57 protein-coding genes and 1 pseudogene (1 of these 58 only partly in view) are annotated in these 56289 nt (G+C 65.4%); 38 read left to right on the top strand and 20 right to left on the bottom strand.

Annotated elements, in window-relative coordinates; all coding sequences use genetic code 11:
- Positions 1–896: the 5' portion of an NUDIX domain-containing protein gene (locus C446_RS13650; RefSeq protein ID WP_006673710.1), read on the bottom strand. Its footprint begins 526 nt before the window's first position; the window shows 896 of its 1422 coding nt (coding positions 1–896); its start codon is at positions 894–896; its stop codon lies beyond the left edge, outside the window.
- On the opposite strand from C446_RS13650, the pseudogene C446_RS20620 reads away from it, so the two are divergent.
- The 6 genes and pseudogenes from C446_RS20620 (at position 895) to C446_RS13620 (ending at position 8018) form a co-directional block, all read left to right on the top strand.
- A pseudogene (locus C446_RS20620) lies at positions 895–1376 on the top strand (metallophosphoesterase family protein). The gene C446_RS13650 and the pseudogene C446_RS20620 sit on opposite strands and share 2 nt — an antisense overlap.
- A gap of 56 nt (positions 1377–1432) precedes the next feature.
- Positions 1433–2014: a ribbon-helix-helix protein, CopG family gene (locus tag C446_RS13640; protein ID WP_006673708.1), complete on the top strand. Its 582-nt coding sequence runs from the start codon at positions 1433–1435 to the stop codon at positions 2012–2014.
- Positions 2015–2271: 257 nt separating this feature from the next.
- Complete coding sequence (locus tag C446_RS13635; protein WP_006673707.1) at positions 2272–4380, top strand: hydantoinase/oxoprolinase family protein; 2109 nt, start codon at positions 2272–2274, stop codon at positions 4378–4380.
- Complete coding sequence (locus tag C446_RS13630; protein WP_006673706.1) at positions 4377–6029, top strand: hydantoinase B/oxoprolinase family protein; 1653 nt, start codon at positions 4377–4379, stop codon at positions 6027–6029. The genes C446_RS13635 and C446_RS13630 overlap by 4 nt, the downstream gene beginning before the upstream one ends.
- Positions 6030–6249: 220 nt before the next feature.
- Entirely contained in the window at positions 6250–7020 is a 771-nt protein-coding gene (locus C446_RS13625; protein WP_006673705.1) for a coenzyme F420-0:L-glutamate ligase, read from the top strand.
- Complete coding sequence (locus tag C446_RS13620) at positions 7017–8018, top strand: 5,10-methylenetetrahydromethanopterin reductase (protein WP_006673704.1); 1002 nt, start codon at positions 7017–7019, stop codon at positions 8016–8018. Before C446_RS13625 ends, C446_RS13620 begins: the two co-directional genes overlap by 4 nt.
- A 40-nt stretch (positions 8019–8058) precedes the next feature.
- On the opposite strand, the gene C446_RS13615 is transcribed toward C446_RS13620, so the two are convergent.
- Entirely contained in the window at positions 8059–8250 is a 192-nt protein-coding gene (locus tag C446_RS13615; RefSeq protein WP_006673703.1) for a hypothetical protein, read from the bottom strand.
- A 193-nt stretch (positions 8251–8443) separates the two neighbouring features.
- On the opposite strand from C446_RS13615, the gene C446_RS20395 reads away from it, so the two are divergent.
- The 7 genes from C446_RS20395 (at position 8444) to yciH (ending at position 16965) form a co-directional block, all read left to right on the top strand.
- Complete coding sequence (locus tag C446_RS20395) at positions 8444–8830, top strand: DUF7573 domain-containing protein (RefSeq protein ID WP_006673702.1); 387 nt, start codon at positions 8444–8446, stop codon at positions 8828–8830.
- Positions 8831–9039: 209 nt separating this feature from the next.
- A complete protein-coding gene (locus C446_RS13605; RefSeq protein ID WP_006673701.1) occupies positions 9040–11427 on the top strand; it encodes a methyl-accepting chemotaxis protein in 2388 nt (795 codons plus the stop codon).
- A gap of 60 nt (positions 11428–11487) precedes the next feature.
- A complete protein-coding gene (locus C446_RS13600; RefSeq protein ID WP_006673700.1) occupies positions 11488–11682 on the top strand; it encodes a cold-shock protein in 195 nt (64 codons plus the stop codon).
- A gap of 343 nt (positions 11683–12025) precedes the next feature.
- Positions 12026–13096 (top strand): AAA family ATPase, encoded by a 1071-nt coding sequence (locus C446_RS13595; protein ID WP_006673698.1) that lies wholly within the window; start codon positions 12026–12028, stop codon positions 13094–13096.
- Positions 13097–13105: 9 nt separating this feature from the next.
- Positions 13106–14269, top strand: a complete 1164-nt coding sequence (locus tag C446_RS13590) for a DUF58 domain-containing protein (protein WP_049920239.1) — start codon at positions 13106–13108, stop codon at positions 14267–14269.
- Positions 14266–16587: a transglutaminase TgpA family protein gene (locus C446_RS13585; protein WP_006673696.1), complete on the top strand. Its 2322-nt coding sequence runs from the start codon at positions 14266–14268 to the stop codon at positions 16585–16587. The genes C446_RS13590 and C446_RS13585 overlap by 4 nt, the downstream gene beginning before the upstream one ends.
- Before the next feature lie 84 nt (positions 16588–16671).
- Positions 16672–16965: a stress response translation initiation inhibitor YciH gene (yciH, locus tag C446_RS13580; protein ID WP_004217450.1), complete on the top strand. Its 294-nt coding sequence runs from the start codon at positions 16672–16674 to the stop codon at positions 16963–16965.
- A gap of 146 nt (positions 16966–17111) precedes the next feature.
- Here the strand turns inward: yciH and C446_RS13575 are convergent, their stop codons facing one another.
- Positions 17112–17516, bottom strand: coding sequence for a rhodanese-like domain-containing protein (locus C446_RS13575; protein ID WP_006673695.1), 405 nt, complete (start codon positions 17514–17516; stop codon positions 17112–17114).
- 296 nt (positions 17517–17812) lie between these two features.
- Between C446_RS13575 and C446_RS13570 the strand changes: the two genes are divergently transcribed.
- Entirely contained in the window at positions 17813–18220 is a 408-nt protein-coding gene (locus C446_RS13570; RefSeq protein ID WP_049920244.1) for a DUF2237 family protein, read from the top strand.
- 38 nt (positions 18221–18258) lie between these two features.
- Here the strand turns inward: C446_RS13570 and C446_RS13565 are convergent, their stop codons facing one another.
- The gene (locus C446_RS13565) at positions 18259–18663 is read right to left on the bottom strand and encodes a hypothetical protein (RefSeq protein ID WP_006673693.1); all 405 of its coding nucleotides are present in this window, start codon (positions 18661–18663) and stop codon (positions 18259–18261) included.
- A gap of 192 nt (positions 18664–18855) precedes the next feature.
- Between C446_RS13565 and C446_RS13560 the strand changes: the two genes are divergently transcribed.
- Positions 18856–19236: a hypothetical protein gene (locus C446_RS13560; RefSeq protein ID WP_006673692.1), complete on the top strand. Its 381-nt coding sequence runs from the start codon at positions 18856–18858 to the stop codon at positions 19234–19236.
- Positions 19237–19245: 9 nt separating this feature from the next.
- Complete coding sequence (locus C446_RS13555; RefSeq protein ID WP_006673691.1) at positions 19246–20070, top strand: MBL fold metallo-hydrolase; 825 nt, start codon at positions 19246–19248, stop codon at positions 20068–20070.
- A 12-nt stretch (positions 20071–20082) separates the two neighbouring features.
- Here C446_RS13555 and C446_RS13550 read toward each other — a convergent pair whose 3' ends face one another.
- On the bottom strand, positions 20083–21084 hold the full coding sequence (locus tag C446_RS13550; protein WP_006673690.1) for a DUF5787 family protein: 1002 nt from the start codon (positions 21082–21084) through the stop codon (positions 20083–20085).
- 673 nt (positions 21085–21757) lie between these two features.
- On the opposite strand from C446_RS13550, the gene C446_RS13545 reads away from it, so the two are divergent.
- The 6 genes from C446_RS13545 (at position 21758) to C446_RS13520 (ending at position 26038) form a co-directional block, all read left to right on the top strand.
- On the top strand, positions 21758–22993 hold the full coding sequence (locus C446_RS13545; RefSeq protein ID WP_006673689.1) for a translation initiation factor IF-2 subunit gamma: 1236 nt from the start codon (positions 21758–21760) through the stop codon (positions 22991–22993).
- A gap of 21 nt (positions 22994–23014) precedes the next feature.
- Positions 23015–23464: a PIN domain-containing protein gene (locus C446_RS13540; protein ID WP_006673688.1), complete on the top strand. Its 450-nt coding sequence runs from the start codon at positions 23015–23017 to the stop codon at positions 23462–23464.
- Between the two features lies 1 nt (position 23465).
- Positions 23466–24041, top strand: coding sequence for a DNA-directed RNA polymerase (locus tag C446_RS13535; RefSeq protein ID WP_006673687.1), 576 nt, complete (start codon positions 23466–23468; stop codon positions 24039–24041).
- A gap of 2 nt (positions 24042–24043) precedes the next feature.
- Positions 24044–24241: a transcription elongation factor subunit Spt4 gene (gene spt4 / locus C446_RS13530; protein WP_006673686.1), complete on the top strand. Its 198-nt coding sequence runs from the start codon at positions 24044–24046 to the stop codon at positions 24239–24241.
- Between the two features lie 6 nt (positions 24242–24247).
- Complete coding sequence (locus tag C446_RS13525; RefSeq protein WP_006673685.1) at positions 24248–24877, top strand: GTP-dependent dephospho-CoA kinase family protein; 630 nt, start codon at positions 24248–24250, stop codon at positions 24875–24877.
- 69 nt (positions 24878–24946) lie between these two features.
- Positions 24947–26038, top strand: coding sequence for a geranylgeranyl reductase family protein (locus C446_RS13520; RefSeq protein ID WP_006673684.1), 1092 nt, complete (start codon positions 24947–24949; stop codon positions 26036–26038).
- Between the two features lie 109 nt (positions 26039–26147).
- On the opposite strand, the gene C446_RS19130 is transcribed toward C446_RS13520, so the two are convergent.
- Positions 26148–26300 (bottom strand): hypothetical protein, encoded by a 153-nt coding sequence (locus C446_RS19130; protein WP_160162977.1) that lies wholly within the window; start codon positions 26298–26300, stop codon positions 26148–26150.
- A 117-nt stretch (positions 26301–26417) separates the two neighbouring features.
- Here C446_RS19130 and C446_RS13515 point away from each other — a divergent pair, with 117 nt between their 5' ends.
- Complete coding sequence (locus C446_RS13515) at positions 26418–27863, top strand: MATE family efflux transporter (RefSeq protein WP_006673683.1); 1446 nt, start codon at positions 26418–26420, stop codon at positions 27861–27863.
- A 117-nt stretch (positions 27864–27980) separates the two neighbouring features.
- Here C446_RS13515 and C446_RS13510 read toward each other — a convergent pair whose 3' ends face one another.
- The 5 genes from C446_RS13510 to C446_RS13490 form a co-directional block, all read right to left on the bottom strand.
- Positions 27981–28208 (bottom strand): hypothetical protein, encoded by a 228-nt coding sequence (locus C446_RS13510; protein ID WP_049920238.1) that lies wholly within the window; start codon positions 28206–28208, stop codon positions 27981–27983.
- 91 nt (positions 28209–28299) lie between these two features.
- A complete protein-coding gene (locus C446_RS13505; RefSeq protein WP_193363536.1) occupies positions 28300–28533 on the bottom strand; it encodes a hypothetical protein in 234 nt (77 codons plus the stop codon).
- A gap of 89 nt (positions 28534–28622) precedes the next feature.
- Positions 28623–29210 carry a hypothetical protein gene (locus C446_RS13500; RefSeq protein ID WP_006673682.1) on the bottom strand — a complete coding sequence of 196 codons (588 nt, stop codon included), beginning with the start codon at positions 29208–29210 and terminating at the stop codon, positions 28623–28625.
- 62 nt (positions 29211–29272) lie between these two features.
- The gene (gene ygfZ, locus C446_RS13495) at positions 29273–30385 is read right to left on the bottom strand and encodes a CAF17-like 4Fe-4S cluster assembly/insertion protein YgfZ (RefSeq protein ID WP_006673681.1); all 1113 of its coding nucleotides are present in this window, start codon (positions 30383–30385) and stop codon (positions 29273–29275) included.
- A gap of 39 nt (positions 30386–30424) precedes the next feature.
- Positions 30425–30721 carry a DUF6432 family protein gene (locus tag C446_RS13490; RefSeq protein ID WP_006673680.1) on the bottom strand — a complete coding sequence of 99 codons (297 nt, stop codon included), beginning with the start codon at positions 30719–30721 and terminating at the stop codon, positions 30425–30427.
- A gap of 230 nt (positions 30722–30951) precedes the next feature.
- On the opposite strand from C446_RS13490, the gene C446_RS13485 reads away from it, so the two are divergent.
- The 3 genes from C446_RS13485 (at position 30952) to C446_RS19370 (ending at position 32991) form a co-directional block, all read left to right on the top strand.
- Positions 30952–31932 carry a DUF7093 family protein gene (locus C446_RS13485; RefSeq protein ID WP_006673679.1) on the top strand — a complete coding sequence of 327 codons (981 nt, stop codon included), beginning with the start codon at positions 30952–30954 and terminating at the stop codon, positions 31930–31932.
- A 288-nt stretch (positions 31933–32220) separates the two neighbouring features.
- Positions 32221–32610, top strand: coding sequence for a DUF5611 family protein (locus C446_RS13480; protein WP_006673678.1), 390 nt, complete (start codon positions 32221–32223; stop codon positions 32608–32610).
- Between the two features lie 207 nt (positions 32611–32817).
- Entirely contained in the window at positions 32818–32991 is a 174-nt protein-coding gene (locus C446_RS19370; protein WP_169331369.1) for a hypothetical protein, read from the top strand.
- 255 nt (positions 32992–33246) lie between these two features.
- Here the strand turns inward: C446_RS19370 and C446_RS19650 are convergent, their stop codons facing one another.
- Together C446_RS19650 and C446_RS13470 are read right to left on the bottom strand one after the other, a co-directional pair.
- Positions 33247–34092, bottom strand: coding sequence for a hypothetical protein (locus tag C446_RS19650; RefSeq protein WP_006673676.1), 846 nt, complete (start codon positions 34090–34092; stop codon positions 33247–33249).
- 968 nt (positions 34093–35060) lie between these two features.
- A complete protein-coding gene (locus C446_RS13470; RefSeq protein WP_006673675.1) occupies positions 35061–36599 on the bottom strand; it encodes a heme-binding protein in 1539 nt (512 codons plus the stop codon).
- 130 nt (positions 36600–36729) lie between these two features.
- On the opposite strand from C446_RS13470, the gene C446_RS13465 reads away from it, so the two are divergent.
- Positions 36730–37251, top strand: a complete 522-nt coding sequence (locus C446_RS13465) for a PadR family transcriptional regulator (RefSeq protein WP_006673674.1) — start codon at positions 36730–36732, stop codon at positions 37249–37251.
- 71 nt (positions 37252–37322) lie between these two features.
- On the opposite strand, the gene C446_RS13460 is transcribed toward C446_RS13465, so the two are convergent.
- The 5 genes from C446_RS13460 to C446_RS13440 form a co-directional block, all read right to left on the bottom strand.
- Positions 37323–38291, bottom strand: coding sequence for a formyltransferase family protein (locus C446_RS13460; protein WP_006673673.1), 969 nt, complete (start codon positions 38289–38291; stop codon positions 37323–37325).
- A 173-nt stretch (positions 38292–38464) separates the two neighbouring features.
- Positions 38465–40309 (bottom strand): site-2 protease family protein, encoded by a 1845-nt coding sequence (locus C446_RS13455; RefSeq protein WP_006673672.1) that lies wholly within the window; start codon positions 40307–40309, stop codon positions 38465–38467.
- Between the two features lie 121 nt (positions 40310–40430).
- Positions 40431–42158 (bottom strand): lysine--tRNA ligase, encoded by a 1728-nt coding sequence (gene lysS / locus C446_RS13450; protein WP_006673671.1) that lies wholly within the window; start codon positions 42156–42158, stop codon positions 40431–40433.
- 2 nt (positions 42159–42160) lie between these two features.
- Positions 42161–42907 carry a UMP kinase gene (gene pyrH, locus C446_RS13445; RefSeq protein WP_006673670.1) on the bottom strand — a complete coding sequence of 249 codons (747 nt, stop codon included), beginning with the start codon at positions 42905–42907 and terminating at the stop codon, positions 42161–42163.
- Positions 42908–43148: 241 nt separating this feature from the next.
- Positions 43149–44213 carry a CapA family protein gene (locus C446_RS13440; RefSeq protein ID WP_049920243.1) on the bottom strand — a complete coding sequence of 355 codons (1065 nt, stop codon included), beginning with the start codon at positions 44211–44213 and terminating at the stop codon, positions 43149–43151.
- Positions 44214–44323: 110 nt separating this feature from the next.
- On the opposite strand from C446_RS13440, the gene C446_RS13435 reads away from it, so the two are divergent.
- The 3 genes from C446_RS13435 (at position 44324) to C446_RS13425 (ending at position 47107) form a co-directional block, all read left to right on the top strand.
- Positions 44324–45190, top strand: a complete 867-nt coding sequence (locus C446_RS13435; RefSeq protein WP_006673668.1) for a molybdopterin synthase — start codon at positions 44324–44326, stop codon at positions 45188–45190.
- A gap of 251 nt (positions 45191–45441) precedes the next feature.
- The gene (locus C446_RS13430; protein ID WP_006673667.1) at positions 45442–45687 is read left to right on the top strand and encodes a DUF7123 family protein; all 246 of its coding nucleotides are present in this window, start codon (positions 45442–45444) and stop codon (positions 45685–45687) included.
- Positions 45688–45925: 238 nt separating this feature from the next.
- Positions 45926–47107, top strand: a complete 1182-nt coding sequence (locus tag C446_RS13425) for a site-2 protease family protein (RefSeq protein ID WP_006673666.1) — start codon at positions 45926–45928, stop codon at positions 47105–47107.
- A 206-nt stretch (positions 47108–47313) separates the two neighbouring features.
- Here C446_RS13425 and thiL read toward each other — a convergent pair whose 3' ends face one another.
- Positions 47314–48240, bottom strand: coding sequence for a thiamine-phosphate kinase (gene thiL, locus C446_RS13420; protein WP_006673665.1), 927 nt, complete (start codon positions 48238–48240; stop codon positions 47314–47316).
- Between the two features lie 168 nt (positions 48241–48408).
- On the opposite strand from thiL, the gene C446_RS13415 reads away from it, so the two are divergent.
- From C446_RS13415 to C446_RS13405, 3 genes are all read left to right on the top strand, one after another.
- The gene (locus tag C446_RS13415; protein WP_006673664.1) at positions 48409–48864 is read left to right on the top strand and encodes a 30S ribosomal protein S19e; all 456 of its coding nucleotides are present in this window, start codon (positions 48409–48411) and stop codon (positions 48862–48864) included.
- A 112-nt stretch (positions 48865–48976) separates the two neighbouring features.
- Entirely contained in the window at positions 48977–49324 is a 348-nt protein-coding gene (locus C446_RS13410) for a DNA-binding protein (protein ID WP_006673663.1), read from the top strand.
- Complete coding sequence (locus C446_RS13405; RefSeq protein WP_006673662.1) at positions 49324–49914, top strand: DUF7411 family protein; 591 nt, start codon at positions 49324–49326, stop codon at positions 49912–49914. The genes C446_RS13410 and C446_RS13405 overlap by 1 nt, the downstream gene beginning before the upstream one ends.
- A 90-nt stretch (positions 49915–50004) precedes the next feature.
- Here C446_RS13405 and C446_RS13400 read toward each other — a convergent pair whose 3' ends face one another.
- Positions 50005–50592 (bottom strand): hypothetical protein, encoded by a 588-nt coding sequence (locus C446_RS13400; RefSeq protein WP_006673661.1) that lies wholly within the window; start codon positions 50590–50592, stop codon positions 50005–50007.
- Positions 50593–50714: 122 nt separating this feature from the next.
- Here C446_RS13400 and C446_RS13395 point away from each other — a divergent pair, with 122 nt between their 5' ends.
- From C446_RS13395 to C446_RS13375, 5 genes are all read left to right on the top strand, one after another.
- Positions 50715–51308, top strand: a complete 594-nt coding sequence (locus tag C446_RS13395; RefSeq protein WP_006673660.1) for a helix-turn-helix transcriptional regulator — start codon at positions 50715–50717, stop codon at positions 51306–51308.
- A gap of 263 nt (positions 51309–51571) precedes the next feature.
- A complete protein-coding gene (locus tag C446_RS13390) occupies positions 51572–52237 on the top strand; it encodes a hypothetical protein (protein WP_049920237.1) in 666 nt (221 codons plus the stop codon).
- Between the two features lie 206 nt (positions 52238–52443).
- Complete coding sequence (hisS, locus tag C446_RS13385) at positions 52444–53742, top strand: histidine--tRNA ligase (RefSeq protein ID WP_006673658.1); 1299 nt, start codon at positions 52444–52446, stop codon at positions 53740–53742.
- 400 nt (positions 53743–54142) lie between these two features.
- On the top strand, positions 54143–54841 hold the full coding sequence (locus C446_RS13380; protein WP_006673657.1) for a helix-turn-helix domain-containing protein: 699 nt from the start codon (positions 54143–54145) through the stop codon (positions 54839–54841).
- Positions 54842–54894: 53 nt separating this feature from the next.
- A partial coding sequence (locus C446_RS13375) for a sulfatase-like hydrolase/transferase (protein WP_006673656.1) occupies positions 54895–56289 on the top strand: 1395 nt, incomplete at its 3' end.

The following is a 56289-nucleotide window of genomic DNA, read 5'->3' as shown; positions in this document are numbered from 1 at the left end:
TCGCCACGGCGCAGCGCCTCCCGGACGGTGCCGGATCGCGAGAGCGTCAACACGGTGCCGTCGATGTGCTCGCCCGCGGTCGCGGCGGCCTCGTCGTCGGCGGCGAGCGCGCGCTCGAGCCCCTCGAGTGTGGCCTCGAGGACTGCCGGTGCACCCCCGCCGGTGTCGGGTTCGGAGTCTGAGCCGGAGTCGGCCGCCGACAGCGTTCGATTCACCCGGTTTCGCAGAACCGCCATCGAGGGACGGGCCTCGAGCAATCGGCGACCGAGTTCCGCCAGCTCGTCGCGTTCGTCCTCGGGATCGGCACCGAACGCGGCGCGTTCGTGGACGAGCAGTCCCGCGCGGTCGCGAAGAACCTCGAGCGCGCGAACGGAGAGCCAGGCCGCACCGTGCTCGTCGTCGGCGGCGATCGAGCGCACCGTCGGCGCGACGCGCTCGTAGGCGGCCCACAGCTTCGGTACCGTCTCGAGGTCGTCGCCGACGTGCTCGAGTGCCGTCGTCGGTGGAACCCAGGCGTACTCGTCGTGTTCCTCGCCGAGTTGGAGTTCGGTTTCGGTCGCCGACTCCGTGTCGCTCCCCTGCTCGTCGTCTCCATCGAGGTCGAACAGGTACGGGTGGACGACCCAGTCCCGGCCTCGCTCGCGGTCGTCGTCGACGAACTCGACCGGACGGCCGGACCGGACGAACGACACGTCGTCGTCCTCGAGGCCGGTTTCCTCGCGGACCTCGACTCGGACCTGTTCGTCGGGATCGCCCTCGGCGAAGCCGGAGACGCCGCCCCACGCGCCCTCGTAGGTTCCGACGGCGTCGCTGCGGCGCAACAGGAGGACCCGTCCCCGGTGGCGGAGAAAGGCGGTGACGACGTGGTCGGCGTCGGTCTCGTCGGGATCGCTCATACCGGCGCAAGGGCGGCGGGGAGGGAATCGCTTTCGGGACTGGATCGCGGACGAACCCCGGCGTGGCGACTGTGCGACCCACGCCGGCGATTTCGACTCGAAACGCGCGTACCACCGGATCGAGGACCTCGCCGACGGCGACCTGACCTGTGCCCGCGGCAACGCAGATTCCGCGACGCTCGAGGCCCGGTGGCGGCAACCCGGGTGATCGAGGTGGTCACCTTCGTCGTCACCCACGGGACGGGGTCGCCCGACGGCTGGCGCGATCGAGTGCTCGAGACGGCGCGCTCGGAGGCCGATACCGGAGTCGATCCGATCGTGGCCGCGGGCCACACCCACGGGCGAGTCGACGAGACGGTCGCCGGTGTTCGGGTGCTCAACCCCGGCAGCGAGACTGGAGCCAGTCCGGCGGAGCGGGCGACGATGTACGTCGCGACGGTCGAGGACGGTGAGTACGAGGTCGTCCTGCTGACGGCGTAGCCCGCCGGTTACGCCGGGTCGTGAACTATACCAGTCTCCCGTCCGTCTCCGAGAGCATGACCCGACGCGTCACGGTGTCGCTCGACGACGACTCCGAAGCGGCCCTCGAGACGTTGCTTGCCGAAACCGGTGAGGGACAGAGCGAGGTCACACGACGCGCGCTGACCTTCTACGCGGCGAACCTCGAGGCCGCAACGGGGAACAGAGACGCGAGCGACTCCGACGAGACCCTCGCGCGCTACTACCGGATGCTCTCCTCCGGCGAGCACGTCCTGCTCGACGTCGACTTCCTGCATGCCTTCCTCGAGCACTGCTACGCCGGTGGCGATCCCGATCCCGAATTCGTCGCGGCGGCCGACCGGGTGGCGGACTACCACGGCCGCGAGTACGCCGACAGGTTCGCGTCGGCCGGCGAGTTGCTCGAGTGGCTCTCCTTCTGTGGGTTCCTCGAGGTCCGCCAGGAGGACGACGGCGGACGCGAGTGCGGCGACGAGCGTGTCTACCACGTGGTCTTTCCTTCGCAAGCGGTTCGCTGGTTTATGACCCGGTTCCTCGAGCGCAGCATCGCCGGGTTGCCGACCGAAATCGACATCGATCGAGGGGTCTCGAAGGCGATCGTCACCGAACGACTCGAGTGAGACCCCCGCGGCTCGAGCGACGACGACTGCATACGACCTCACAACCGTTCATACCGACTGCGGCTACGCACCTGCCCGTTCGGTTCCACTCTTAACAGCCTTTTTGCCGCCGGCGAGAGGGGAATGTCCGTAAATGCGTACTGGACGACGAGATCGACGAGGACTTTCCCCCCGAGCCGGTGGGAACGTGTCTTCCCTGCCGGAGGCGATCAGATTCCCCCACGCGGTAAACGGCGCGGTTTCCTGCTTGAAGAACGATGACTGACTCAAGGACGGGTGAGGCCGAGACCGAGACCGAGTCCGAAACCGAAGCAGCCGACCGAACCCGCGTCGGCGTCGACGTCGGCGGCACCTTCACCGACATCGCACTCTCGGTCGACGACCGACTCGTCACTACGAAAGTCCCGACGACCGACCCACAGCACGTCGGCGTCCTCGAGGGGATCGACAAGGCCTGCCAGCACGCCGGTGTTGTGCCCGCCGAGATCGACGACTTCGCCCACGCGATGACCGTCTCGGTCAACGCCCTGCTCGAGCGTGGCGGCGCGAAGACGGCGCTCGTGACGACCGAAGGGTTCCGGGACGTGCTCGAGATCGGCCGGCAGGACCGGCCGGCGCTGTACGACCTCGAGGCCGAGAAACCCGACCCCCTCGTTCCCCGAGGGCTGCGGTTCGAGATCGACGAGCGAGTGACGCCCGACGGGATCGAACGAGTCGTCGATCCGGACGAGGTCCGCGACCTGGCGGGGACCCTACGCGAGCACGACGTCGAGGCCGTCGCCGTCTGCCTGCTGCACGCCTACGCAGACACAGAGAACGAACGCGTCGTCGCCGAGACGCTACGCGAGGAACTCGCGGTACCGATCTCGGCCTCCCACGAAGTGCTCGCGGAGTTCCGGGAGTTCGAGCGTACGTCGACGACGGCGGTCGATGCCTACGTCCGGCCGGCGATCGACGACTACGTCGGCCGGCTGGTCGACGAAGCCGAGGACGCCGGTATCCCGGCACCGAGCATCATGCAGGCCAACGGCGGCATCGCCGATCCGGAAACCGTCCGCGAACGTGCGGTGACGACGGTGCTGTCGGGCCCCGCAGCGGGCGTCGTCGGTGCGGCCGCGACCGTCGGCGACGACGCCGTCTCCGGACTCGTCACGTTCGACATGGGCGGCACCTCGAGCGACGTGAGTCTCGTCCGCGACGGCCAGGCCGAACGAACCACCGACGCAGAGATCGCCGGCCTGCCGATCCGCACGCCGATGGTCGACGTCAACACCGTCGGCGCTGGCGGGGGGTCGATCGCCTGGGTCGACGCCGGCGGCGCGCTCCGCGTCGGTCCCCGATCCTCGGGTGCCGACCCTGGCCCTGCCTGTTACGGGAAGGGCGGAACGGAGCCGACCGTCACCGACGCGAACGTCGTGCTGGGCTACATCGGCCCAGAAACCGCGCTCGGCGGCGAGATGACGCTGGATGCCGGGGCTGCCCGCCGGGCGCTCGAGGGACTGGCCGACGAGGCTGAGCTGGACAGCCCGCTCGAGGCCGCACGCGGCGTCTACCGCGTCGCGAACGCGACGATGACCCGTACTGTCCGCTCGGTGACCGTCGAACGGGGACACGATCCCCGCGAATTCGCCCTGGTCGCGTTCGGCGGCGCGGGGCCGATGCACGCCGCGGCGCTTGCCGACGCACTCGAGACCGACCGCGTCGTCGTTCCCCGGCCGTCGGGGGTGCTGTCGGCGTTCGGGCTGCTCGCGGCCGACGAGAGCTACGACGCGGTGCGGACGGTCGGTGTCGATCTCGCGGACGCCGATCCGGCGACACTCGAGTCGGTGTACGACGACCTCGTCGCTGCCGTGCTCGGGGACGCTTCCGACCCGGACAGAGCACGAGTCGAACGCGCTGCGGACTGCCGGTACGCGGGCCAGAGCTTCGAACTCACCGTCGGCATCGACGAGGCGTTCGACGCCGAGGCCGTCGCCGAGCGGTTCCACGACGCCCACGAACGGGCCTACGGCTACGCGATGGACGAGGGGATCGAGATCGTCAATCTGCGCGCGACGGCGACGGTTCCCGGTAGGGAACCGACTGTCCGCCACGAAGGCGGTGGTGGCGACGCCGACACCGACGCCGTCGTCGGCACGCGCGAGGCGTACTTCCCCGTCCCCGACGCCGCGAGCGATCCGTGGGAGACGACCGTCTACGATCGCGACCGACTCGAGTCCGGAACGACCGTTTCGGGTCCTGCCATCCTCGAACAGGCCGAGAGTACGACCGTCGTCCCGCCGACGTGGGAGGGTGACGTACTCTCCGACGGCGCGCTCGCGATGACTCGAACGCGAACGGACCACGAGGGGGTGACCGACCGATGAGTGGGACGGAACGTGACGGGACGGACATCGACCCGGTGACTCTCGAGGTCGTCCGGAACCAACTCGAGAGCGTCGCCGAGGAGATGGGACAGACGTTGATCCGTGGGGCGTACTCGCCGAACATCAAGGAACGGCGGGACTGCTCGACGGCACTGTTCGACGCTGACGGACGGATGGTCGCCCAGGCCGAGCACATCCCGGTCCACCTGGGGGCGATGCCGGCGGCCGTCGAGGCCGTGCGCGAACGGGACCCCGAGCCAGGCGACGTGTTCGTGCTCAACGACCCCTTTACCGGCGGGACACACTTGCCCGACGTGACGATGGTGTCGACGCTCGCGCCGAACCGGTCGGCGGCGGACGCGAAAGGGGACGATATCGTCGGCTACGCCGTCTCGCGTGCCCACCACGCCGACGTGGGCGGGATGACTCCCGGAAGCATGCCAGCGGGCGCAGCGGAGATCTACCAGGAGGGGCTTCGGCTCCCTCCGACGCGACTCGTCGAGGGCGGCGAGCCACGCGAGGATGTCCGCTCGCTCGTGCTCGCAAACGTTCGCAACCCACGCGAGCGCCGTGCCGATCTGCGGGCCCAACTCGCCGCGAACGAACGCGCAGCGGAACGACTCGGCGCGCTGTTCGCCGAACACGGTCGCGAGACGGTCCTCGAGGGCTTCGACGCCGTCATCGACTACTCCCGTGAGCGGCTCGTCGACGAGATCGCCGAACTGCCGGACGGCACCTACGAGGCGACCGACCGGCTCGAGGGTGATGGCCTCACGGCCGACGACGTCCGGATCGCAGCGACGGTGACGATCGACGGTGCGGAGATCGCCGTCGACTTTACCGGCACCGACGACCAGCTCGCGGGCAATCTCAACGCCCCGCTTGCGGTCGCCACGAGCGCGGTCTACTTCGTCGTGCGTTGCGTAACCGATCCCGACATTCCGCCGAACCACGGCTGTTACGAGCCGGTCAGCGTCCACGCACCCGAAGGAACGCTGCTCAACCCCGACCCGCCCGCAGCCGTCGTCGGCGGCAACGTCGAGACCAGTCAACGCGTGACCGACGTGGTCTTCACGGCCTTGGCTCAGGCCGCGCCGGATCGCGTGCCTGCGCAGGGCCAGGGGACGATGAACAACCTGACCATCGGCGCGCGGGACGGGTCGTTCACCTACTACGAGACGATCGGCGGCGGGTTCGGCGCACGCCCGGACCGGGACGGCATGGACGGCGTGCAGGTCGGGATGACCAACACGCTGAACACGCCCGTCGAGTCCATCGAGACGGAGTATCCACTGCGGATCGACCGCTACGCCCTGCGACCCGACAGCGGCGGCGAGGGACGGTACCGCGGCGGCCTCGGCCTCGAGCGCACCGTGACTGTCGAGCAAGACGCGACGGTCTCGCTGCTGACCGAGCGTCGCCGCCACGCCCCTGCGGGCGTCGCCGGCGGCGAAGACGGCGCGACCGGCGAGAACCTGCTTGACGGCGAGTCGGTGCCGGCGAAGACGACCGTCGACGTCGAGGCCGGAACGACCGTCACCGTGCGGACGCCCGGTGGCGGCGGCCACGGTGATCCAGAGAAACGGGACGAGGACGCGCTCGAGGCCGATCGACGCGCCGGGAAGATGGCTGACGACGAACAGCAGTAGCCGCGTGCCGACCGTGAGCGTCGTGATCACCCTTTTCGCGGCGAGAGCCACCTACTAACTGCACTTTGGTTGGGGTGGCGGCGACTCGAGTGTTGTACGTGGAACGACAGCCGGCCGCCCGCGCGGTCGTTCACCAGGCCGTGTTCGGCTCTCCTTTTCCAGCGGCGACTCCATTCTCCGGTGACGGTGCGCTTTTGACGCCGCTTCCCCACCCTCCGGTATGGAACTGACGCCAGTGACGGACCTGCCCGAGGTCCGTCCCGGCGACGACCTCGCCGAGTTGATCGCCGATCGGGCCGACGACCTCGAGGGGACCGTCCTCACCGTCGCCAGTACGGTCGTCTCGAAAGCCGAAGGCCGAACCGCCGACCTCGAGGAGTACCCCGTCAGCGCCCGGGCCGAGGAGATCGCCGCTCACATCGAGGACGTTGCGGGCGAGGAGAAAGACCCCCGGTTCGCACAGGCCGTTCTCGAGGAGAGCACGGAACTGCTCGTCGAAGCGCCGTTCCTGCTGACCGAGACGCGATTCGGCCACATCACCGTCAACGCGGGGATCGACCGGTCGAACGTGCCCGAGCACGACCTCCTCTTGCTCCCGAAACGGCCGTCCGAGAGCGCCGAGCGAATTCGCCAGGGACTCGAGGATCGGGGCCACGAGGACGTGAGCGTCATCGTCACCGACACCAGTGGCCGACCGTTCCGGCACGGTCAGCGCGGGGTCGCGCTCGGCTGGGCCGGAATGCCCGCGAGCCGGGACTGGCGGGGCGAACGCGACCGCGACGGGCGCGAACTCGGCGTCACCGTCCAGTCCGTAGTCGACGAACTCGCCGCCGCCGCGAACCTCGTCACCGGCGAGGGGGCCGACGGAAACCCCGCCGTCGTCGTTCGGGACTGGGAGTTCGGCGACCTCGAGGGGAGCGACGAACTGTACCGATCGGTCGAGGACGATCTGGTTCGGCAGGCGCTTCGGGAGTGGAGGTTTGAGCCATGACTGACGCTACAGCACCGACCTGGGGGATCGAACTCACCCCCGAACATCCGCCGGAGCGGATCGCCTCGCTGGCGGGGCTCGCGGAGGACGAGGGGTTCGACGTCGCCTTCACGAGCTGTCACTACTTCAATCGCGATCCGTTCGTCACCCTCTCGCGGATGGCCGAGGCAACCGACGAACTCCGACTCGGACCCGGCGTCGTCAACCCCTACGAGAGCCACCCGGTCACGCTCGCCGGACGGGTCGCGACGATCGACGAGGTCAGCGACGGCCGGGCCGTCTTCGGCGTCGGCGCTGGCGACCGCTCCTCGCTGTCGAACCTCGGCATCGAACGCGAACGGCCGTTGCGGCGCGTCCTCGAGACGTTCGACGTGGCCCGTGACCTCTGGGACGGCGAGACCGTCTCTCACGACGGGACGTTTACGGCGGAAGACGCGTCGCTCAACCTCGAGCCGACCGAGATTCCGATTTACGTCGGCGCGCAGGGTCCGCACATGCTCCGGATGAGCGCGAAACACGCTGACGGCGTGTTGATAAACGCCTCCCATCCGCGGGACCTCGAGTGGTCGGCAGAACAGATCGAACAGGGGCTCGCGGAGCGGCCCGACGACCACGGCGAATTCGAGTCGCTCGCGTTCGCGAGCGTCAGCGTCGCCGCCGAGGCGGACGCCGCCCGCGAGGCCGCCCGCCCGCCCGTCGCCTTCATCGTCGGTGGCGCGGCAGAACCGGTGCTCGAGCGCCACGACATCGATCGCGAAGCGGCGACGGCCGTCAGTGACGCGCTCGAGCGGGGCGACCTTACGGAGGCGTTCGGCCACGTGACTCCCGCGATGATCGACGCGTTCTGTATCGCGGGGACGACCGAGACTCTCGCCGATCGGTTCGAGGCGGCCTTGGAGCACGTCGATGGGATCGTCGTGGGGTCGCCGCTCGGCCCGGACCTCGAGGATGCCGTCGAGCGTGCAAGCGAGGCGCTTGCGCTGGCGACGGACGGCTGATCCGATCAGGTTGGAGCGTTGTCGACACCTCGAGGCCGGCTCAGTCCGAGGAGAAGAGGCTGGCGACCGCACCGAGCGTCAACACGCCGAAGACGCCGAGCGAGGCGACGATCAGCAGGGTACCGACCAGCACGAGCAGCGGTGCGAGCCCTTCGCCGGTGGCGAGTTCGCCGAAGTGCTCGGTCATTTCGACGACGTTGTCAACGATGACGTTCAACGCTGTGGGTTCCATGCGTGGGGGTTGTCAGCGATGGTACTTGGCGGTGCCGGTCCGTCGTCGTCTGGTGGCGACCAACCGGCGGACTCGAGGGGTCTGGCCTTCGTTGTGGGTGCTCTCTCGTTGGTCCGTGGAAGCGGCTGGAACCCGCAGGCGGGTCCGGACCGGAGTCGGAGCCACTAAGCCGGAACCGACCGTAGGCCGACGCGTGACCGACGACGCGACGCTTTCGGATTTTGCCGAAGACGGCGAGAGTGATACTGGAGCCGAGGGTGACTCCGACCCCGACCCCGACCCCGACGCAGACGCAGACGGTGATCGAGGCGTGACCGCTTCCTCGAGTTCTCCCACCGAATCGGGTGGTGAACTGTCGACCGACTCCGATCACGCCCCCGATCCCGAGTCGGAGTCCGAGTCGACGAGCGACTCCGGGGCCGGTTCGGGAACCGATCTCGAGACCGAACCCACGGCCGACCCCGCGCGTTCGACGTACGCGTGGGGCGATTACGACTGTGTGAGCTGTGGCGACGGAAGCGAGCGCGTCTGGCGCGACGGGGAAGGTCGCCTCGTCTGTCCCGACTGCAAGGAGTGGTAGCTGCTGGTCCGTTTCGACTGCCCCGAGTTCCAGTTCTGTTTCCCCTCCCCAAGTGGCCCTTCTGGCCACAAATAATATATCTATGATGTATTATTTCGTAATATATTGTGGCAAAATCGAACCCTTCGCGGTGGGCTTCCGTCCGGCGGCTCGTCCCGTCGGCTGTCAGGCGGCGGTACGCGCTCAAGTTCGGAATCGTATTGTTGCTAATGGGGCTCTCGATCGGTGGCATCGGGATCGCCGCGACAGAGGCGATCACCGGCAGCGTCGCAGACTCGGCTCTCGAGGAACAAGAAGACGCGGCGGTGCGTGAAGCAGTGGCCTTCGACGACTGGAACGAGCGAAACGAGAACTTCGTAATCGCCTCGGCCGGTGCGCCGGTCGTCGAATCTGGTGAGGACGAACTGATCGAGGACTATCTGCAAGACGTCTACTACGATCTGCCGGACGAGCGGATGCACGCACTCTACGTCGACACCGACACCGGGGAGATCCTCGCCGGTGCGGACTCCGACGCCGAGACGCTCGAGGAACTGGAGTTCCCGAATACGGATGCTCTCTCGAGTGATCTCTCCGAACACGAAGTCCAGCGGACGGACCCCTATGCGATGCCGGACGCACTCGGGCTGGCCGTCGAAGAGCATCCGGTCGTCTCCTACTACGTGGGCGTCGGCAGCGAGAGTGAAGGTGAGGAAGGGAGCCGCGCGCTCGTCTACACGTTTGCTCTCTCGGAACGGTTGATCGACTACACCACCGGTGGCGACACCGTCGTCACGATCCTCGACGACGAGGGCAGGATCGTCGCAGATGACCGCCAACTCGGCTACGGTGACTACGAGACAAATACGAGTTTCCTCCGCGTGTACGAGGACACGGACCGGTTTCAGGAACTCGCACGATCCGACGGCCCGGGCGCGATCAGGGTCGATGGTCAGCCGAGTGCGGCGCTGCAGGACCACCCATACGAGTTCGCGCCGGACGGCTACGTCGTCGGCTATCACACTACCGCGGACGACTGGGCCGTGCTCGTCCACACTGGTGAGGCAGACGCCTTCGGGTTCGTCCACACGGTCAACCAGTTTGGCTACTTGCTGACCGTCGTTGGGGTCGCCCTGATCGGCGTCCTCGGCGTCGTTCTGGGACGCAACACCGCAACCTCGATTCGACGGCTCTCCGACCGAGCCGGCGCGATCCGTGATGGTGATTACGATGTCGAACTCGAGACCACCCGGACCGACGAGATCGGTGATCTCTACCGGACAATCGACGACATGCGCGACTCGTTGGTCACACAACTCGAGGAGTCCGAGCGGGCCCGCGAGCAAGCCCAAGCGGCCAAAGAGCAGGCAAACGAGGCTCGCGAGCAAGCCGAGGCGGCGACGGAACGCGCCGAACGTGCCCGTCGCGAGGCCCAAGAGCAGACCGAGCATCTCGAGCTGACGGCCACCGAGTACTGTGAGGTGATGGCGGCCTGTGCCGACGGCGACCTGACTCGCCGGCTCGAGCCCGACACAGAGAGCGAGGCCATGGCCGAGATCGCACGGACGTTCAACGAGACGGTCGCCGACCTCGAGCGAACCGTCGCGACCATCGCAACGTTCGCCGAAGCGGTTGCCGAGACCAGCGACGATGTGCGAGGGGAGTGCGTCGACCTCGAGGCGGCCGGCGACGACGTCGAGGCTTCGGTCCGCGAGATCACGGCGACCGTCCAGCGTCAAAACGATCGTATGGGTTCGATGTCGACCGAGATACAGGACACGTCGGCGACCGTCGAAGAGATCGCTTCGACGGCGAACTCGGTCGCGGAAACCTCTCAACAGGCCGCCGAGCGCGCCGGCGAGGGGATAGATGCAGCCGAGGAGGTCGTCGACGAAATGGCGGCGATCGAAGCGCGGTCGGAGGCCGCCCTTGAGGAAATCCGCCGACTTGAGGAGGCGGTCGACCGGATCGACGAGATCGTCGGAGCGGTGACGGACATCGCCGACCAGACGAGCATTCTCGCGTTGAACGCCTCGATCGAGGCCGCCCACGCGGGCAGTGGAGACGGCGGACCGGCCGGCGACGGGTTCGCGACGGTCGCTGAGGAGGTCAAAGGGCTCGCAGCTGAGACGAAGACTGCCGCAGGCGAAATCGAGGACCTTATCGGGACCGTTCAGGAACGGACCGATGCCACCGCGGCGGAGATGGCTGCGATGCGCGAGCGCGTCGCCGAAGGGACCGAGACTATCGATCGCTCGGTCGCCGCCTTCCGTGAGATCGAATCAGATGTCCGGCGGGCCGACGAAGGCGTTCAGGACATCGACGAGGCGACCGACGCGATTGCCGATTCCGCCGCGGAACTCGTCTCGATGGCCGACGACGTGACCGAACTGAGCGAGACGACCGCGACCGAGGCCGACGAGATTCTCGAACGCGCGACGGCACAGACGGCCGTGATTTCGACCGTCGCCGAGAGTGCGACGGACCTCCACGAGCGAGCGGACCGACTCGAGACGTTGCTCGCGACGTTCGAGACGGCAGCAGACGGGGGCCCTACGGCGGGGAGCAATCACCTCGAGGGTGTCACTGACGAGCCGGTCGACTCGGGGGAGGAGTGACGGCCTGTCGGGAGCAACGCCCGAACATTTATATCCCAGTCGTGGTTTTGTAGAGTTGCAATGGCGCAAGGTACGGTCGCATTCTTCAACGATACTGGCGGCTACGGTTTCATCGAGACTGAGGACGCGGACGAGGACGTTTTCTTCCACATGGAGGACGTTGGCGGTCCCGACCTCGAAGAAGGGCAGGAAGTCGAATTCGAGATCGAGCAGGCCGATAAAGGCCCGCGCGCGACGAATCTCGAACGGCTGTAAGCTGTTCGGTCAGGTGTATCGTTTTCCGATTGCAACCGTTCGCAGCGACTGCTTCGTCCTGCCGTCCCGTAACCGAACCGACCGAGAGAGTAGTCTGTCCGCCGAGAAGCCCGGGAGACGAACGGGCGATCGGTGCCGACTGCCGCGGTGACCCAGTGGGGCCGCTACCGCCGCCGGGAGCCCCGGCGCAACCCGGTAGGGAGCGGCCCGGACGATCGGACAGAGGTAATAAATTCGACACAAAGCATATGCCCCGCTGTCCCTGAGATGTGATAAACACCCATGGAACGTCGCCAGGTCGCTACTCCGTTCGCGTTCAGCACGTCCCGTTGTCACTCGAGCTATGACTGAGAGGCCGAACACGGACACGGACTCCAACTCGGACTCGAATCCAAACTCGAAACCCAACACGGCACCGGAAGAGAACACCACCTCGAGCCCGAGTGCGACCGCCGCCGACCGGCCCGAAACGCTGCCGGTCTCTGCGGTTGCGACGCTCTGTAACGACGTCGTCGACAACGTCTCGCGGGTGATCGTCGGCCACCAGGAGGCGATCGAACACGCCGTCGTGGCGCTGCTGGCTCGGGGACACGTCCTCCTCGAGGACGTGCCCGGCGTCGGCAAGACGATGCTTGCGCGGTCGATCGCGACCTCGGTCGACTGTGACTTCCGTCGAATCCAGTTTACCCCTGATCTCCTGCCGACCGATGTCACCGGGGTCAACGTCTTCAACCAGCAGACTCGCGAGTTCGAGTTCCAGCCCGGCCCAGTCTTTGGCAACGTCGTGCTCGGCGACGAGATCAACCGTGCGCCGCCGAAGACCCAGTCCGCGCTGCTGGAAGCGATGGAGGAAGAACAGGTGACCGTCGACGGCGAGACCCGACCACTGCCGGACCCGTTTACCGTCATCGCAACGCAAAACGCAGTCGAACGCGACCGGACCTACGAACTCCCGTTCGCGGAACTCGACCGTTTTATGAAGAAACTCCGGCTCGGCTACCCCGACCCGGCGGAGGAGGCCGAACTGCTCGGCCGAACCGTCGGTCGTCATCCAATCGAGTCCCTCGAGCCGGTGACCGACCGCGAGGCGCTGGTTCGGGCCCGCGAGACGGTCGCGAACGTCCGGGTCGAGGAGCCGATCAGGGAGTACGCGACGCGTCTGGTCGGTTACACCCGCGAGCACGCCCGTATCGGAGCCAGCCCGCGGGGGACGATATCGCTGTTGCAGGCGGCCCAGGCCCGTGCCGTCCTCGACGACCGGGAGTACGTCGTCCCCGACGACGTTCAGACGGAGGCTCCGACGGTGTTGGGCCACCGGATCGAGACTGCCGACCGCGAGCGCGACCGCGACCGCGACGGCGATGGCGACGCTATCGTCGCCGAGGCGCTCGAGCGGGTTCCGATCGATCCCTGAGAACGGCACATGAGACCCACACGTAGAGGGTGGACGGCGCTTGCGGTGATCGCCTTCTCGGTTGCGATGAGCCTGCGGTACGGGCCGCGGGCCCTGGACGCCGTCGTCACGCCGCTTGCCGTCGTTCTCGTCGCAGCGACAGTCGCGGCGATACGGCTCGATCCGCCAGGGGTACAGCGACAGCCGATCGCGGACGGGCCCGTCGGTGCCAGCCGGACGGTCACGATCGTTCTCGAGTCCGACCGGTCGGTGCCGGTGACGATCCGTGACGCCGCCGGCGACGGCGTCGCGGTCGTCGACGAAGGTGGGTCCGGGACGGGACGCGACGCGTTCTTCACGGAGACGGCCCTCGAGTCCGGCGAGACGAGAGTCGAGTACGAGTTGTCGCTCCTCGAGCGTGGCGTTCACGAGGTCGGTCCGCTCTCTGTCATCGTTCAGGATACGTTCGGCCTCGTCGCGCGCCGGTTCGAGTACGGAGCGGGAGATGGCACGAGGGGCCGCGTGAACGTCTATCCTCGTCCGATCTCGCTGCGGGGCGACGGCGTTCGTGAGTTCCGCGCACTCGTCGAGTCGGCGGGCGGCGCGCCCGGTGTTGCCACCTCCCAGGCGGACCGCGACGAGTTCGATCACCTGCGGGAGTACCGTCGGGGCGACTCGCTGCGGGACGTCCACTGGAAATCGGCCGCCAAGCGTCCAGACGACGAACTCGTCGTCACGGAGTACGCGACGCCGACACACGACGACGCCGTCACCATCGCTGTAGACTTCGAGCACGGTTCCGCCGACGAACTCGCGACGGCCGCCGCCAGCGTGATCGAGTACCTCCTCGAGTCGGAGTTGCGGGTCGGTCTCCAACTCGGTGCTGATTCCGACAGGTGCTACCAGCCCGATGCGGGACGGGAGCACCGCCTGACTCTCCTGCGGTCGCTTTCGGTTCTCGAGGCCGACGATCGATCGCATCGACCGCCGGAGACCGATGCCAACGCCGACGCCGACGTGCTCGTCGTCGCGGACGACGAGGGGACGAGAGTCGTCGTCGACGGTCGAACGATTCCGTTCCAGCGGCTCGTCGATATCGACGACGTGCAACGCTCCACCCTCCGGAGTGCCGGCGGCACGGACACGATCGTCGAGGGGATCCGTTCACGATCCGGATCGGGGGTGGTCGGATGAGTGCCGGTTCACGGTGGCCGACGCTCGGTCGCGGCGACCGCGATCGAACACTCTCGCTCGAGGCTGACGGGACGATCGGTCCCGATGCCTTCCGCGTCCTCGCGCTCGGGTGCGTGTTGCTCCTGACAACTGCGTACGTGAGCGTATTACAAAACGTCACCCAGGTCGTCGGCGGGACCCGGACGCTGCTAGCGCTTGTCGTCGCGACCCTGCTCGCGGCGACGATTCTCGCCCGGCTGATCCGACCGGGAACGGCGCTCGTTCTCACCGCCCTGGTCGCCGTCACGGGGTTCATCTACTACTTCGAGCGAAGCGGCGTCGGCGCGGCGGTCGTCTTCTCGGCTGGGGAATCGATCGTCGCCGACGCCGTGACGCTCGCGACCGGCCTCGAGTTGCTCCGGGTCGTCGAAGCAGGGGTCTGGACGCTCGCGTTCGCACCCGGACCGGTCTTTCTCTCGTGGTATCTCGCCGTTCGGGGTCGGTACGGGTTGAGCGTCGTTCCCGGCGGGTTCGCGTTGCTCTTTCTGGTCTTGACCGGCGATGCTGGCTCCGCCGTGACGTTGCTCGGCGTCCTCGCCGCGCTCGGAGCCGTCGCCTTCGGCGACCTCGAGCGACGAGGCGGCTCGGTCGCGCAGGCCGACGCCATCGCGGTGCTGTTTGCGATCATCGTCGCCCTCTCACTGTCGGTGACGTTCGTTCCTGGAGGCGCAGGGACGGCAAACCCGACGACCGCCGGCGCGAGCGACGGCACGCTCGAGGCGACGATCGACTCGGCCTCCGAGCGGTCGGGGATCGCCGGCGAGGTCGACCTCTCGCCGGAAATTCGGTTCGTCGTCGAGGCCGACGAGGAGGCCTACTGGCGAACCGGGGTCTACGACCGGTACACCGGCGACGAGTGGGTCCGGACCGGCCAGTCCCAACCGTACGCGGAGCGTGCCCTCGAGAAGCCGGCGGGAGCGACGGAGACGATGCGACAGACCGTCACCGTCCGGACGGAACTGGGCGTCATGCCCGCCGCGGCACACCCACTCGAGGTCGAGGGCGGGATCGGCGACTACACCGAAGTGTCGGCCCACGGGCAGATACGGCCGGCAACGACGCTGATCGAAGGCGACACGTACGCGGTCGAAAGCGCCGTCGTCGAGCCCGCACCGATCGCGTTACACGACGCCGGCACGGACTACCCCGAGGAGATCGAGGAGCACTACCTCCAGATGCCGGAGAGTATCTCCGGGGAGTTCGAAGCGCGGACCGCTGAAGTAACCGAGAGGACGGAAACGCCGTTCGAGACTGCCGTCGCGATCGAACGGTATCTCCGCACCTCGAAGGACTACTCCCTGGAGGTCGACCAGCCCGAAGGCGACGCCGCCGAGGAGTTCCTGCTCGAGATGGACGAAGGGTACTGCGTCTACTTCGCGACGACGATGACGCAGATGCTCCGTGCGGAGGGAATCCCGGCGAGGTACGTGACCGGGTACACGAGCGGCGAGCAGATTTCCGACGACGAGTACGTCGTCCGCGGCACCGATGCCCACGCCTGGGTCGGGGTGTACTTCCCCGACCACGGCTGGGTCGAGTTCGAGCCGACGCCGCCACAGCCCCGCGAGGCAGAACACAGCGAACGCCTCCTCGACGCACAGGAGGAACGTATCGAGGACGAAGCGATTCAAACCGGGATAGAGGACACCCCCGACGCGGACGACGAAGACGAGACCGACGGCGACGACGACCCCGACGCGCCGGCCCACAATCCCGACGGTACCGATGCCCCCGGAGAAGCCGGGGAAGACGATCCGTCCGCGGAGAACGAGACGGCTCCCGAAGCCGACGAACCCGGATCGTCGGACACCGGCGACGATCCAAACGGGAGCGCTCCGACCACTGCCGACGACGGACTCACCACTCCCGTTCCGATCACGCGGGAACTCGTCGTCGTCGCGTCCGTCCTCTTCGCCGGCCTCCTCGCAGGGGTTCACCGGACGGGCGCGACTGTGCAGGCTCGCCAACTGATCGGGCTCTACTGGCAACGCCCCAGTGACGACCCCGACCGGGACGCCGAGCGCGCGTTCCACCGTCTCGAGGGCGCGCTCGCACGCGACCATCGGCCGCGAGGAGCAGCCGAGTCGGCCCGAAGCTACGTGACAGCCCTCGAGCGCCAGAACGCGGACCTCGATCCGCGGGTCGAACGCGTCCTCGAGCGGTACGAACGGGCGGTGTACGGCTCCGGCGTCGACCGCGCGGAAGCCGACGAGACGATCGAAATCGTCGACGAAATCACCCGGAATCGCCTGCCAATCGTCCGTCGTGACGGAAATTGACCTATCGACCCCTAAAAAAGAACCACCAGACGGCATGCGGGTCCCGATAGTGTTTAATATGGTCATTTCGTACGGACGAACGTAATGTCGGAAGTCTGCTCGACGTGCGGGCTCCCCGAGGAACTCTGCGTCTGCGAGGACGTGGCCAAGGGGCAACAGCAACTCAACATCCGCATTGACGAGCGCAGATACGGTAAAGAGGTAACGATCGTCGAAGGATTCGATCCGAAGGACGTCGATCTGGACAGTCTCTCGTCGGATCTCAAGTCCAAATTCGCCTGTGGTGGCACAGTCGAAGACGGCCAGATCGAACTACAGGGCAACCACACCGGCCGCATCGAAGAGTTCCTTCGGGACCGCGGCTTCAACGTCGCATGAGCCCGCGATGATCTGAGACGACTTCCGAATCCGCGGCGGTCCGCCGCATCGTCTTCTCACCGCCTTTCCGTGCTCGCGAGCTACGCGACTGGCTCGCAGTACCGTTCTCTTCCCTCGACCCGGATCGGTGAATCGAAGGACCGGCGTCAGAACGGTGACCCGACATCCGTCGGTCCCTCGTCGTCTCCTCGCCCGTCGTCGTCCTCGCGGGCGAGCCCGAACTTCAGCCCGTACTTCTCGAGGCCGCCGGCCATGCTCTCGACGCGAGCGTCGCCGATGCCCTCGTAAGAGCCGATCAGTCGCGCGGCCTGGACGCTGGCCTCGCCGTGGGGACAGACGGTGACGATGTGGTCGGCGTCCGCGAACTCGTCGACGCGACCCGTGAGTTCGTGAAACGGGACGTTTTCGCTGCCTGGGATGTGACTCCTCCGAAAGTTCCGTTCGTCGCGAATGTCGACGATCCGAACGTCGGTGTCGGTGTCGTCGTCATCGTCATCGTCGTCGTTCTCGAGGAGGTCCTTGACGTCGTCGGGTGAAATTTCGCCGTCCATATCTCTCCGTCTCGGTCGCGGGTTGGCACCGGGCCGGAATAAGATCACGGGTGTGACGGACGCGTCGGGACCGTATGAAATGCCGGCAACACGATACCCCAGCACCACTCTTTTCGCCTTCGGGGTTCGATACCGAGGGTATGTCGGACGAGTCGGGGGAGCGGGCCGACCGTGACGGGAACGCTCGCAGTGGCGAGTCGAACGGGGAAACCGAAACGACCGGGACGAACGGGAACGAGAACGGGAACGGGAACGGGAACGAGAACGACACGAGCGGGACCGATGACGAACCCCCAATCCGGAACGAACGGGACGATCGGGGCGACCGAAACGTCTACGGAACCGAACTCCAGCCCTGTAGCACCGACCCCATGACCGGCTATCTGCGGGACGGCTGTTGCCGTCGCGTCGAGTCGGATCGGGGCCGCCACGAAATCTGTGCCGTGATGACCGCGGAGTTCCTCGAGTTCAGCCGGGCCCAGGGGAACGACCTCGTCTCCTCCAAACCCGAGTTCGACTTTCCCGGCCTCGAGCCGGGTGATCGCTGGTGTCTCTGTCTCGGCCGCTGGATCGAGGCCGAAGAAGCCGGCTGTGCGCCGCCGGTCGTGCTCGAGGCGACCCACGAGGCGGTGTTGCGTGACGTGGAGCCGGATCTGCTCCGGGAGTACGAGTACGAACCCGGTGATAACGACGAACTCGAATAAATCGGTACAGAACACGTCAGTTCGGACTCGAGCGGAGATCACCCGAGATACGATCCGATCCCGTATCCGATTCCGCTGAGTAGGACGCTGGCCACGAGTTGGGAGGCAAACAGAGAGGCAAGCAGGGGAGCGTACGGCTCCTGTTCGCCGCCGAGTGGCTCGAGTACGGTGCCGACCAGTCCAACTGTAAGGAGGACTGCCAGTGGGACGAGTGCGACGACAGCGGGGGTGAGAAGCGTTTTATCCGTAAATCCAGCCCAGCCTGCGACGAGCGGAACGCTGCCGTAGAGGGCGACGAAGAACGGTCCTTCGTATGGACCCGTAAGCTCACCGGCAAACAGTGAGCGGAGTCCCACGAGTAGGAGATACCACAGGAGCACTGCGAGAGAGAGGCTGGCACCGATCTTTAGACTCTCGCCGCCGTTCGTATCGATTTCGTACATCTACGTAACTCTGAGTAAACAGTGCCTCCCTGAACAATATTCGTTCCACATCACTTCGCGACGAAGGTCCAGCCAGTGCCCGTAGACACTCTCTCGCGGAGCGTCCAGCACCCAAGGCGAGCGTCCGATGAACAACGTCCCACAACCCGCCAGTAGCAACGTCCTTACGGGTCGACTACGAATTGGGTGACGATGAGAGAGGAGACACGACTCGAGCAGGCGGACGAGGGCGACGACGGTGACGCTGCCACAGCGTTCGCCGAGCGCGCACGAAGCGAGCACGGCGACTCGATCCGCCGACTCGTTGCGTTCGGTGATGCCACGCGGGGCGACGACCGCGGCGTTCACTCGTCGATCGAATTTCTCGTCGTTCTCGAGGACGACGACGTCGACGACGGGCCCACGCTCGAGGAGCGTGAGCAACGACTCGAGGGTCTCGGCAAGACGGTCGGCATCGAACACGAACTCGTCGTCGAGGTCTACGTGCTCCCGGCCGACCGCTTCGAGGACGAGAACCAGCAGGACCACCCACTCGTCGAAGAGGCGCTCGAGGAGGGCGTCTCGTACGTCTGAGCCGTATCGATGCGGGTTACGCTGCTTGGCACCGGCGACACGACCGGGACGCCGACCGTCGGCTGTGACTGTGAGACCTGCGAGGCCGCCCGTGAGCGCGGGCTCGAGCGTACCCGGTTCTCCATCCACGTCGAGAACGAGCGCACTGACGAGGCTCTGCTGATCGACTTCAGCCCGGACTTCCGGTACCAGTTTCTCCGCGACGATGTCGCGCCGCCCGACGCCGGCGTCGTCACGCACGTTCACTTCGATCATCTCGACGGGCTGGGCAACGTCTTCCGCGTCCTCGACTCGCTGACAGTCTATGCCTCCGGCGAGACCGATCCCCAGACCGGCCAGAGCGTCGCCGAAACGGTCGCCGAGGACTACCACTACCTCTCGGCGCTCGAGGTCCACGCCACGACACCGCTCGACCCCGTTCGGACCTGCGGGTTCGACGTGACGCTGGTGCCGGTCGAGCACCCGCCGTTGCTGTGTTATGGGGTCGCGATTGAAGATCGCGAAACCGGCGCGAAGCTGTCGATATCCGGCGATACGAGCTACGCCATTCCCGACCAGTCTCGGGAAGTGTTGGTCGATCCGGACCTCCTGATCGCCGACGCCATCGTGCCTGCTCACTTCTGCGAGTATCACCCCGCGGGCGGCCGCCACGAGGACGCCGACGGCGTCCCTCGGACGTTCGGCCACAAACACATGACTCGAGAGGGCGCGCTCGCGCTGGCCGACGACCTGAACGCCGACCGGACGCGGCTGGTGCATGCCGCACACTACTATCCGGTCGAGGAAGCTTTCGAGGAGCCGCTGGCGGTCGACGGGGAAGAGTACGTCTTGTAAGGGTCACTGGATTTACTGGAACCGATCCAGTCCCGACTGCCGTCGCTGCCTGCCGTCCGGCTCCGCCTGCCACGCCGTCTCCCGGTCGCGTTCGCCCTCGAGATCGACTTCCGGAGCCGACTCGGACTCGTATTCCGGACACGATGGCCCACACTCGAGGGTGGCGTCGACGAGCCGTCCGTGCCACTCACAGTGTGGCAGGGTTGCGTTCTCGGCTCGTTTCGTGCTGCAGGTCCCACACCCCGGAAACTCGTACGTTCGCCACCCCTTGCCGTAGGCTCGCTCCGCGATGCGACGCCGAGCACGCGCTTTCGCGTCCGGAGAGACAACGGCCACGTCCGTCCGCCCGGGATGGGACTCGAGAGGTTCGATCCCCGGTTCGTCGACTGCCAGTGTGGCCGGTTCGCGGATCACCTCGAGATCGAGCCCCGTGTCGCTCGAGTCGTCGGTGTTCGCGCCGTCGCGGTGGACGCGCCAGACCCCGACTTCCTCGGGAATACGGTTCAGGTGCGCCCGTGTGACGTAACTCTCCGTCGCGAGGACGACCTCGTCGACGAGCCCGAGGCTGGCGTCGGTCCGGAGCTGTGACTCCAGGTCGCCGGGTCGCTCGAGGTCGGGTTTGTTCTCGATGCCGACGATACGATCGTACCAGTCGGGATAGCGACTGACTTGTCGGACGTACTCGCGGCCGTTCCGGCGTTCGCGTTCGAAGAAGCCGATCTCGCAGGCTCGATCCATCGCACGGCGGGCGCGGTCGGGGTGGCACTCGGCGAAGGCGTCTTTCCAGTAGCGTGCGCGTCCCGGACCGACGTCGGCGGCGATGGCCGCGTCCGGAATCGTCTCGCTCGCGATCGCGGTTCGGTCCTCGAACTCGGGTCCTTGCTCGAGGCAAACGACGTCGAGGATTCGGCCGCCCGGATCGGCGACGCTCGCACCGAGTTGCCGGGCGACGAGCGCCTCCCGACGGGCCTCAAGGTGGGCACACAGCTCGAGTTCGAACGCGAACTCGCTCACGGCAAGGTCACGCCGGACTCGAGGTGGCGAACGACCAAAAGCGGACCGTCACGCGAGTCCATTCGCCACCGCGGTGGTCGAATCCCGCGATGGAATCCGTGAACTTTTGATCGGCTCAGAACCACTCGCTATTACTGATAGAGGAGGCTCTCTGGTATCTCCTTGCGCCTCCTCACGGATCAGGTTGTTACGTTCGGGCCGGCGACTGGGACGACATCGACGATGCGGTCGCCGCTCGAAGCGAGACGTTCTACAGAGATACAGCGAGAGTGCCTCGGGGTCGTGCGGAAGACGTTGTCTTCCGTGATGACGAGACGCGAAGCCTCTCGAACCACTTGACCCCGGGGTACTTCACATCGGTACCTCCAGAACTACGAGTTGCTCAAGGACGAATTTATCCTCGAGCCGTAGTCCGACAACCGTCGGCTCCAGCATTCGGCGTCGGTCTTGCCGATGTCCGACTGCGGGCGTTCACGTCGTTTCGTGGTTTCGTGGCACCCGACGTTCGAGAGATGAGGGGACGAAACCGGGCCGAGACGAACCGCCTACGCTCGTCTCGAGTCCGTCCGGACGGGTGAGAGGTTGCGGGTCCGACCCCCGCTTGGACCGCCTGCAGAACAGTAGGTTTATCAAGCGCACGAGGGAAGCTATTCCCAAGATTACTCATCGTCTTATGGCAGGAAATCAACAACCGGAGGTGAACATCGGGCTCGTCGGTCACGTCGACCACGGCAAGACCACGCTGGTCCAAGCGTTGAGCGGTTCGTGGACCGACCAGCACAGCGAGGAGATGAAACGCGGCATCTCCATCAGGCTCGGTTACGCGGACGCTACGTTCCGTCACTGCGAGGGCCTCGAGGAGCCCGAGTGTTACACCGTCGCCGAGGAGTGTCCGGACGGCTCGCCGAGTGAGCCGCTGCGGACCGTATCGTTCGTCGACGCCCCTGGTCACGAGACTCTGATGGCGACGATGCTGTCCGGTGCGTCGTTGATGGACGGGGCAGTGCTGGTCATCAGCGCCAACGAACCCGTTCCCCAGCCCCAGACCGAAGAGCATCTGATGGCGCTCGATATCATCGGCATCGACAACATCGTCATCGCTCAGAACAAGGTCGACCTCGTCGGCAGCGATCAGGCTCGGCAGAACTACGAGGAAATCCAGGAGTTCGTCGAGGGGACCGTCGCCGAAGACGCCCCCGTCGTCCCGATTTCGGCGGGCCAGGAAGTCAACCTCGACCTGCTGATGCAGGCGATCGAGGAGGAGATTCCCACCCCGGAGCGGGACCCCGAAGACGACCCGCTGATGCACGTCGCCCGGAGCTTCGACATCAACAAGCCCGGGACGACGGCCGACGAACTCGCCGGCGGCGTTCTCGGCGGCAGCCTCGTCCAGGGCGAACTCGAGGTCGGCCAGGAGATCGAGATCCGGCCCGGCCGCGAGGTCGAGGAAGGTGGTCAAAGCGAGTACGTCCCGATCGAGACGACGATCCGGTCGCTGCAGGCCGGCGGCGAGGATGTCGATGCCGCGACTCCCGGTGGTCTGCTGGGCGTCGGAACCGGCCTCGATCCGTCGCTGACCAAAGGTGACGCGCTTGCAGGTCGGATGGCCGGCCCCGCAGGCTCGCTGCCGCCGACCTGGGACGGCTTTACGATGGACGTCGACCTGCTCGAGCGCGTCGTCGGCACCGACGGCGAGGAAGGCGAGATCGAGGAGATCAGCACGGGCGAACCGCTGATGATGACCGTCGGGACGGCGACGACCGTCGGCGCGGTCACCAGCGCCCGCGAAGGCGAGTGTGAGGTCAATCTCAAACGACCCGTCGCGGCCGAACCCGGCGCGAAGATCGCGATCAATCGCCGGATCGGCGCACGCTGGCGACTGATCGGCCTCGGAACGCTCAAGGAGTAACACTACGACGGACAACGACGAATGAGCACGCAGGGTCGAACGCGGGTCGCACTCGATACGAGCGCGCTGATGATGCCGGTCGAACTCGACGTGCGACTGTTCGACGAACTCGAGCGACTCCTCGGGGGCACACGAGCCAGCCCGGAGACGGCAACCGGTGAACAGCCCCAAACAGCGGGCTACGAGCCGATGGCACCCCAGGCCGTCGTCGAGGAGTTGCGTCGACTCTCCGAGAAAGGAGGCACCGAAGGGACGGCCGCGAACGTCGGCCACGACCTCGTCACCGAGCGCTGTCTCATCGTCGACACGGAAGCATCGTACGCCGACGACGCCCTGGTCGAACTCGCCAGCGAGGGCGGGATCGACTACGTCGTCACGAACGACCGCCCGCTGCGCGACCGAGTGCTAGAAGCGAACGTACCGGTAATTGCATTACGCGGGAGAAACAAGTTAGCGATCACTCAACCATAGAATGTACAAACGGGTCAGACTAAAGGACACGGTAGAAGTACCGCCCGAGGAGCTCGGCGACGTCTCGCCGGACCTCGTGAAGCGACTGCTGCAGGACAAACTCGAGGGACGTATGGACGAAGAGGTTGGAAGCGTCGTCTCCATCACCGAAGTCCACGACATCGGTGAGGGGACGGTCCTGCCCAACGAACCCGGCGTCTACTACGAGGCCGACTTCGATGCCGTCACCTTCGACCCCCAGATGCAGGAGGTCGTCGACGGCACTGTCGTCGAGGTCGTCGAGTTCGGCGCGTTCATCGGTATCGGCCCGGTCGACGGGCTGTTACACGTCTCCCAGATCAGCGACGAGTATCTCGCCTTCGACGGCGAAAACCAGCAACTCGCCTCCAACGAGTCCAACCGGACGCTTGCGGTCGACGACGCTGTCCGGGCCCGTATCGTTACCAAGAGCATCGACGAGCGCAACCCGCGTGACTCGAAGATCGGGCTCACCGCGAAACAGCCCGGGCTGGGCAAACACGGCTGGCTCGAGCAAGAACACGAGAAGCGGGAAGCAACCGCGACCGAAGGTGAATAACTATGGCATCCGATCGTCTCGTCTGTCGCGAGTGTCACCGCGTCAACGAACCGGACAACGAGACCTGCGATGCGTGTAACTCCTCCTCGCTAACCGAAGACTGGGCAGGCTACGTCGTCATCGCCCACCCCGAGGACAGCGAGATCGCGACGGAGATGCAGATCACCGAACCGGGCGCGTACGCGCTGAAAGTCCGCTAAGCAGCCGTGACGGACGACGATTTCGACGCCGGCGGTAACGGTGATCGCGACGGCAACGCGTCCGATGTCTCCGGTCCGGGGAATTCCGACGCCGTCTCGGACCCGGCCGATCAGCTACTCGTGTTGCCGACCGATCTCCGGAGCGAGCTCAAAGAACCGCTGGGCCCGATCGAAACCGATCCTGATGCCTTGCTCGCCGAGGTCGACGACACGCTGATCGCGGTCGGAGACGTCGTCACCTACCACCTGCTCGAGGCCGACCGCCGACCCGACGTCGCGCTCGTCGACGAGCGAACCGAGCGCGAAACCGTCGACGAGGAGATACGCGAGGCCGTCACCGAGAGTACGAACCTCGAGGCCGTGAACCCGCCAGCCGAAATCACCGAAGACGCCGTCTGGGCCCTTTGTGAAGCCCTCGAGCGACGAGAGCCGACGACGATCCGCGTCGACGGCGAGGAGGATCTGCTGGCCTTGCCGGCGATCGTCGCTGCGCCGGACGGCGCGAGCGTCGTCTACGGCCAACCCGGTGAGGGGATGGTCCACGTTCGCGTAACCGACGAAATCCGCGACGACATCCGGGACCTGCTCGATCGGTTCGACGGTGACCGCGAGCGGTTCTGGACGTTGCTCGAGTGAACCGAGGCCAGGGATTCTGTAGCGCACCGTTCGATAGGATATTTATCGACCCGCGTACACGTGACTGACATGTACGATTTCGTCGTCGTCGGCGTCGGTCCCGCCGGCGCACGGTTCTCCCGGCGGGCCGCCGAGGCGGGGTACGACGTGCTCGCCCTCGAGAAGGGAACGGTCGGCACGCCACTCGCCTGTTCGGGTCACGTGAGTACCGATATCTGGGAGTTTACTGGCCCGAACGCCCGCTCGGAGCTCTTTCAGAACGAGATATACGGCGCGCGGTTTCACGTCGGGGGCCCCGGCAGCGATGCCTATCCGTTCTACAAGGACGAGGTCGCGTCCAACGTCATCGATCGGGTCGGCCTCGATCGACACCTCGCTGCTCTCGCACGGGAGGCCGGCGCGGACGTCCGCGAGAAACACACCGTCACCGAGGTTCGCGAGCACCGCGACCGCGTCGAAGTCGTCGCCAGCGGTCCGGACGAGTCGCACACGTTCGAGGCGAAGATGCTCGCGGGCTGTGACGGCCCGCGATCCCGGGTACGGGACGAACTCGATCTGCCGGCTCCCGACGAACTCCTCCACGGGGTGCTCGCGTTCTCTGACGAGGCGGACCACCAGGACTTCGTCGACGTCCACCTGACCGCGCCGACGTTCTTCGCGTGGCGTATCCCGCGGGGTGAGGCCGGCGTCGAGTACGGGCTGGCGGCCCCGCCGGGCGTCCAGGTCACCAAACACTTCGAGGAACTGATCGACGGCTACGAGATCGACGTTTCCCACCGCTGTTCGGGCGCGATCCCCATCGAACCGCCGGCGCGAGTGACCACTCGGCGTGCGTTCTTGCTCGGCGACGCGGCCGCCCAGACGAAGCCGTTTACCGGCGGCGGCATTCTCTACGGGATGACCGCGGCCGACTACGCCGCTCGCGAGATCGATCCCGACCGACCGACGACGCTCGCGGCATACGAACGTGCCTGGCGCGCGGACCTCGAGCGCGAACAGTCGATCGGTCACTGGCTCCGGCGAGCCTACTCGTTGCCGGAGCCGATCCAGCGGGTCGGACTGCGTGCTCTCTCGGGGAAGATCGGCGTCCACATGGACCGGCCGACATCTCTCCTCTCGCGGGACCACGTCCGGGCGATGGTCTCCCGGGCGTTCCGGTAGCGAAGCGCCACTCGGCACTCGCTACTCGTGACGAGCGGGTCGTCGTAGGCGGTCGGAGTCTCGGCAAATTGCTCGAGGCGTCGTTCGGCTTCGTCGACGGTGTCGGTTGTCATGAGTCGCCCTCCTCGCGTTCGTCGATCAGCACGGTTCGGTCTGTGCGTTCGAACGTCTGTTGCTCGAGGTAGACACCACCGTCCTCACATTTGATTCCTGGCGCGGGATACCGCCGGTCTCGATCCGACATCGCTTGGAGTATTGACATTCTCTTCCCCCTGACGGGTGGAGGCTGTCAATCGTGGATCGCTCTCGGTTCGACTCCGTGGCTTCGCTCGAGTGTGAGCCGACAGACCGAAGGCCGCCGTGAGGAAACGGACGGTCGATGACGGACGGTCGGAGTCCCAGTCCAGCCGAGGCCGCGGTGGACCGCGTTGCGGACGCCCTCGAGCGCCTGCGTATCATCTCGAGCGAGCGGTTCCGCCCGACGATGGAGCTGGCCTGGCCTCGGATCGTCACCGGGTTCGCGATCATGTCCAAGCAGACGGCCGACCTGGCGATGGTCGGGATGGCCGTCGGAATCGCGGGGACGGGTGGGATGGCCTTCGCGCTGGCCTACTGGGAGATCGTGACGATGCTGGGGCTCGGGCTGGCCGGTGGGACGGTCAGTCTCGTCTCGCAGAACTACGGCGGCGAGGAGACCGAGCGTGCGTCGCTGGTCGTCACCCAGAGCGTTCTGCTCGCGACGGCTATCGCGCTTCCGCTGGTCGCGACCTTTCTCCTGTTTTCGGAGCCGTTGATTGCGGTGTTCGACTCCGATCCGGCGTTGGTCGAACACGGGTCGACCTACCTCGTCTACGTGGCTCCGGCCGTCCTCTTCGAACTCCTCAACCTCATCGCCAGCCGCACGTATACGGGCGTCGGCGACACGTTCACGGAGATGGTCGCCCGGGCGGGCGGTGCGGTGTTGAACGTCGTTCTCAGCGCGGTCTTCATTTTTGCTTTCGACATGGGCGTCGCCGGCGCGGGGCTCGGAACGACCCTCTCGACGGGGTTCGTTACGGTCGTCCTCGCGTGGGGGATGGTCGGCCGTTCCTACGGTCGATTGGGGATGGAGCCGAGCCCGGTCCCGATCACCCGGTCGGGGCCGTGGCTCGACTTGGGACTGGCGAAACAGCTCGTCGAAATTTCGGCACCCGAGATCGGCCGCCGGCTCGCACAGGGGATCACCGTGTTTCCCTTGCTGTGGATCGCCGCGGCGTTCGGGCCGGTCGTCGTCACCGCGGTCGAGGTCGGACGGCGGGTCAGGTCACTCATCAACAGCATCAACTGGGGGCTGGGGCTTGCCGCGAGCTCGCTGGTGGGCCAGCAACTTGGTGCGGACGACGAGGACGAGGCCGGCGCTTACGGGACCGAGATCGTTCGGCTCTCGGTCGTAATCTACGTCGCGGCCGCGTCCGTGGTCGTCGTCTTCGCCGAGCCGATCGCCGGCCTGTTCGTCTCCGGTCCCGAGGAGGTCGTCCAGGCCGCCGCCTTCGTCGCCGTCGGTGCGATCAGTGCCGTCGGGTTCGGGCTCGACGGCACTGCCGCTGGCGCGTTGCTGGGCGCGGGCGATACCCGACTGCCGTTCGTCGCCTCGCTTGTCGGCCGGTACGTCTTCGCGCTTCCCGCGGCCGCGCTCGGCTTCGTTACGCCACTCGACGTCGCCGGGCTCTATCTCGCCTTCCTGCTCGAGACGTACGTTCCCGGCGGGATCAACTACTGGCTGTTCCGGCGCGGCCGCTGGAAGGCGGTGAGTCGGAAGTATCGGCCGTCGGCGGAGTCGGGGTGAGCACCGTCGCTGTACGAAGACGAGACACGAAATCGGCGGNCCCCCGCCCCCGCCCCCGCCCCCGCCCCCGCCCCCGCCCCCGTCACCGTCCCCGTCGGTCGGGCGCGACGGCTCCGATTAGCGACCGCTCTCGGTCCCGACGATCCCGCAAGCGATCCCCTCCGGCTCGAGCAGGTCCGCGCCGTCGACGGCGTCGGGTGACAGGAGCAAAATCGTATCGTCGGGCATCGCCTCACGGGGTTCGATCGAGCGGCCGAGATGGGCTTCGAGTTCTGTAAGCTCTTCCAGGTCGTCGCTGCCGTCCGCGAGCCGGGCAGCGTTTTCTTCCGAGATAGCCCGTTGCATGTGCAAAATTAGTTGATGCTTGGTACCCGGATGTGGGCATTAGTAGCCAACCCTGTTCAGAGAAACCTGCAACATCATCTGGTTTTTGGCCCTAATTTCGAAAGCGTGCAACAGGGTACGAGAGTACGAACACGGGAGGGTCCGTCGTCGGTGTATCGGTCTCGAACGCTTCCCGCAGCGTCGCCAGCGTGTCCGGGTCGACGGCCTCGAGCGAGCGGATCGTCACGCGCTCGGTGTCGGAGCCGGGAGCGTCGTCGGACTGCGTGCGGACGCGGTCGGTCAACTCCTCGAGGTCGGCGTCGTCGATGGTCGTACTCGGGGCCATACCACCGTTCGAGTGCGTGGGCTTGTCAGCGTGGGCCCGGCGACTTCCGGGCGGTTCGACTCGAACTCCGACGGTCGTCGCCGGCCGAACTACCGACTCGAGAGGGGCCGGCCGCCGCGGCTGATCTGGACGACGAACGCGCCCGCACCGAGCAACCCGATCACGAGCACGACCAGCTCACCCCGCGACACGGCGGGGAGAATCGCGGCGACGACGACTGCGACCGGGAACGCGACGCACCAGTCCTCGCCGGCGAGTCGACCGACCGCGAGGAACCCGACTCCCGCAGCGATCAGCAGGGCAGCCCCGTACCCGAACTGGAGCAGCCAGACGAGCGCGCTTCCGACGACTGGAAGCAAGCCGAAGAGTTCGGCACCGACGACGGCGACCAGGGTACTTAGCCCCAACAGCAGCGAAACGACGGGATCAGCGAGGGCGCGGTCGGTGACGGTCCTCGTCTCCGGTTCGGCGACGAGCAACAGACACCCACAGATCACGGCCGTCGTCCCTGCGGCCGCAAGCGACTCGAGATACCACGCGCTTGTAGCGACGCTCGCGCCGTCGAGTCCGTGGACCTGTCCGGTAGCGCTCGTACTCGAGAGGTCGACGGCGAGAACGAAGACGGTGAGACCGGCACACACCGAAGCGAGCCGGAGTCGAATCGATCGAGTTCGCACGGCCCGAACGATGGCCGCACCGGTGATAAAATGGCTCGATTCGGCGACTCGAGTCGATCAGTTCACTCGTAGGCCGGCAGCCGATCCGACCGATCCGATCCCTCGTAGAACGGCAGTTCCGTCCGGGTCGCCGGGAGCTCTTCGCCGCCGACCCGAACCGTCAGGTCGTCGCTCTCGAGGCCGTAGTCGACGACCGCGAGCGCGATCACGTCCTCGAGCAGCGGGCTCTCGCCTGCTCGGGTCACTTCCCCGACGGAGGCGTCGCCGTCGAAGACGGCCGCGCCGGCGTCGGGGATCGACGGGGAGTGGCCCTCCCGCTCCCCGGGAGAGAGCGTCAGCCCGATCAACTGTCGGCTCGGCTGTCCACGGTTCTCGACGCGGGAGACGACCTCCTGGCCGACGTAACACCCCTTCTCGAAGTCCAAAGCGTTGCGCAACCCGAGCACGTTCGGAATCTCGCCCTCGAGTTCCGTCTCGAACAGCGGCGAGCCGGCCTCGAGACAGAGCCCGTCCCACGTCCGGTAGCCAAACGGGGCGGCGTTGAGTCCCTGGTTCAGGAGCACGTCGTAAACCCCCTCGGCGTCCGCGGCCGAACAGATCACCTCGTAGCTTTCCTCACCGGTCAGCGCGTCGGTACGCACGACGGTGACGCCGGCGTCGCCCATCGAACCGCGGACGAACGACAGCCGCTCCTCGGGCGAGGCCGCCCCGTTGAGGACGCTCGCGACTTTCTCGGTCGCCTGCGGGCCGTGAATCCCGAAGATCGCGTAGTCGTCGGTTGCGACGCGAATCTCGACGTCCTGGATAAAGACCTTCTCCGACCACTCCTCTGCCAGCGGCTCGGCCATCTCGGGCGGGACGAACAACAGGAGCCGTTCGCCGGCGTTGTAGACGTACAGCTCGACCTCGATCCCGCCCTGTGGCTCGAGGACGAGCGCGTAACAGCCCTGGCCGTCCTCGTTCGGGACGCGGTTCGAGACGACGTTGTCGACGTATTCGAGGCGGTCGTCACCCTCGACGACGATCACGCCGTAGACCATCTCGATCAGGCCGACGCCGTTGCGGACCGCACGCCGGGTTCGCTCGGGACGGCCGTAGTGATCGACGACGGTGTGTTCGCCCCGTTCGTCGAAGGAGGCACCGTGGTCCTCGTGGATCGACTCGATGACGCTCATGTCTCCACTCAGGGGCCTGCGCGTATCAGGCGTTTCGATTCAAAAAGGCAGCCGGTCGCGAAGCCAGTCACCGATCGATTCCTCGGGCTCTTCGTCGGGGATGTCGGGGACGACCCGCTCGTCGGGCTTGATGAGCGTCCGATCGCCGTCGGACTCGACGGCGATGAGGTCGTCTTCTTTCAGGGTGGCGAGAGCGTCCTCGAGGTCGTCTATCTCCGTTTCCGCGGCCGCCCGGAGTTCGAAGACGGTCATTCCTTCCTCGGCCTGGTCGACGAGCGCGTCGAGTACGGCGACCTCCGTCCGCTCCCGGTCCCGGAACTCCCGCTTTGCCTTCATTCGTACGTATATTCGACGACCCGGGATTTGACGTTTGCCGTTGTCGCTGTCGCTGTCGCTGTCGCTGTCGCCGTCGCCGTCGCCATCGTCATCGGCATCCGAACTCGACTCCGGACACCACCCACCGTCCGATCCCGGGTCCCGCTCTCCTCCAGTCACGGAACGGTCACGGAACCCTGACTGGGTTCAGGCGGTACGTTTTTTATGACGCCGCGCGGAAGGGTGTGACAATGGTCCTGCGATGTTCGCTGCTCGGGCACGACTACGGAGACCCCGAAGTCGAACGCGAGCGCGAAGAACGGGGCAGCGAAGTCGTCGTTACCGTCCAAGAGTACGAGGAGTGTGCCCGCTGTGGCGATCGTAACGTCATCAGCGAGAACACCGAAGTGACGAGCATCTCCTCGGAAATCGACGGCGACGAGCTGTCCACCGACCCCGACGACCACGGACGCGAACACGAGCACGAATCGACAGCCTCCGACCGCGAGCCCGCCGACGCGACCTCGAGCGCGGTCGACGACGAGGATGCCGAACTGATCGATGCGGCGGCGGATGCCGACGCCGACACGGCTGCCGAAGACGCCCACGCCGCGTCCACGGCACAGGAGAGTCCCGACGCGACGGCGACAGACGCCGTCGACGACGACGGCGAAATCCTCGAGGACGACGACGACGGCCGTGACCGGGACAGCGACCGCGAGCACGGCGAGTGGCCCGACTCGTCGGACGTCGGACCCCCGGTCGACGAGGACGGCCCGACCGAGTGGCCGGACGCCGATGTCACCGATCCCACCGAGGACGACGCCGTCGTGCTCGAACACGACTCGAGCGACGTCGGGACGGCTGGCACTCGCGGCGGCGCTGACGCCGGCGTCGAGGCTGGGACCGAAGCCGAAGCCGGGGCCGAAGCCGAGGCCGACCCGAACGCTGCGACCGGCGTCGGCGGTGCCGACGTCACCGCCGACCTCGACGCGGTCGACGAGGCAGCCCAGACGGACGAAGAACCGACCCTCGAGAGCGGGTCCGGCATCGAACGCGACGGGTCGGTTCCGGTCCCGACCGAGGAAGAACCGGCCGACGACGACGTGCCGACCGAGTTTTACTGCCCGCGTTGTGACTACGTCGCAGCGGAGACCCGAGCGTCGCTTCGTGCAGGCGACATCTGCCCGGACTGCCGGAAAGGGTATCTCGGGGAACGACCGCGACACTGACGGCGCTGCTCCGATCTTCGCTTTCGTTCGCCTGCCGTCGCATTTCGACGTTCCCCCCTTCTCTCCTGGGTTCTTTGCTCTCGGTCACGAACTTCTTTCCGTCCACCAGACAGCCTTTCGACTCACTCGAGTCGCCATCGGGACGGGGCTCGATCACGTTTCGGTCTCTCGTTTCGTGGATCGAGTCGACTGGCCGACAAAAGCCGGGGAACCGTCTCCCCACGCTTGCTGTCGCCGATAGCGACGACTATGAAAAGAGGTAAACAGTCCGCCGTCTATCTCCAATCCATGAAGGAGTACAAGATGCGCCGCGGTGAATATCTCGAGGAGCGAATCCCCGATATGAAGGGCACTATCGAGGAGTACTTCGGGTCCGTCACGACCACCCAGGAGTACAAGGGAAGCGACCTCTACGTCATCGAGGAGCCCGACAACCCCGTCTTCGAGAAAATCGTCGTCGGTGCCGTCGAATACTCCGGCAAGAAGGACAAACTCGGCGTCGAGTTCCACGAACGCGACCCGACCGAACTCGGACCCGACGAACTCGAGGCCGCGAGCGAGGCCGTCGACGCGAAAAACGACTTCCTGCTCGAGGCGACCGGTCGGGATGCGAAGGCCCGTCGTGATTCGATGAAGCGTGCGGTCGAGGACGATCCGGACCACGACGTCGACGCGTAACCGCCGCTCTTTGCTCGTTTGGGGGACGCTCTCCGGTACAGGAACCCGATACGTGAGACGGGACACCGCAGCCGGAATACGAGATACGCGCCGGACGACCGGTCACCACCCCGTCGTCCGTCGTTCGTGGACGTTATCCCTGCCGCGGATCGAGGCGGACCGACCCGCTTCGAAACCGCTATTATCGCGCCGTCGAAGCTTCCGATAATGAATCTCGCCGCGTTCCTCCTCGCGACGCTGGTAGCGCACGTCGGCTTCGCGGCCTTCGTCACTGGACACGCACATCTGACCGACCAGGAGGCCGGAAACTGGCCGTACATCACGCTCGCACTCGGTCTCGCGGGCGTTGCTGGCTACTTCTTCTACGACGAACTGTCGTAATCAGCTCTCGTTCCGTCTACTAACCGACGACTCGAGGGGGTAGTACCGAACGGGATACTCGTAAGACGAGAGACAGACTCTAGAGTGCCTGTCAGACCGAGGGTGCTGAATAGCGGTAGGACAGCAAAGCGAGTTCGTTTGCCCCACACCGAAAGTAGTGAACCATCCGCTCACTATACGCGTGCAGTCACACGCTGTTTTATGCAGCCGGGATACTTGAAAAACGGGAGACTCCACCTTCTTCCAGTGCAGCGGTCAGGCAGACGACGCGTCGTCGGCCGGCGGTTCGCCCGAACCGCTTCGCTCGACGTACTCCGAGACACCGATTAGCGAGATTGCCCAGAGTATCACTGCAATCGCGCCGACGGTGCCGAGGCTCGAACCCTGTTCTACCCCGGGGAAGGCGAGCGAACTGGCGGCAAAGAGAAGCGCCAGTATGCCGGCGGCGTAGAGTGGGGTTCGCCAGCCAGTCGGCTTCAATGCGCCAAGCAGGCCGAACAGACCGATCGAGACCAGTCCGAACAGCATGAACTCGTAGTGGCCCATCAGGACGTGCTCGTCGGCCAGCGTGGTATGGTTGACGAACTCGGTGACGGCGAGCGCCGCGAATCCGATCGCACCGACCCCCGCGACGGCGAGTACGCGGCGGTCCACTCCCGTGAGTCGGGGAACGAGTTCGCTGCGGGCAGGATGCAACAGGGCGATCAGGACGACCGGAACGAGAAACACCAGTATCTCGCCGACAGCTGCCGGTCCCGACGCGATCGCAGTGAGCACGAACGCAGCGACGGCGAACGCGAGTGCCGCCTGTAACGCACCTACACGCTTCGTCGGCCGGTACAACTGTACGGCGACCGTCGCCGCGAATACTGCCAAGGTACCGCCGATCATACTGTGGTGGACACGGTGGCCCGGAAAGGCGTAGCCGCCAAGCCACGCGGTGACGGCCATCGCCATCGCCTCTCCCAGGGCGAACAGGAGAAACGCCACGAACGCGACCGTTGCCAGGTAAAACGCGGGCTTCCGGGCACGGGATGCACCGTGGCCAGCTCTGCTTCGAATCCGGCGGCCGACGCGAACGGTGCTCGAGGACGTGCTCATTGGCGCACCTCGAGAGACGTGGTCAGAAACTGCCCAACTCGGTTGTGGATAACGCTCGATCGCATGAGTGTAGGTATACAGACGACGTGCACAATAATGAACAATTTCGTCGATTCCCCACATTCTCCTGAAAATTAGACAAAGAGTCCGCTTAAGATGGCTCAAAGACTGGACAGGGTAGCGAAGCGTCGGCCAGTTCGGATTCGTCACCGATCGTTGCTGATACCAGTGTGTTCGAGCCGCTCGCGGTTGCCGACGCACTTTGCTCCTGCGCAGGAACGTGAGGGAGGTACTGAGCGATCACCATCCTCAGCGAGTTCTATCTCGTGTGACATCCGCGGTCGTATTCAGCACGACTGTCGAACCTTGTCGGCAACAGGGTATTTCACAGAATCACAACTGAAAACTCCGCGGCTATGGGGCTGTGACTGGGAGGGTCCAGCGTACAGGGAATCGCCGAGGGATGTGGCCAGCAGTGAACAACGGATTACGAGACGCAGCAGGCCCCATAGCGGCGTCTGTCGTAAGGTGTCTGGGGTATTGCTCGGGGTAGGGCCCGGCTACCACGATCGGAGCGTTCAACACTCGGACTCGGTGCGCTCGACTCGGTACCAGGGCTCGTCGTATTGGCCGAAGCGCGACCACGGAGCCCCGGGAGTTCGGTCTCGTCCTCGAGTTCGTCGAAGGAGTCACACGCAGTGAAGTCGTCACCGCTGGTCTCGTCCCCGCTCTCGTTTTCGACCAGAGAACTGAGCACTGTTTGGGCCTCGTCGCTCAGTTCGGCCGGGTCGTCCCGTATTCGGCCAGGAAATACTCGGCGAACGCTGCTGGGTCATCGGCGATGTACTCGGACTCGTATGCCCGCCGCGTGGCGGAAATCGACTGCTCGCCGTGTCACTCGAGCCGATAGCATTTCCGGTGGGGATCGACGGAGAGTTCGAAAACCGTCTGCCGGTTCGACGAACCGCTCAGGCCAGGAACACGTGTCGCGGTCGATCGGCGAGCACGTCGCGACCGTAGTCGACCGTCTGAGCGAACTCCTCGCTACGGAAGAACGCCATCGCGTCCTCGCGGGAGTCCCACCGACTGGCGATGAACATGTCGTTCTCGTCTTCGCGGTTCGCCAGCAGGTCGGTCTTGCGGTGGCCGTCCATCTCCGCCAGCAGGCCGGATACGTCGCCGAAGGTGTCGACGAAGTCCTCGCGGTGTTCCGGCTTGACTGTGTAGAACATTCCCATCGTTCCCCAGGAGTCGTCCTCGTCCTCGTCGTCTCCTGCCTGCCGGACGATCCCGGGCAGGTCGGCGAGGAAGCCGGCCGCGGTGTCGGCAGCGCGTTCGGTCTCCCAGAGGCTGACGACACCGGTCTCGGCTTCCTCGTCGCCGCTTACGGATTCGTAGACGGCGGTCTTGATGTGGGTGTCGTAGTGGTCGAAGTTACTCCGAAGTCCCTCGATCTCCTCGAACAGTTCCTCGGAGTCGGCTTCGGAGTACAGGACGACCGCGTGGACGTCCTCGCCGTGGGGCTTCCCGGCGTAGACGCCCTGCTCCTCGAGTTCGTCGCGGACATCGTCTCCGGCGACGCTGCTGGGTGGGCCGCCGGCTCCCTCGTCGCTGTCGTTACCGTGGGGGTGACCGTCGTCGCCCGACTCTCTCTCGCCGTCGGCGTCAGCGTGGGCGTGGGGGTGATCGGCATCTGCCTCCGCGTCCTCGTGGCCGTCTTCGGCGGGAACCGCATCGCCTGCCATGTAGGCGTCCAGGTCGTGCGATTCGAACCGCCGACCGACGTAGAACCGGCCGAACTCGGCGTACTTCGAGGTCGACTGATCGAACCGCATCTCGGCGAGCAGGTTCTTGATGTTCGCGGGGTCGTCCGCGAACAGCGAGACGCTCCACTCGTAGTCGTCGAAACCGATGCTGCCCGCGGTGATCTGACTGACTTTGCCGCCGTAGCTGCGGCCGATGTCGCCGTGGGCGCTCATGTGCTCCGAACGGTCTTCGAACGGCAGGTCGTACCAGTTGTACTCCGGATCGCGACGCTTCTCCATTGGATAGAAGTTGACGTACTCGGCGTCCGGAATCTGGGGGTAGAGCTTCTGCTCGAGGTAGCGGCTGAGTCCGGTGCTTTCGACCTCCTCGTCTTCCTCGAAGTAGGCGTCGGTGACGTAGTCCGATACTTCGGCGACGGACACGTAGGAGTCCGTCCGCTCGGTAAACTCCGCGAGCGCCGTCTTGTCGAACCGTCGTCCGACCTGTTCGATGTCGGCCATCGTCGGACGGATGTGCATGAACAGGAGATCCGTCTCGTGCCCGAGCATGGCAAACAGCGCGGAGTCGCCGTCCTCCGCGTCGGCGACCGCCTCGCAGTCGGCCAGGAACGACTGTCCCTCCTCGAGTGCGCGTTCGCGGACGTGGTCGGGAGCGTCACGCCACGCGTCCCAGTCGATCGTCCGGAAATCGTGCAGAATGTACCAGCCTTCCTTCGTACGCGGTGGTGTCCGTCCGTCCATGGACGGCCGTTAGGAACCGACCGGTAAGAAGGGACTGCTTCGTTTTCAGTGACCAGTATTCGACGGGTCTCACGGCTGGCGTTGCTGGGACCGAAACCCTTTATGTACGTCCGTTTAAATCACGAGCTATATGCGGAAAAGTGGGCCGCCGAAAGGACTCATCGCCTATCTCGTCCTCGAATTGCTCGAGGAGAAACCGAGGTACGGGTACGAGATACTCAAAGAGATCAAGGAGATCAGCGGCGGTCACTGGGAGCCGTCCTACGGGTCCGTCTACCCTATTCTCTACAAATTCGAGGAGAAAGAGTGGGCCGAACGGATCGAACGTGAGGACGAACCTGACCGGAAGTACTTCGAACTCACCGAGGACGGCCGTGCGGAACTCGAAGACCGACGCGAGGAAAGCGCCGAAAAGGGCCGGGACTTCGCGGACGTCATTCTGGGGTTCTTCCACGTCTACGCGGCGTTCTCCACCGACGACCGGTTCGAACTCCCCGACCTCGAGGGTGAGTGGCGGTTCGACGAGGAGTTCAGCCGCTGGGTCGTCGAACAGGTCGTTCGCCACCACGAACACTACTTCGAGACGGAGTTCGAACGGATCGAAGAGACGCCCGAGGAGTTCTACGAGCGCCACGGGATCGACGAGGAGTAGGCGATTCCTGTCGGGCCGTCGCGCTGTCCCGGCCCGGCAGCTCCGACCGCTTCGCGTGAGTGCCGGCCGCGTCAGTCCCCCGAATCGATCGACTCGGCCGTCCGCTGTTGCTCTGCTCCGGGTTCCGTCCCGGCTGTACTCTCCGGGGCCCAGGAACCGTCGGCCGCCCGTCCGCCCTCGAGTCGGCGTCGAACCCGTCCGGAGACGTTCTTCGCGAGGACGCGGGCAGCGAACGGGACCGAACGGCGTTGCTTCCGATAGTAGAACTCGCCGAGTTGGTCGTCGGACACCGTCTTCGGTTCGAACGACGGGTCCTGGAGAGCCGTCACTCCCTCAGACAGCAGGCGAATCTGGACCGTTACGAGCCGGTTGAATACGTCCCAGAGCGTGTAACGCCCCTCGAGGGACACCTCGTCGTAGGCGACGATTTCGCCACCGTCGATCGACTCGTCTATTCGCTGGAGCGTCGTTCCCGCCCGATCTCGACCGTCGTGGAAGATCGCCGGCGGCCCCATGCCACGATACCGCCTGATGTCTGCCGGATGGAAGCTGAGAACCCCGTGTTCGGTCGCCGTGAGTACGTCCCCCCGCAGGAGGCCGAATCCGAATCGGACGATCACGTCGCAGCGACCGGCGAGTTCGTCGACGACTTCCTCGGGGAGTTCGTTCCAGCCACCGTCACGTATCGGTTCGCACGCGAGCTGCTCGATGTCGGCGAACACGTCGACGTTCTCGACCGAGTGACGGTGCCAGAGCGGCTGTTCGTCCCCGAGTACCCGACCGAGCGTCCGCTCTGCGAGGACGAACGTCCAGGCACGTTCCTGTCGTACCGCCTCGAGAAACTGCCGGACGTCCGCCAGCCCCAGCCGGTCCTTCGAGTTCCAGGATTCGGCGTCGGTCTCCGTGTCGGTGGCGTTCCGGACGACCACCTCGAGTTCGATTCCCTCCTGGCTTCGCAGTCGTTCTATCGCACGGACCTCCCACTCGTAGAGGAACGATTCGGTGAGGACCCCGACTTTTGTTCGATCAGCGGCGGACATCTATTCACTCAGGTACGGCTGTCCCGACTCTTAGTTACCGAGTCCGTGTCCAACGGCCGTAACTTCGTACCGCCACGTTACACAGTAACATGTCTATCGGGGACGGTGCAACGGTCAGTAACGGGAGCCAACGGCGCGCCGTTCGGGACGGTTTCGAACGTAGGGTGTCGGTATCAGCCGGCGAGCAGTCCCGGCGCGAACAGCATCGCCAGGAAGCTGATCAGCATCGTCAGGCCGACCGAGGTCGTCACGACTCGGACCATCCGCCGGGTCGCGTCGATCGGCAGTCGGGAGATCACTGCCTCGGTGCTGGTCCGGAGGATGTGGCCGCCGTCCAGTGGGAACGCCGGGATGCAGTTGAAAAACCCTAATTGGACGTTGATCCAGCCGGTCCAGAACAGCAGGTTCGCGACGATGAAGACCGGTGCGTCCCCGAGCGCGGCCAGCGATCCCTGGACCTCGTAGAAGTTCTCGACCCCGCCGGTGAAGCCGGCGAAGTTGAACGGCAGCTGGCCGAGCACGCCGATGATCGGCAACAGGAGGACGATGCCGATCTGCCCGAGGAAACTGTCTCCGAACGCGCCGAAGCGGCTGTCCCCGTCACCGCCGAGCACCGTCAGATACTCCTCTGCCGGATACAGCTGGACGCCCAGTTCCGCGACGGAGGCCCCGGAGACACCGGAGACGTCGTAGAAGCCGACGGTACCGCCCCCGGTCGCCTGGCTTCGTTCGCCAAGCGTCACTTCGTATTCGACCCGTTCGCCGTCGAGATAGCCGGCGAGACGCACTTCGTCGCCGGGATCGGTCTCACCGAGGAGGCCGCTCAACTGCTCCTGGTTCTGGACGCGCTCACCTTCGAGGACGGTGATCACCATCCGATCACCGGCCGGTGCCCCCGCGGCCGCGAGCGGCCCGTCGTCCGCGACCTGGACGAGACCGCCGATCGGGACCTCGCGTTCCGTGGTCTCGTCCGTCCCCGCGTCGGTCGTGACCTGGAGAGTCGCGACCTCGTCGTCGCCGACCGCCTCGAGGAATTCGGTTTCGGTCGCAACGTCCTGTCCATCGACCGCGACGATCGCGTCGCCCGCCTCCAGTCCCGCGGGTCCGTTGTCGACTGCTGCGGTGACGATCAACGATCTATCGAACGTGATCGTCCGCTCGCCGTCGATTTCGACCGTCACCTGCTGGCCATCGCCACCCTCGAGTTGCGCGGCGAGGTCGTCGTTGTCCGCGACGGCCTGTCCGTCGACGGCAGTGATCCGATCGTTGGGCTCGAGGCCGGCCTCGGCGGCCGGCGAGTCGGGGGCGACGCCGCCGACGGCGGCTCCGGGCGCGACGGCGATCGCACCCGCGATCGGACCGAACAGGAGGGCGAAAGCGACGAGCGTGATCGCGAAGTTGTTCGTCACGCCGGCGGCGAACATCCGTGTCTGTCCGCCCCTCGAGGCCTCTTTGCTGCTCTCGTGGTCGGGTTCGACGAACGCGCCGATGGGGATGATCGCGAGCATCGCGACGCCCATCGAGTTGATGTCGATACCCTCGACCCGACAGAGCAGGCCGTGGCCGCCCTCGTGGACGACCAGCCCGACGAGCAGGCCGAAGACGATCCCGGGCGTCGCGGACAGCGGCAGGAAGTCGTTAACGCCGGGGATGACGAGGACGTTGCGGGGTTGCTGGACGGCAGTCGCTGGCTGTGGCGAGGCAAGCGCACCGAGGGCAGCAAGCAGCAGGAACCCGAACATCGCGACCATCACGACAAGCGCGATGCCGATCCCGAGGTTCGCCCAGGCGCGCCAGAATCGCTTGGGACCGGAGAGCCAGTCGAGGAACTCGCGGCCGCGGGTGGTATGGAACGTGAGAATCGGACCCTGCGTGCCGACGAACTCCGGCAGCAGGTTCGCGTTTCGCAGGGCGATGATCGCGACCCAGTAGAGCAGGAGGCCGACGACGACCCACGTCAGGAGTTCCGACCCGAAGAGTTCGGGTGGCGAGATGAAGGCTGGGAGGCCGTAGTCCATCGCTCCTAACTCAGTGGGGCGTTCTCAAATGGCTTTTGTCTGGGTCGGTGTCGACAACCGAGAGCACTCGAGTCGTGTCGGCCGGCCTGTTGCTCGAGTCGCAACCGAACCGGAGCACGGGTTATCGGTTGCGCCGAAGCCGCTCGACGACGAACTCTCGGTCGACCTTCGCGAGGAAGGGGCCGAGCTTCGGTCCCTGGTCCTCGTCGAAAAAGAGGCGATAGCCGGCGGCAAAGAAGTCGCCGACATCGACGTCGTGGCGCTTCGCGGTCTCGTAGATTTCTCCCTGTAGCTCCTCGGGGTCGACCGCTCCGTCGTCCGCGACGAACTCGGCCAGCTCCTCGAGTGCGTCCTCGGTGGCGTCGTCGAACTCGTGGTCGGGAATCTCGCTTCGCTTGAGTTCGTAGTCGAACTCGTTGGCCGTGCGACGCGCCCAGTTGCGCGCGCGCTCGACGCGAGCGAGTGCGTTCTCGACTGCCCACTCGGGGGCGTCGTCGGGGACGTGGCCCTCCTTCCGGGCGACCTCCTCGCGGAGGGCGGGGTCGTCGAACATCCCGAGCACCGCGGCGAACGTGTAGGGGAGCCGGATTCGCTCCTCACGCGGTTCGTCGACCACCAGGGGATAGACGCGTTCGGCGAACGCCTGCTCGTCCTCGTCGGCCTCGATTTCGCCGAAGTAGATTCGCTCGAGGCGGTCGAACTCGTCGACCAGCTGATCGAGGCGTTCGATGCTGAAGTCCCGCGCTTTCGAGGGGTCTTTCGCGAAGAAGTATCGCAGGACTTCGGGCTCTAGGAGGTCGAGCACGTCCGAGACGAGAATGACGTTACCTGCCGAAGAGGAGAACGGCTCGCCCTCGAGGGTGAACCACTCGTAGACCATCGGCACCGGCGGCTCGATGTCGAAGACGTTGCGCGCGATGTCCTCGCCGCTGGGCCAGGACCCCTCGGCGTGGTCCTTGCCGAAGGGTTCGAAGTCGACGCCGAGTTCCCGCCACTGAGCGGGCCACTCGAACCGCCAGGGCATCTTCCCCTCACGGAGCGTGGCGGTCCCCTCGTGGCCACAGCCGTCGATCGTCTGGTCGCCGGCGTCCATGTCGGTACAGCGGTAGTCGACCGTCGGCTCGTTGCCCTCCAGGTCGACGCTCGTCACCGTCTCCGTCACCTTCCCACACTCCTCGCAGATCGGGTTGAACGGGACGTAGTCCTCGTCGACCTTGTCCTGGTACTCCGCGAGGACCTCGCGGGCACGCTCGCGGTGCTCGAGGACGAACCGGGTGACATCCTCCAAGTCGCCGCTCTCGTAGAGTTCGGTGTTCGAGACGAGGTCGATCGGCACGTCGACGGCGTCGGCACTGTCGGCGATGATCCGCGAGAAGTGGTCGCCGTAGGAGTCACAGCAGCCGAACGGGTCCGGAATGTCGGTGTAGGGTGCACCGAGATTACGCCCGAGCGCGCCGGCGTCGACCTCGCCGAGGTCGACGAGCTCTCCCTCGAGGTCACAGAGAGTCCGCGGGAGCCCGCGAAGCGGGTCGCGGTCGTCGGCGGTAAACACCTGCCGGACCTCGTAGCCGCGTTCCCGCAACACTTCGGCGACGAAGTAGCCGCGCATGATCTCGTTGACGTTGCCGAGGTGGGGGACGCCCGAGGGAGAGATACCACCCTTGACGACGATCGGCTCCTCGGGGTCTCGGGATTCGATCCGGTCCGCGACGGTGTCGGCCCAGAACGCGTGCTGGGTCTCGATATCGTCGCGTTGGAGGGTGTAGGGGGTGATCGCTGCATCCGACTCGTGGTCGTCGGTCCCTGGTTCGACGGTTGCGTTTGCGTCGGCGTCGGTATCCTCGCTCATCGCTATCGCTCGGAATCGTAATCGTTTCCGTCACCGGCGGCCCAGTACGTCGGTTCCTCGCCGACACCGTCCGGAATCACGTCGGTTCCCTCGTGGTCGCCGTGGCGAACCGCGCGGGCGATCCGGTCGGGATCGGTACCGTCGAGCACGATCGTCCGCATTCCGGACCGCTCGATGATCTTCGCGGCGAGCAGGTCGACGGGAGCGGAGGCACCGGCGTTCATCTCGAGGCCGGCGATTGCATCGACCAGATCGTTCGCGGAGAGCTGGTCGTACTTCGTGGCGTCGTCGGCCTCGTTTGGATCGTCGCTGTAGACGCCGGGGACGCTCGTCGCGTAGACGAGCAGGTCCGCGTCGATGTACTCCGCGAGCGCGGCACCGACGGCGTCGGTCGTCTGTGCAGGAGCGACGCCGCCCATGACCGAGACATCGCCGCGACGGAGTGCCTCGCCGGCCTCGTCGTAGTCTTCTGCCGGTGCGGTGATCGCGTCCTCGCCCAGCGCCGCAATGAGCAGACGGGCGTTGAGCCGCGTCACGTCGATCCCGAGCTGGTCGAGTTCGATCTCGTTTGCCCCCAGGTCCCGGGCGGCACCGATGTATTCACGCGCGACACCGCCCCCGCCGACGACGGTGCCGACCCGACAGCCGTCCTCGACGAGGTCCTCGATGACGGCAGCGTGTTCGGCGACCCGATCCGTGCCGGGTTCGGGCACGAGCACGCTCCCGCCGATAGAGACGACCACTTTCATACTATCCCGGTGTAGCCGGGTTGCTATCTTAAGGGTTGCCAACTGGGGAGCGAACGGGGCGGTTCCACACGTCCCACGGGCTCCGTTCGAGTGTCCCGTCGGCCTGCGGGAAATCGAACGACGATCGACGAGCCGTGAGTGACCAGCGAGGATCAGCAAGCGGCGATCGCTAACTGCGATCGACGAGCAGCGATCGACCGACGACCGATCACAGTCACCCCACAGTCACGCAGTCACGCAGTCACGACTCCGACTCGAGGTCGATCACGAGCGTCTCTCCCTCGCGGTCGAACTGGGTCCCAAGCGGTGCGGACAGCTCGCGCATTCGCTGGCGGGACCACTCGGCGGCGTCGGCGCTGGCCTCGAAGACCGCACAGCCGTCGATCTCGGTCGGGTAAAGTCGCAGCTCTCGAGGCTGTCCGTCCGCCGAAACCGAGAGGACGAACAGAAAGCTCCGGTTGTTCCGTAACTCGGGATCGACGCGGTAGTCGTCGACGAAGTCGCCGGTGTCGTACAGGATCGGCCGCCTCTCGTGAACCTCGATTCCCTGGAAGACGTGTGCGCTGTGGCCGTGGACGACGTCGACCCCCTCCTCGATCAGCCAGCGGCCGAACTCGCGGAACGGCTCGGGCGGCTCTGTGACCATATTAGGGCCCCAGTGCAACGAGACGACGAGCAGATCGGGGTCGGTCTCCGCCGCGCGCTCGAGGGCGTCTCGCATCCGGCTGTGGGCCGACTCGTCGTCCGCGGGAACCCATTCGCTCGAGGCGTGACGGGAGTCGTCGAGCCGGAGCCAGGCCGTGCCCGGCGACTCCGGGCCGGCCGCGTACTCAGGGGTGTTGTCAGTAAGAGAGACCACGGCGACATCGAGGGCGGACGTTCCGTCTTCACCGACCGACACCACCGCCGGCTCGAGGGCCTCGTCGATCGTTTCTCCTGCACCGGCGTCGGCGATCCCGGCTTCCTCGAGGTGGGTGAGCGTATCCCGCAAGCCGAGTTCCTCGTAGTCTAGCACGTGGTTGTTCGCCAGCGCACAGACGTCGATGCCCGCGGCCTCGAGGGCCGGAATCGCCCAATCTGGGTCGGCACGGAAGTGAAACGGCCGGTTCGTCCGTCGCCACTCGCTGCCTCGCGTCGACAGACAGCACTCGAGGTTGATCACGACCGCGTTGAGTCCGCGGAGGCGATCGAGGGTCGTTCCCCACACCGATTCGGGATCGTGCTCGCGCCGTCGTTGGTCGACCAGCCGGCCGAGCATGACATCGCCGACGAACCCGATCCGGTAGCCGTCGGTCTCGGATGACATACGTCGTCGTTCGACGAACCCGATCAAAACCGTCCGGGATCGTTTCACACGGCCGGATCGACGGGACGTGGCGACAGCTACAAAGCCCGACCCGTCCATGTTTCGGGCGTATGCACGTACTCGGTATCATCGATCGTGGGGCCGGTGGCGACGCCGTCGAACGGGTCGTCGATCGGGTCGCGGACCGGCTCTCGAGGGAGGGCCGCGTCGGCGTCGTCAGGTACGACGCGACGATCGCCGACGGGACGCCGGTCCACGTCGACCGCGACGACGAAAACGACGGCGACGCGCTCTTTCCTGGCGGCGACGTCACGTACGACCTGGGCGCGGACGGCGACTGGACGGCGACGGGAACCGGGATGACCGTCCAGGAGGCGCTCGATCGACTGGCGATCGACTGTGACTACGCACTCGTCGCCGGCGTCTCCGACCTTCGATACCCGGCGATCGCCGTCGGTGAGGACGCGGCGTCGTTCGGAGACGAAGACGAGTCGGTCCTCGCCGCCGTCGACACGTCCGGCGATCTCGAGGTCGACGCCGTCGTCGACGCCCTCGCGTCGACTGAACCCCACGAGACCCTCGAGTCGCTGGTCGAACGCGTCAAACGCTCGCCGAAGGCCGAACGGTCCGGCGCGATTGCGACGTTCACTGGGCGTGTGCGTGCGAAAGACGGCGAAGACGACGCCCGGACCGAGTACCTCGAGTTCGAGAAGTACGAGGGCGTCGCCGACGAGCGGATGACGGCCATCGAGCGGGAACTCGAGGAACGAGCGGGCGTTCTCGAGGTCGAACTCTATCACCGGACGGGCGTCATCGACGACGGCGAGGATATCGTCTTCGTCGTCGTGCTCGCGGGTCACCGCGAGGAGGCGTTTCGGACCGTCGAGGACGGTATCAACCGGCTAAAAGACGAGGTGCCGCTGTTCAAAAAGGAAGTGACGGTCGAAGACGAGTTCTGGGTTCACGACCGTTCCTGACCTGGTTGTTTTCCCCATTCGGAGGATAGAATTCGAAGACTGTCTCGACAAATAGAACTCTATACTACCGTGAGTATTACGAACGGTATAATACGTTAGCGACGAGAATAAAACGTATCGAGCGATCTGTGACGGCAGTAAACGATTTCATACGGCCGAATAAAACATCAATTACTGCTGGAATCGCTGAACGCGGCCGAAACGTCGCTAACCGTCCCGCCTTTATAACATACCCACGCCACAACGCGGTGATGACGATGAGCACGACGACGCAACCCTCCACGGAACGCAAGAAACGCCGTCTGAAACGCTACCTTCGCGAACGCGCCGAGGACGGCGAACTCTACTTTAAGGGCAAGTTTATCGCCGACGATGTCGGTCTTTCGCCCAAAGAGATCGGCGCGCTGATGGTCAAACTCTCGGAGTCGGCAAGCGACCTCGAGATCGAAAAGTGGTCGTACACGAGCGCGACCACGTGGCGAGTCGAACCGGCCTAACACACTCCAGTCCCCGCTTTCTCCACGCTTTCGGTCACGACGTATCGGCCGGCCGAGCCGGACTTTTTCGGCCTAATATCTGCTTTCTCGAGTCCAACATATCGAGAACGGCCGCTGCGGTCGCGTTCGAGACGGGTCGCTCCCGCTCCCGTTCCTCGAGGACCCGTCCGTCCGTCCGTTCGCACGCAGCCGTACCGACAGCAGTCGATTTATATTCGGGCGTGGGTAATGACGGACGATGGACGACGTCGATTCGCCCGACTCCGGGCCGGGTACCGGCTTCGGGCGGTCTTCCGCTGACGAGTCACTCGAGGCGGGCCCACCGCTCGAGCGACTCCGGTCGGTCTTTGCGGTCTACGAAGTTCGGACCGAAGGCGAGGACGGCGACCGGATCGTCTACTACGGTGAACCGCTGCAACAACCCGAGCAGGTGATGCGGGAGCTGTGGCCGGTTTTCCGCGAGGAGGGATACGACCTCGAGATCCGGACCAGACACGGCGAGTACGTACTCGTCGCGGAGCCGACAAGCGTCGGCGTCGACGGGATTCCGTGGACAAACGTCGTACTGCTCGCGCTGACGGTCGTCTCGACGCTGTTTGCCGGCTCGATGTGGTATCACATCGATCCGATCAACAACCCGATGGAGATGTGGCGTGCCTGGCCATTCACGGTCGCTATCCTGGGCGTCCTCGGCGTCCACGAGATGGGCCACTACGTGCTCAGTCGCTATCACAGAGTCGACGCCTCGTTGCCGTACTTTATCCCCGTCCCGACGCTGATCGGAACGATGGGGGCGGTGATCAAGATGAAAGGTCGGATGCCCGACCGCAAGGCGCTGTTCGACATCGGCGTTGCCGGCCCGCTCGCGGGACTGGTCGCGACGGTCGTGGTGACGATCGTCGGTCTTCATCTGCCACCGGTCACCGCGCCGACCGGGATCGTCGACGACCCGGACGCCATCCAGATTCAGCTAGGGTATCCGCCGCTGCTCGAGGGACTCGCAGCGGCGTTCGATCAGCCGCTCTATCGGGACGATCCGGCCACCGCCGTCAACCCGGTCGTCATCGGGGGCTGGGTCGGGATGTTCGTCACCTTCCTCAACCTGATCCCGGTCGGCCAGCTCGACGGTGGGCACATTCTGCGAGCGATGGCCGGCCGCTACCAGGAGACGATCGCCGCACTGGTCCCGGGTGTGCTGTTCGGGCTCGCTGCCTATCTCTACTACGTCGCCGACTACGGGCTGAACTCGGTACTCATCTGGGGAATCTGGGGAATCTTCACGGCGGTGCTTGCGTCGGTCGGCCCTGCACACCCGGTCGACGACGAGGAGCTCGGGACCGGCCGGTTCATCCTCGGCATCGTCACCTTCGCGCTCGGCCTGCTGTGTTTCATGCAGGTGCCGATCGTCGTGATCGAGTAGGTCGGTGTCGTGCCTTCTCGGCCGTCGTCTGCTGACCACTCATACGGCTTACTCTCCGTCAGTTCCGGTGTACCTGCGACCCGGAGCTAGCGCTATAGTAGCCACTGCACGTCAGTGCGCACCCCATCGACAGACGGATCGGCGATCAGTGTGCAAATCGTTGCAGTCGTTACTATAGCACCAAGACATCGGGACAGTACTCCGTCTCAACCGTGCGTGTACCCCTCGTCCGCGAGCGGTTCACCGTCCATCGTGATCCCCTCATCGGCCTCGAGGACCGTTCCGATCTCCGTTACCGGGACGTCCACGGCGTCTCTGACCGCCTCGAGCTCGGTTTCGGGAACGGTCGCGACGAGCTCGAAATCCTCGCCGAAGGTGGTCGCGAGGGCGAGCGCATCGTCCTCGTCGGCGAACTCGAACACGGCCTCGTCGATGGGAACCCGCTCACCGTCGATCGCGAACCCGCACCCGCTGGCCTCGGCGAGCTGGTGCAGCGAGCGGGCGAGCCCGTCGCTCGAGTCCATCATCGCGGTCGCATGCGGTGCGAGGGCGCGACCGGCCGCGATCCGGGGCGTGAATCGAAAGAGGTCGTTTCCGCGTTCCCGAAGCCGGGCGGCGGTCTCTTCGTCACCCGCTTGGGCCGTGTCGCTGGCACGCTCGAACGACTCGAGCCCGGCGGCGCTTCGGCCTAACTGGCCGGTCACGCAGACGCGGTCGCCCGGGCGGGCACCGGTTCTGTGGACGGGGTCCGTTTCGGGTCCGACTCGACCAATAGCCGTCGTCGCCACGGTAAACTCCTGGTGTTCGTCCAGATCACCGCCGACGTACTCGGCGTCGACGGCCGCACAGACCTCCCTCGCACCGCGGACGAACGACAGCAGTTCGCCGTCGTCGAACGCGGGGGCAGCGTAGGCGGCGACCGCGGCCGTCGCCTCGGCACCCATCGCCGCGACGTCCGACAGCGATGCGCCGACCGACCGCCAGCCGGCCGTGTAGCGGGTCGTTCCAGCCGGGAAGTCAGTCCTGTCGTGGAGCATGTCCGTGGTCACGACCAGCTCGTCGACGACGGCCGCGTCGTCGCCGACCGGCTCGAGTTCCGCCTCCAACAGCGCCAGTGCCCCGCGCTCGTCCATGGCCGGCGTTTCGACTCGAGGGCGAAAAAGGAATCCGATCCGACCGAACCTGGACCGAGCGTTTCGGCCGGTCGCTCGAGGACGGCCGACCGACCGGCTCCACGATCCGATCGCGGGCCGGATACGAATACGATGGTCTTAAATGCCGCCGAAGGGAACCCAACCCCAATGGCTACGATGTACGACGTTCCGGCGGACGACCTCATCGAGGCGCTCGCCGAGGACCTCGAGGAACGGCTCGACGAACCCGACTGGGCGCAGTTCGCCAAGACCGGCGCTGACCGCGAACTCCCGCCCGAACAGGAGGACTTCTGGGCAGTCCGTGCGGCCAGTCTCCTGCGCAAGGTCGCCGACCGCGGCCCCATCGGCGTCGAACGACTCGCGACCGAGTACGGCGGCGCGAAGGACGGCTCCACCCGCTACCGCGTCGCACCAGCCCACCGCACCGACGGCTCCCGGAACCTGATCCGGACCATCCTCCAGCAACTCGAGGAGGAAGACCTCGTCGAGACCGCCGAGGGCGAGGGTCGACGCATCACTGCGGACGGACAGAGCCTGCTCGACGACACCGCCGGCGACGTGCTCGAAGAGCTCGACCGCCCGGAACTCGAGCGCTACGCCTAATCGCGGACGTTTCGTTCTCCTGCAGACGTTCCCGCTTTCCACGGCAGTGTGGCGTCTGTCGCTCGTGAGTCCGTAATCATTTTCCCGCCTGCAGGACTATACTCGCGTAGTCATGAGTGAACGCCCGGACGAAGAGAAACTCGAGGAACTCCGACAGAAGAAAATGGAGCAGCTTCAGGAGCGAGCCGACGGTCAGGACGGCGAGGCCCAGGAAGCTGCCCAGCAGCAAGCCGAGGCCCAGAAGAAGGCCGTCCTCCGCCAGCACCTGACCGACGACGCCCGCAAGCGGCTCAACACGGTTAAGATGAGCAAACCCCAGTTCGGCGAACAGGTCGAGCGTCAGGTCGTCACGCTCGCCCGCAGTGGCCGCATCCAGGGCAAGATCGACGACGAGAAGATGAAACAGCTCCTCAAGGAGCTGAAACCCGACTCCAAAAGCTTCGACATCCAGCGTCGCTGATGGAGCTCGGACTGCTCTACAGCGGTGGAAAAGATTCGACGCTGGCGGCGCTTCTCCTCGAGGACTTCTACGACGTGACACTCGTCACGGCCCAGTTCGGCATCACGGACGACTGGGAACACGCCGGTGAAACCGCCGCCGATCTGGGGTTTGACTTCCGCCGGCTGGAACTCGACCGGGCCGTCGCCCACGAGGCCGTCGACCGCATCCGCGAGGACGGCTTCCCGCGCAACGGCATCCAGCACGTCCACCAGCACGCTCTCGAGGAGCTCGCCGCGGCCGACTTCGACGCCATCGCGGACGGCACCCGCCGCGACGACCGCGTGCCGACAGTCTCCCGGGCCCAGGCTCAGAGCCTCGAGGATCGCCACGGCGTCGACTACATCGCCCCTCTCTCCGGCTTCGGACGAAACGCGGTCGATCGGCTGGTCGACGCCCACCTCGAGGTGACCGTCGGTCCGAGCGAGGAGATCCGACGGGCCGACTATGAGGCCGAGCTCCGGGCGATCATCGCCGACGAGGATGGCTCCGAAGCGATCCCGGAGTACTTCCCGGATCACGAACAGACGTACGTAACCGGGATACGGTAACGCCCCGGATGCCGTGATCGATCCGCGCAGCCCACGGTCGGACCGGGAAACGGCGACGGTTCCGTCCTGGTCGAGTGGTCGTGTTCGAGCTTAGTGTTTTGCCGTCACGTTGTGAGACGAGACGATCGATTCGTCTTCGAGGTCGACCCGAACCACGCACGAGGGCGTCCGTTCGTCGGTGTCACTGATCTCGACGATCGCCCTGTCAGTTCGGTACGACCCGTCTCGAGTGACGACGATCGAATCGTTGGATTCCACCACTTCGAACTCCGTGCTTTCGGAGTCGTCGGTCTGGTTTATCGAGAGTCTCACCCGCTCGACCGGCGAGACGGTCACGTCGTAGTCGTTCCGTTCCTGGAGCTGTCGGTGGACGGTCTCGTTGTTCGTCGCGATTTCGATCGCCCGATCGCGGTCGTCGGAAGACAGCGACGCTTGCTCTTCTGTTGTGATCGTATACTCGCCGTCGCTTTCGACGATTTCGACGGTGGTCACGTTCGACATCTCGTCGCTGACGGTGTAGAACTCCCCGTTCTGGGATAGCGTCACGTTTTCGGTCGTGACCGAAATCTCGGTGCTCTCCCCACTCGAACTGGCGATCGTAAGCGCCGCCCCCGTCCCGGCGAGAACGATTACCAGAACCGCCACTCCGAGGACGGTCGTGCGAGTGGGTCCGATCATACCGGCATATCGGCCGGAACAGTCAATGAACGTTTCGAGAAACGGGCATAGAACTAGTTGGGAACTGGTTACAGAGTCGTTTCACGAAGGGTATTAGGGGGACTTGATCGATACGAGTGTGTATGAGGAATATCTCCGGACGGCAATTACTTGCGGCAGTCATCTTTCTCGCGGCGACGCTCGTTCTCACCGTCCAGCTCATTAACCCGACACCCGTCGTCGTCTCGGTCGGTGACAACGGCTCGGACGTCGTCGAAGCCGGGAAACAGTTTCGCTACTCCGATGTGGGGATCATCACGGTCGCCGCGTGGGTGATGGGAGCGAGTCTACTGTATCTCGTCCTCAGCGTGAAACGCGACTCGGTTCTGACGGAACAGTCGACCTCCACACCGCCGGCAGCACCGGCCACGCAGACCGGCCGAACGGACCGATCCGTTCACCTCGAGTTCACGGACGACGCGACATCGCCGATCGAGAGACACCGAACCCACTTCGACGAAACGACCGACCGGCTCGACGATACTGAACGAGAAATCTACTCGATGGTCCTTGATGCCGACGGTGAAATTCAACAGCGAACGATCGTCGCTGACACCGACTTCTCGAAAGCGACGGTCACGCGAACCCTCGACTCTCTCGAGACGAAGGGGTTGCTCGAACGGAAACGCCAGGGGGTCGGCAACGTAGTGGTTCTGCAGGGGTCGGTCCCGGTGTAAGCGTCGGCGCTCGTCCGATCGGAACCGCCGCCGTCACGGGAATACTACACGTCGCCGTCGCATCGAAGCCAACGTAGTAGGAGACGAAATCACTTTCAAACTAGTTCCCTCTTGTTACTAATAAATACTTATCAGCTCTTTCGGTGAACGTTCTCTCGAGAGCGATCCGGTGAAACCCCGTGGATTGCACCCGACATCCGCTGACGTACCGTAGTCCTCCATGTCTCCACGGATCGCTCTCACGGCACATCAGGTGAGACGACGTGAGAAGAACAACGACGATCGCACTGGCGGTCATGACCCTGCTCGCAGTCGCTACGGGCGGTGTTATGGCAGCGGAACAGACGGACGAATCGCAAGCGATCGATTTCGGCGAGGTCGAAACCGACATCGTGGAGGCTGAAACCGACACCGTGGAACCGGATACGGACGAGACGGTGACGGAGGCCGACGAGACGATAACGATCGATAGAGACGAGTGGGAGGTCGAGAGTGACGAGTCGGACGGTCCCGATACGCTCGAGATCAACCTAGTCGAGAACGACGACGACGCCTCCGAATCGGTCGAACCGACGACGATCGATCTGGATGAGTGGGATACCCAAAAGAAGCCGATCGAGGAGATCGGTCCCGACTCGTTCAGCTTCTCCGGCGAGATCGAACCGGGAGAGTCGAACATGCACGGCTCGTTCACGTGGAGTGAAGGAGACCGCATCGAGATCCCTATTCGGTGGACGCCCGGTGATCAGGATATCACTGTCGGGATCGTCGATCTCGACCAAGGCGAAGGCCCTGGCGAAGTCGTCAGCCACGGGGCCGATACCGCCGAGGTGACGGTCCCCGAGGACAGCGACGAGTGGCGGGTTGCGATCGTCAACCTCGACGAGAACACCGACACGCTGTCCTACAGCGGCAGCGTCGAAACGTGACGCCTCCGGACGAATCCGGATACTCGGCTGCATAGTCAGAAAACCACAACCAGGCTCCTGCTACCTGGCTTCGATACCGCAGGACCGTTCCGGTCACTGTCGGTTTCGAAGCCACGTCTTTCGAACCGTCGACCGCAGACCTCGTCTCTCGATAGCGGTCGATCCAGAGGAAAGGATAGAAGTCCGCGCTCGGTGAACACTGTCCTATGTACGACCGGATCAAGGGCTTTCGTGACTTCTATCCCGAAGAGATGGCCGCACGGCGGGAGGCCATCGATACCCTCGAGGACGCCGCTCGGCGGTACGGCTTCCGCGAGATCGACACGCCGGCCCTCGAACGTGCGGAGATGTGGACCGACAAGAGCGGCGACGACATCGTCGAGGAACTGTACGCCTTCGAGGATCAGGGCGGCCGGCACGTCACGCTGACGCCGGAACTGACGCCGACCGTCGCGCGGATGGTCGTCGCCAAACAGCAGGAGCTATCGAAACCGATCAAGTGGTTCTCGACGCGTCCGTTCTGGCGCTACGAACAGGTCCAACAGGGTCGCCAGCGGGAGTTCTACCAGACCAACGTCGACATCTTCGGCTCTTCGGAGCCTTCGGCCGACGCCGAAATCCTGGCGTGGGCTGCCGACGCGCTGACGAGCCTCGGGTTGACGGGCGAGCACTTCGAGTTCCGCATCTCCCACCGGGACATCCTGGGTGGGGTCCTTGAGACCTACGACACCGATGTCGATACCGACGACGCGATCCGCGCGGTCGACAAATCGGATAAGCTCTCCATGGCGGAGTACCACGACCTGCTCGTCGAGGCCGGCCTGGATTACGATCAGGCGGAGGAGTTCGCCGACCTCGTGGCAGGCGGGGACCTAGAGGAGATCAAAACCTTCGCTGGAACCGAGCGGGTTACCGACGCCGTCGAGAACCTCCAGCACGTGCTCGCGGCCGCCGAGGACTTCGGCGCGCGCGAGTACTGTACCGTCTCGCTCGAGACGGCTCGCGGGCTCGATTACTACACCGGCGTCGTCTTCGAGTGTTTCGACTCCACGGGCGAAGTGTCGCGATCGATCTTCGGCGGCGGCCGGTACGACGATCTCATCGAGAGCTTCGGTGGCCAGCCCACGCCCGCGGTCGGTGTCGCGCCGGGTCACGCCACCCTCTCTTTGCTCTGTCAGCGTGCGGGCGTCTGGCCCGAGGAGGAGCTGACGACCGATTACTACGTGCTTCGGATCGGCGAGACGCGTTCGGAGGCAGCTCGCGTCACGCAGGCGCTTCGCGAGCGCGGCCACATCGTCGAGACCGACGTTGCCGGCCGCTCGTTCGGTGCACAGCTGGACTACGCCGACTCGATCAACGCCGAGACGGTCGTCATCGTCGGCGAACAGGACCTCGCGAACGACGAACTAACGATCAAGGACATGGAAAGCGGTGACCAGACGCAGGTGCCGGTCGAGGACTTCCCCGGCGACCGCGACCGGCCGACGTTCGACGATTTCGTCTGAGACGGCTCTCGAGGCGCGCGATCGGTTCGGTTCGGTTCGATCACGCGTCCGTTCTATCACTTCCGTCCGACGTTTCGAGACGTCCGATAGAGAGAAAGCGACCCCCGGCCGAACCGGGAGCCTTGCCCACCCCGAAGGGTCTATGGAGAGTGCCCCGTTCCGGTTGCGTCCGCTCGACTGCGTGCCCCGTTTCCCGATAGTGTGCGAGCATCGCCCGATCCACGTCGGTCGACTCCCGTCCGCTGTAGCGCCAGCCACACGTGGTACAGTACGCTGCCCCCACATCGTACTCGAGGCGGCCAATCGCACTGAACGAACTGGTTCTATATAGACGGGGTTGATAACAGTCCCCTGTCCACGCTGCCCCAGCACTCTTTCCGCTCCCGACGTTGATGCCAGTATGACGACAATACTCGAGTTCCGGCTCCCGCTCGTGGCGTTCCCGCTCGGCGTCGCGATAGAGCGTGAACCGTCTCGGGTGATCGAACTCGAGCGGATCGTACCCAGCGACGAGGCAGTTCTCCCGTTTTTCTGGGTGCAAGGGGTCGCGGAGGCCAGCGCGTTCGAATCCGACCTCCACGATCGTCGGGCGGTTCGAGAGCTCGAACTGGTGTCTCGGACCGGCCAACGTCGGCTGTACCGGGCACGCTGGAACACGGAGATCGAAGGGTTCGTCCGCGGGATCAGCGAGATACGGGGGACCGTCCTCCGCGGCCGCGGGACGAAAGACGGCTGGCGCGTCGACCTCCGGTTTCCCGATTGGGCGTCGGTGGGTCGGTTCCGTGACTACTGTCGCGAGAACGAGGTCCCCATCGCGGTCGACCGGGTCTACACTGCGGCGGCCGATTCCGGGGATGGGTCAGCCGACAGGGGTGCTGAATACGGGTCCGAATACGAACTCACCGACGACCAGCACGAAACCATCAGGCGGGCCTACGAAGCGGGCTACTTCCAGCAACCCCAGGGAATCACACAGACCGATCTGGCTGCCGAATTCGGGGTCAGCCAGCGGGCGATCTCCCGCCGGCTACACCGTGGACTCTCGCGACTCGTCGGGACCACCATCGCCACGGACCTCGTGGAACCCGAAGACGAGTAGCCGCGTCGAAAGCCGGGCCCAGCGTTAACTACGGGGACGGTGTACGGAACCCGATGGCCGATCGCGACTCCGCCACCGTCTCCGATACCCGTCCGAACGTACTGCTGGCGCTTACGGACCAGGAGCGATACGACCTTTCGGCTCCGGCCGGCCCACCCGTCGAGACCGAGACGATGGACCGTCTCTCCAGCGAAGGGGTCCGGTTCGAGCGGGCGTTCACCCCGATCAGCATCTGCTCGAGCGCCAGGGCATCGCTGCTGACGGGACAGTTCCCTCACGGCCACGGGATGGTGAACAACTGCCACGAAGACGATGCGATCAGGGCGAACCTGCCGGCCGGCATTCCGACGTTCTCCCAGCTGCTGGCGGCGAACGGGTACGACTGCACCTACACGGGGAAGTGGCACGTCGGCCGCGATCAGGGGCCGGAGACGTTCGGCTTCTCCTATCTCGGCGGTAGCGACGAGCACCACGACGACATCGACGACGCGTTCGCGACGTACCGCGAGGAACGCGGCGTCCCGCTCGGTGAGGTCGACCTCGAGGAGGAGGTCTACACGGGCGAGAACCCCCGTAATTCCAGTGAGGGTACCTTCGTCGCTGCAACGACGCCGATCGATGTCGAAGAGACACGCGCCTGGTTCCTCGCGGAGCGGACGATCGAGGCAATCGAGTCCCACGCCGACGGTGACGATGACACAGGGCCGTTCTTCCACCGCGCGGACTTCTACGGCCCCCACCACCCCTACGTCGTCCCAGAACCCTACGCCTCGATGTACGATCCAGACGAGATCGACCTCCCCGACAGCTACGCCGAGACCTACGACGGGAAACCGCAGGTCCACGAGAACTACCTCCACTATCGGGGCGTCGCCGGCTTCGATCGTGACCTGTGGGCGGAAGCCATCGCGAAGTACTGGGGGTTCGCCACGCTGATCGACGACCAACTCGAGCGGGTCCTGGCGGCGCTCGACGACGCGGGACTGTCCGACGAGACGGTCGTCGTCCACGCCTCGGACCACGGCGACTTCGTCGGTGCCCACCGGCAGTTCAACAAGGGGCCACTGATGTACGACGATACCTATCGGATTCCCTTGCAGATCCGCTGGCCCGGGCGGATCGAACCGGGGACCGTCTGTCCGAAGCCCGTCCACTTGCACGACCTCGCGCCAACGTTCCTCGAGTTGGCCGGCGTGTCGATCCCCGAGTCGTTTCACGCCCGCAGTCTCGTTCCCGTTCTCGAGAACGTCGGGGACGTTCCCGACGGCCTCGAGTGGCCCGACTCCGTCTTCGCCCAGTACCACGGCGACGAGTTCGGCCTCTACAGCCAGCGGCTGGTCCGAACGGATCGGTACAAGTACGTCTACAACAGCCCCGACGTGGACGAGTTGTACGACCTCACAGCCGATCCGGCGGAGTTACAGAACCTAATCGACCATCCCGATTAC

The organism is Halobiforma nitratireducens JCM 10879, from assembly GCF_000337895.1.
GTDB classification, from domain to species: domain Archaea; phylum Halobacteriota; class Halobacteria; order Halobacteriales; family Natrialbaceae; genus Natronobacterium; species Natronobacterium nitratireducens.
This window is presented reverse-complemented; position numbering and strand designations above follow the sequence as displayed.

Excerpts from the sequence above, each read along its gene's own strand:
- C446_RS13565 (WP_006673693.1), bottom strand. The coding sequence starts at position 18,663 with ATGTACGAAATCGATACGAACGGCGGCGAGAGTCTAAAGATCGGTGCC.
- C446_RS13515 (WP_006673683.1), top strand. The coding sequence starts at position 26,418 with ATGACGGACGGTCGGAGTCCCAGTCCAGCCGAGGCCGCGGTGGACCGC.
- C446_RS13425 (WP_006673666.1), top strand. The coding sequence starts at position 45,926 with ATGGACGACGTCGATTCGCCCGACTCCGGGCCGGGTACCGGCTTCGGG.
- C446_RS13430 (WP_006673667.1), top strand. The coding sequence starts at position 45,442 with ATGACGATGAGCACGACGACGCAACCCTCCACGGAACGCAAGAAACGC.
- C446_RS13400 (WP_006673661.1), bottom strand. The coding sequence starts at position 50,592 with ATGATCGGACCCACTCGCACGACCGTCCTCGGAGTGGCGGTTCTGGTA.
- C446_RS13470 (WP_006673675.1), bottom strand. The coding sequence starts at position 36,599 with ATGGACGGACGGACACCACCGCGTACGAAGGAAGGCTGGTACATTCTG.
- C446_RS13465 (WP_006673674.1), top strand. The coding sequence starts at position 36,730 with ATGCGGAAAAGTGGGCCGCCGAAAGGACTCATCGCCTATCTCGTCCTC.
- C446_RS13585 (WP_006673696.1), top strand. The coding sequence starts at position 14,266 with ATGAGTGCCGGTTCACGGTGGCCGACGCTCGGTCGCGGCGACCGCGAT.
- C446_RS13635 (WP_006673707.1), top strand. The coding sequence starts at position 2,272 with ATGACTGACTCAAGGACGGGTGAGGCCGAGACCGAGACCGAGTCCGAA.
- C446_RS13440 (WP_049920243.1), bottom strand. The coding sequence starts at position 44,213 with ATGTCATCCGAGACCGACGGCTACCGGATCGGGTTCGTCGGCGATGTC.
- C446_RS13485 (WP_006673679.1), top strand. The coding sequence starts at position 30,952 with ATGGTCCTGCGATGTTCGCTGCTCGGGCACGACTACGGAGACCCCGAA.
- C446_RS13535 (WP_006673687.1), top strand. The coding sequence starts at position 23,466 with ATGTACAAACGGGTCAGACTAAAGGACACGGTAGAAGTACCGCCCGAG.
- pyrH (WP_006673670.1), bottom strand. The coding sequence starts at position 42,907 with ATGAAAGTGGTCGTCTCTATCGGCGGGAGCGTGCTCGTGCCCGAACCC.
- C446_RS13605 (WP_006673701.1), top strand. The coding sequence starts at position 9,040 with ATGGGGCTCTCGATCGGTGGCATCGGGATCGCCGCGACAGAGGCGATC.
- C446_RS13630 (WP_006673706.1), top strand. The coding sequence starts at position 4,377 with ATGAGTGGGACGGAACGTGACGGGACGGACATCGACCCGGTGACTCTC.
- ygfZ (WP_006673681.1), bottom strand. The coding sequence starts at position 30,385 with ATGAGCGTCATCGAGTCGATCCACGAGGACCACGGTGCCTCCTTCGAC.
- C446_RS13640 (WP_006673708.1), top strand. The coding sequence starts at position 1,433 with ATGACCCGACGCGTCACGGTGTCGCTCGACGACGACTCCGAAGCGGCC.
- C446_RS13455 (WP_006673672.1), bottom strand. The coding sequence starts at position 40,309 with ATGGACTACGGCCTCCCAGCCTTCATCTCGCCACCCGAACTCTTCGGG.
- C446_RS19370 (WP_169331369.1), top strand. The coding sequence starts at position 32,818 with ATGAATCTCGCCGCGTTCCTCCTCGCGACGCTGGTAGCGCACGTCGGC.
- C446_RS13545 (WP_006673689.1), top strand. The coding sequence starts at position 21,758 with ATGGCAGGAAATCAACAACCGGAGGTGAACATCGGGCTCGTCGGTCAC.
- C446_RS19130 (WP_160162977.1), bottom strand. The coding sequence starts at position 26,300 with ATGTCAATACTCCAAGCGATGTCGGATCGAGACCGGCGGTATCCCGCG.
- C446_RS13560 (WP_006673692.1), top strand. The coding sequence starts at position 18,856 with ATGAGAGAGGAGACACGACTCGAGCAGGCGGACGAGGGCGACGACGGT.
- C446_RS13510 (WP_049920238.1), bottom strand. The coding sequence starts at position 28,208 with ATGCAACGGGCTATCTCGGAAGAAAACGCTGCCCGGCTCGCGGACGGC.
- C446_RS13600 (WP_006673700.1), top strand. The coding sequence starts at position 11,488 with ATGGCGCAAGGTACGGTCGCATTCTTCAACGATACTGGCGGCTACGGT.
- C446_RS13505 (WP_193363536.1), bottom strand. The coding sequence starts at position 28,533 with ATGGCCCCGAGTACGACCATCGACGACGCCGACCTCGAGGAGTTGACC.
- C446_RS13595 (WP_006673698.1), top strand. The coding sequence starts at position 12,026 with ATGACTGAGAGGCCGAACACGGACACGGACTCCAACTCGGACTCGAAT.
- C446_RS13460 (WP_006673673.1), bottom strand. The coding sequence starts at position 38,291 with ATGTCCGCCGCTGATCGAACAAAAGTCGGGGTCCTCACCGAATCGTTC.
- C446_RS19650 (WP_006673676.1), bottom strand. The coding sequence starts at position 34,092 with ATGAGCACGTCCTCGAGCACCGTTCGCGTCGGCCGCCGGATTCGAAGC.
- C446_RS13555 (WP_006673691.1), top strand. The coding sequence starts at position 19,246 with ATGCGGGTTACGCTGCTTGGCACCGGCGACACGACCGGGACGCCGACC.
- spt4 (WP_006673686.1), top strand. The coding sequence starts at position 24,044 with ATGGCATCCGATCGTCTCGTCTGTCGCGAGTGTCACCGCGTCAACGAA.
- C446_RS13615 (WP_006673703.1), bottom strand. The coding sequence starts at position 8,250 with ATGGAACCCACAGCGTTGAACGTCATCGTTGACAACGTCGTCGAAATG.
- C446_RS13410 (WP_006673663.1), top strand. The coding sequence starts at position 48,977 with ATGAGTGAACGCCCGGACGAAGAGAAACTCGAGGAACTCCGACAGAAG.
- C446_RS13625 (WP_006673705.1), top strand. The coding sequence starts at position 6,250 with ATGGAACTGACGCCAGTGACGGACCTGCCCGAGGTCCGTCCCGGCGAC.
- C446_RS13405 (WP_006673662.1), top strand. The coding sequence starts at position 49,324 with ATGGAGCTCGGACTGCTCTACAGCGGTGGAAAAGATTCGACGCTGGCG.
- lysS (WP_006673671.1), bottom strand. The coding sequence starts at position 42,158 with ATGAGCGAGGATACCGACGCCGACGCAAACGCAACCGTCGAACCAGGG.
- C446_RS13435 (WP_006673668.1), top strand. The coding sequence starts at position 44,324 with ATGCACGTACTCGGTATCATCGATCGTGGGGCCGGTGGCGACGCCGTC.
- thiL (WP_006673665.1), bottom strand. The coding sequence starts at position 48,240 with ATGGACGAGCGCGGGGCACTGGCGCTGTTGGAGGCGGAACTCGAGCCG.
- C446_RS13480 (WP_006673678.1), top strand. The coding sequence starts at position 32,221 with ATGAAGGAGTACAAGATGCGCCGCGGTGAATATCTCGAGGAGCGAATC.
- yciH (WP_004217450.1), top strand. The coding sequence starts at position 16,672 with ATGTCGGAAGTCTGCTCGACGTGCGGGCTCCCCGAGGAACTCTGCGTC.
- C446_RS13415 (WP_006673664.1), top strand. The coding sequence starts at position 48,409 with ATGGCTACGATGTACGACGTTCCGGCGGACGACCTCATCGAGGCGCTC.
- C446_RS13540 (WP_006673688.1), top strand. The coding sequence starts at position 23,015 with ATGAGCACGCAGGGTCGAACGCGGGTCGCACTCGATACGAGCGCGCTG.
- C446_RS13490 (WP_006673680.1), bottom strand. The coding sequence starts at position 30,721 with ATGAAGGCAAAGCGGGAGTTCCGGGACCGGGAGCGGACGGAGGTCGCC.
- C446_RS13575 (WP_006673695.1), bottom strand. The coding sequence starts at position 17,516 with ATGGACGGCGAAATTTCACCCGACGACGTCAAGGACCTCCTCGAGAAC.
- C446_RS13380 (WP_006673657.1), top strand. The coding sequence starts at position 54,143 with ATGACGACAATACTCGAGTTCCGGCTCCCGCTCGTGGCGTTCCCGCTC.
- C446_RS13590 (WP_049920239.1), top strand. The coding sequence starts at position 13,106 with ATGAGACCCACACGTAGAGGGTGGACGGCGCTTGCGGTGATCGCCTTC.
- C446_RS13520 (WP_006673684.1), top strand. The coding sequence starts at position 24,947 with ATGTACGATTTCGTCGTCGTCGGCGTCGGTCCCGCCGGCGCACGGTTC.
- C446_RS13620 (WP_006673704.1), top strand. The coding sequence starts at position 7,017 with ATGACTGACGCTACAGCACCGACCTGGGGGATCGAACTCACCCCCGAA.
- C446_RS13395 (WP_006673660.1), top strand. The coding sequence starts at position 50,715 with ATGAGGAATATCTCCGGACGGCAATTACTTGCGGCAGTCATCTTTCTC.
- hisS (WP_006673658.1), top strand. The coding sequence starts at position 52,444 with ATGTACGACCGGATCAAGGGCTTTCGTGACTTCTATCCCGAAGAGATG.